Here is a 57,671-nt window from a genome sequence, read left to right as displayed (position 1 = left end):
AACCAGAAACCTATATTCATTACGCTATGAAACTACAAAATGGTCTATTTTAACAATTAATTTTTGGTTTAAATTGACCTAGACACGCGTGTCCATTATGGTCTTCGCCTCGAAATGTTATGAGTTGAGTGAGTTCTGCGTTGTATAAGCTAAATGAGATGTTTGAAACCATCCAAGGGGAAGGGGTTTTCACTGGAGTCCCTGCTGTTTTTGTTCGGCTTCAAGAGTGTCCGGTTGGTTGCTCATGGTGCGATACCAAACAAACGTGGTATGCAGATGAGAATGATCAACGTCAAATAGGCGATATTCTGGTGAAAACGGAAGACTCTCCGACGTGGTGTGTTGCATCTGCCGAGAACATCGTAGAGCAATATCAACAGCAAGGCTTTAATGCTAAGCATATCGTGATTACTGGTGGAGAGCCTTGTATTTATGATCTGCGCCCTTTAACAAAGGCGTTTGAAGATATGGGGTGCCAATGCCAAATTGAAACCAGTGGCACATCAGAAGTGATTACTTCAGAAAATACGTGGGTGACAGTGTCACCAAAAGTAGCAATGAAAGGTAAATTACCAGTGCTTAATAGCGCGTTAGAGCGGGCAAATGAGATTAAGCATCCAGTCGGCACCCAGAAAGACATCGACCACCTTGATGAGCTTTTAGCAAATGCGAACGTAGCGGCTGAGACTATCATTGCACTACAACCAATTAGCCAGAAGCTTCGTGCTACGCAATTGTGTATTGATACGTGTATTGCCCGCAATTGGCGTTTGTCTGTTCAAACTCATAAATATTTGAGTATTGCTTAGACGAGAGGCTCGTCATCATTCGAAGTGGCTTTTCTATCTAATCCCGGTTTCGCGAGTAATGCAGTTGGTAGCTTTGCTATGGAATCATTGTCGATGTATCTAAACAATTTATAGCGTTGTAAAAGCTAAGCAGTGTTGGCTGCTGTGGTGTGGTGCTATCTTTGGTTCGACAATCGTTTCGCATTTAATTGATGCCACCAATCTGGCGGCATCAAAATGAAGCTCTGTTGGCTGGAGTTTCACGCTGAGATAAAACGTTTAGAAGCTAACGCAAAAGGTTTTATCCCAGCGCTATTACCGCTAACAAAGACTATTTGCTCGCTAAGTATTCTTCTAAGCCGCTTTGTCGCAGTAGGCACGCTGGGCATTCACCACAGCCTTTACCAACAATTCCGTTGTAACATGTTAAAGTATTGTTTTGGACAAACTCCAACATATTGTGCTTATCAGCTAGAGCCCAGGTCTCGGCTTTAGTAAGCCACATTAAAGGAGTCTTAATGTTGAAGGCTTTATCCATACCTAAATTGCAAGAGAGATTTAGAGAGCGAATAAAGTTGTCTCGGCAGTCAGGGTAACCACTAAAGTCTGTTTCGCAGACTCCCGTAATGATGTCTTGAATGCCAAGCTGGTAAGCATGGATACATGCGTAAGTAAGAAAGAGAATGTTTCTCCCTGGAACGAATGTATTGGGTACGTTAGCGTCGCTTAAGTCATTAGATACCGGAATGTTGTCTCTTGTCAGCGAGCTTATCGCTAACTCATTAATTGATTTTACATCCAGGACTTTGTGGCTTTTGATGTTAAGTTGCTTACCTAATTCGATAGCGATATCTATTTCATCTGAATGACGCTGGCCATAATCAAACGTTATAGCATGAACTTCATCATATGTATTTAATGCATCGATTAAGCAGGTCGTAGAGTCCTGCCCACCGGAAAAAACCACAAGTGCTTTTGTTGTAGCCATGTTGAACCCTTAGTTATGCTCTTTGATTCTTTGGTATTGATACGTATTCTTAGGCGTTTAATCCCAATTACGTACTCGACTTCGTGGCGATTGCGTCCGCAATCAGCTGGGCTGTGCTCTCAAGCACTCTTTGCTTGTCATCATTTGACAGCTTGTGGAGATTCACAGCAAGTTCAGCGGTGATTTCATCTTCACAAAAAAAATAGTTTAGAGGCACGTTTAGCTCATCTGCGATAAGTTTGAGCGTTTTTACGTCGGGAGTATGGCGCTCCCTTTCGTATTGATTCATCCTTGCACTTGCAGAACTATCATCCATGCCGATACGGATGCCCAGTGCTTTTTGGGACAGATTCGCTTGTTTACGCGCATGCTTAAGGCGGGCTGGGAGTGGATTATTAAACAACACTTAATGTTCATACGAAGGACTTGGATGACTAAGATTATCTTAGTTTTTCTGATTTGTGTATACTAAGTAATGCTTAGTTATTGCCGAGGTCGCCAAGGCCGTGTATGTATAGCTAAACAAGATTTCGTATCTTTAGGTTGATTAAGTGACGTTGAATCTACTTCTTCAAAAACTGCCGTATGAAGCAGTGGGAGGAGCGAGTAAGGCACGAGAAACCGCAGCGATTTGTAGAGCAGAATTTGCTCTTCCCATAAACGTAGTCGTCTAAGTTGAAGAGCAATATTGTTCTTGATGATCAACTATATACTTAAGTAAATAACTGTGTCGCACAATAGATCAGAGCTGCTGCTAAGCTCATATTGATGACTTTGCCATATCTCTGGAATTGCGATTGAAGTAGCTTTCCTGCAACGGCCCAAACTACGTTGCTAAGAAGTGCGATCAAAGCAAGAATGAGGCTAGTCGCTAAGATCCAGTAGATATTCTGAGTGTGGGGCAGTACGAACGTAGAAATAGAGGTAATTCCATAAAGAATGATTTTCACATTAACGAACTGCAAACCGAAACCTGTTAAGAAACTGATACCTTTAGAATTATCCGATGAAGTTTTGATCTCACTCGTAGCAAGCCCCCAAGCCAACCAAACAATATAAGCTGCTCCAATCCATGTTAGCCAAGGTGTAATCACGGGCAAGAGGCTGATCATGTTATACGTGAAAGCGCCACAAAGTAGCATCAAAACAACATAACCACAAAACATCCCCGAAATCACTTTTGTTGAGCGTTTTAGTCCATATTGCGTCGCGATGCTGAGCGATAAAATGTTGTTTGGCCCTGGTGTAATTGAAGTAATGATTACGTAAGTAAAAAATGCGGTGTAGATGGCGGTCATCTCTATCTCTCCTGTTTTTACTGCACTATACTTCGCTACAATTGATTAAAAAATTGAATAAATTAAAACTTAGACTTTTAATTTATTGAACTGTTGGTTGTGGAGTCTAGTCATGAATCTAAAACGCTTTCTTACTTTTAAAGCTATTGTTGAAGAAGGATCGTTTCTAAAAGCGTCACAGAAGCTTTATTGCACGCAATCAACCGTCACCTTTCAAATCAAGCAGTTGGAACAAGATCTGTCTTTGCAGCTGTTCGAAAAAATAGGGCGTAAGATGGTTTTGACTCAAGCAGGAGAAAAGATACTGCCTTACGTCTATGAACTGGCGCGAGTGATGGAAAATATTGAGGGAACAGCACAGCAAGAAAACTCGGAGCCGACCGGTGAATTGAAAGTGCTGGTTGCTGAGACTCAACTTGCTTATAAGATGGCTAATGTTTTAAAAGAGTTCAGGATCAGAGCGCCCAATGTTCGACTCTCTCTGCAATCACAAAATTGCTATCAGATTCGAGATGAGTTGATAGCGGATAAAGCTGATTTAGGTGTGTTTTATCGAGTAGGTAATGACGATACGCTCAAGGTGCACGAGTTTGAGCACGAGCCACTGGTATTAGTTGCTTCACCGCTTTTAAAAGGGCTAGATTTAAAGAAGAGAGAGCAACATATTGATTTAGGGTTTATAAGCAATGGCCCTAAGTGCCTTTTTCGACAGATGTTTGAGAGCATTATTCAAGAGCGTGATATTAGCATCGACAACATGATCGAACTTAGCAGTATTAATACGATCAAAAATTGCGTTGAGAGTAATATTGGTATCTCTTACTTACCTCGTTTTACGGTTGAAAAAGAGTTGCAAGAGGGCAGTTTACAAGAGCTTGAGTTCACCGAATTTTCACAGATGATCAAGCCACTCTGCGCTTATCATGCTGGGAAGTGTGTGACGCCGGCGATGGAAGTCTTTATTGATTGTATGCGTAACGAGTATGAACGGCTTTCTACTCAGAGTCGGTGATCTTTAATATGTTCTATCTGATATAGTTTCGTTTTTACTCCTTTTTATTTTTTAAGTGGCTACTTCTAATTTATTGATTTTTATTACTTTGTTTTGAATCCGACTGTTGTGGGATGATAAATGGGATCTGATGTGAAGAGCTATTTATTGACGGAAAGAGATAAGATATAAAAACGACGGCGTGTGATAACTAGATTAGATTACATAATTAACAGTGTAATAAATGCCATTCTTTATGGATTATTTTCAACGAGACTTAATTGTTACGGTTCGTTATTATTAACTCGTTAACGCATCCATTGCTAGGAAGTTAACTTACGCATATTGTTTTTTCATCATTTGCAGCAAATATAATTTGCTGCTTTTTTTTAGCCAAAAAAGTTCAAAGCTTGAACTACAAGCTATGAACTTTTATTTATACTTAGTGGTTTTCTACTTTAATAAGTAAAACACCGTTTAAAAGTATCGCGTAACCTAGTAACTCTAAGCTTTCTTCGACCAAGTTTTTCACGTCTCTATTGTATGAGTTCCCCATAAACTCGACCCAAAAATCACCATACCCTGCAAAGCGTGAGAATAAGAAAACAATGAAAAAGCCAATCGTTAATGTCGTGAAGCTAGAATGAGAAATGAAAAGTTTGACCTCATTTTTTATGTTAACTATGTTATTAAAACAAAAATAACAGACCGAGACTATTATAATCCAAGCAGGGTACTTCCATGAACCGTGAGAGAAATACTGCTCTATGTGGTAGTCCATTTCTCTAACGAATATAACCATAAAAAATGAAGACATTATTACTAATATGTGTTTGAGTTCAAGATACTCCTTAGATTTATACAAACACATTAACGATGAAAAAAGCACAAATGCTATTTGAGTCATTTCTATAAGAGAGTTCTCCGATGTGCTTTTGTCCATTTTTACGCTAAAATAAATCGTTGCTAACGTATAAATAACCAAAAAAATAAGATAAGATATTTTATATACTAACAAACTAGTGACCGAGGTGTGTTTTTCTTTAATATACATCGTAACTTGTATAGGTGATGGATTTGTTAGTATTATAAATCAAGAATTTTTTATATTTAGTGAATTAAGCGCCATTTAGAATGGAACTTAATTCACCTAACATTAAACTTCGATGGATCTTAAACATTTCTGTTTTAAATTGTTGATTTTATTTGATTTTCTGTTAATTTTGATTAAATAGAATCAACTAGCTTTTATTGAAATGCTTTTCCCATATTGGTGGTATGCCAACTTCTTCTTGAACGATATCAATGAATGCCCTAACCAATGGTGATTGCTGACGGTGTGAGTACATGGCATAAATATCACCAAAATCTTGAGTTTCATATTCTGGTAAAAGTTGAACTAAATTAGAAGACTCTAGGTTGTTAGGAAGCATAAATTGACCTATAAGTGCAGCGCCCAGACCTGACTTTACGCTTTCAATTATTAGCTCAGCTTCATTTACCATGTATGACCCTGATATTGGGTATGTATCTAAACCATCTGATTTTGCTTTGTCGTAGAATTTAAGTTTATCGACAATAAAATTACCATTTGAATAAATAATAAAAGGTAGCTTAACTAACTCATCAGGCGTTTCTGGGTTACCATGTTTTTCAATTAAATTTCGAGAAGCAATGATTGCAGTCGTATTTTTTGCTAATTTTCTTGCTACCATTGATGAATCCCTCATAGGTCCGATTCGAAAAGCAATATCAAAATTACTTCTAATCACGTCTACATGAAGATCATCTAGCATTAGTTCAACACTTGCTTTTGGGTACTTATGTAAAAACTTCTCTATCGAAGGTTGTAGATAGAGTTTTCCAAATAATGTTGAGCTTGAAATTCGTACTTTCCCTGAAGGCTCAGTCTGAAAGTTCTCCGCTATTTGTTGAGTATCATCAAGGAGTTGAGATATTTGGTCTGCTTTTTCAACTATTTGCTTGCCGACTTGCGTTAATGAAAGAGCGCGAGTTGTTCTGTTTAATAGCCTAACGCCTAAGTGCTCTTCTAACTGCTTGATGTGTTTAGATAAAACAGAGCGGTCGATATTCATCCCATCTGCTGCTTTTGCAAAAGATCCAGCTTTAGAGACTTCTAAAAGCAGGTGTAGTTTATTTGCTAAATCCACAATGTTTATCCAAGTTAGATATTAGCGTATTAGTTTCATGTATAACTGCTGCTCTGTCTAGAAATTATTAATATACTTAATAACCAAAAGAAAAGGGAGCAATAGCTCCCTTTAGTATGAATTTAAATGAGTATTTATATTATGGTTATAGTGTTTGACGTTTTTTGTTTCGACTCACTAACATGTAAAAAACAGGTGTGAGTAGTAATCCAAATACCGTTACGCCTACCATACCCGAGAATACGGCAATACCCATTGCTTGTCGCATTTCCGCTCCGGCCCCTGTACCAATCATTAATGGAATAACACCAGCGGTAAATGCAATTGATGTCATTAGAATCGGTCGAAGACGTAAACGACATGCTTCCAAAATCGCTGATAAGGTATCTTGGCCATTGTCTTTAAGTTCTTTAGCGAACTCCACCATCAAGATGGCATTTTTACACGCTAGAGCCACAAGGACAATCAAAGCAATTTGTGTGAATATATTGTTGTCACCACCAATGAACCAAACACCTGCTAGTGCAGAAAAAATGGTCATAGGAACGATCAAAATGATAGCGAATGGCAGTTTTAAACTCTCGTACTGCGAAGCTAGCACCATGAAAACTAACAAAACAACAAGTGGGAATATATACACCATCGTGTTACCAGCCAAAATCTGCTGGTAGGTTACATCAGTCCATTCATAAACCATTCCCTCTGCTAGGTTTTGATCCAGTACTTCCTCAATAGCCGTTTGGGCTTGGTCAGAGCTGTAACCAAAAGCAGGACTGCCGTTTAGTTCTGCACTAGGGTAGCCGTTATAGTGCATCACGCGGTCAGGCCCAATCGTAGGTATGATCTCCAGTACAGCGCCGAGAGGAACCATTTGTCCGGCAGCATTTCTTACTTTGTAGTTAAGTATTTGGTCAGGTTCGAGACGATAGTTCATGTCTGCCTGGGCATTCACTTTGTATGTTCTACCAAACATATTGAAGTCATTGACGTATAATGATCCTAAATAAACTTGAAGCGCATCAAAAACCTGCTCTAGAGGAACACCTTGCAGCATCGCTTGTTCACGATCTATTTGGATGTCCATCTGCGGCACTTGTATACGAAATGTGGAATATAATCCCATCAGCTCGGGTCTTGTTGATGCCTCACTTATTACCAAGTTCAATTGCTTGAAGAGCTCATCAAACCCCTTGTTCGCACGGTCTTCGATTTGAAGTTTAAAGCCGCCAGTAGAGCCAAGTCCTTGGATTGGTGGTGGTGGAAAAATCGCAACGAAGGCTTCATCAATGATTGAAAAGCTCTTATTCAAAGATGCAACAATCGCATTTGCTCCGAGAGTTGGATCATTTCGTTTATCGAAGTCCTCAAGCGTAACAAAAACGATGCCACTATTCGGACTGTTAGTAAAACCATTGACCGATAAGCCTGGGAAAGAAATGGTTTGTGCTACGCCAGGTGTTGCCAGCGCGAGGTTTTCCATTTCTTTAATAACGGACTCTGTTCGATCTAAACTTGCTGCATCTGGAAGTTGGGCGATCGCAACTAAATACTGCTTATCTTGTTGAGGAATGAATCCTCCAGGAACAGCTTTGAATAGAGAAACCGTTCCCCCGAGTAACGCAATGTATACCACCACAACAACAAGGCTAAAGCGAATCAGCTTCTTGACCAGAGCTTGATATTGGTTCGAGCTATACTCAAAAATTCTATTGAATGGCGCAAAAACATACTTACCAAAAACCGCATCCAAGAGTTTGGTTAGCCGATCGGGTTTTGCGTTCTTATCTTGTAATAGCAGTGCTGATAAAGCAGGCGATAACGTCAACGAGTTAATTGCTGAAATAATCGTCGAGATCGTAATTGTTAGTGCGAACTGCTTATAAAACTGACCGGATAACCCTGTAATAAAGGTTGTCGGGATAAACACCGCACATAACACTAATGCAATTGCAATAATTGGCCCGGTAACTTCGGTCATTGCTTGTTTCGTTGCTTCTAGTGGTGCAAGACCATTATGGATGTTCCGTTCCACGTTTTCGACGACGACAATGGCGTCATCGACGACGATGCCTATGGCGAGAACAAGTCCAAACAACGAAAGTGTGTTAATCGATACTCCGAGCATTTGCATTACAGCGAACGTACCGATTAATGAAACAGGCACCGCAATGATAGGGATGATAGACGCGCGCCATGTTTGCAAAAACAGAATAACTACGACAACAACAAGTACAATTGCCTCTAGCAGAGTATGAACCACCGCGTCTATCGAACCACGAACAAAGACGGTCGGGTCGTAGGCTATTTCATATGAAACTCCAGCTGGAAAGGCTGCTTGTAAACGGTCCATGGTTGAACGAACCTGATTAGATAGCTCAATAGCATTAGCACCAGGGCGTTGGAATACGGGCATCGCCACCGCTGGTTTACCATTTAACAAGGCGCGCAGTGCATAAGAGTTTTGACCTAGCTCTACGCGTGCAACGTCTTTAAGACGTGTCAAAGCCCCTGTTTCGTCAACTTTTACGACAATGTCGTTGAATTCATCAATATTCTCCAAGCGGCCTTTTACGTTCAACAAAACTTGGAATTGGTTTTCATTAGCGGCTGGTTGCGCACCTAATGAGCCTGCTGCCACCTGTTGGTTTTGAGATCGGACGGCGGAGACAACGTCCATTACGGTTAGATTTCTAGAAGCGAGCTCATCTGGATTTAACCACAAGCGCATTGAGTACTCGTCACCACCGAAAAGGCGCACATCACCAACGCCTCCGAGCCGAGCTATCTCATCTTTCAAGTTTAAATTAGCGTAGTTAGCTAAATAACTGACTTCACGGCTAGAATCTGGAGAATATATATGCACAACCATGGTGAGTTCAGGAGAGGCTTTTTCGGCAACAACTCCTAACCGTTGGACGGCTTCTGGTAATCGGGGCAAAGCTGTAGTGACGCGATTTTGAATTTGAACCTGAGCTTTGTCCAAGTCCGTACCTAAAGCAAAGGTTACGGTCAATGTCATTCTGCCGTCACTGGTTGCCTGTGAAAACATATATAACATGTTTTCTGTACCATTAATTTCTTGCTCCAGAGGCGTAGCAACTGTTTCTGCGATTACTTTTGGGTTCGCACCAGGATAGTTTGCTGTAACTACTACTGTAGGAGGGACAACCTCTGGATATTCACTCACAGGCAACTGCAAAAGTGAAATTGCGCCTACTATTAATATCAATAGCGATAACATAGAGGCAAATATGGGTCTTTGAATAAAAAAGTGTGCAAATTTCATTCGGTTGTCTTCTTAGTCTTGAGCTGAACGTTTGTTTGGCAACGATGTTGAGTTTGAAGCCATAATCAATGAAGTATTGCTAATATCTAGCGTGACATTTTTTGGTGTGACTTTGCTATTTGGGCCAACTTTTGCTGGGCCATTTACCGCAATAATTGAGTCGGCGTTCAAGCCATTCTCGATAGCACGAAATGTTCCGTAACGTTCGCCTAAGGTTACGATGCTGTATTGCAACGTATTCTCTTCATTGAGTGTTAATACAAAGCGGTTTTCTAGATCTGTGCCAATAGAACGCTCTGGAACGAGAACTCGTTCAACTGGTTTGGTTGTTGATATCTGAACTCGGCCAAACGATCCCACTTTTAAGTTTGATTTTGTTGCATCGAATACCGCTCGAACCTGCAAAGTACCGGTGTTTTCGTTGATGGAGTTGTCGACAAAGTCAACGCGTCCAAAAAACTCCTGCCCATTTTGTCCAGATAGTTCAAGACGAGTAGGTAAGTTAGAGTCGGCATTGATTGTCGAGAAGTAACGGTTCCAAGTTCGCTCATCGACATCAAAGTATGCATATACCTGATCGTTAGAGACAATGTTTGATATAACGCTTTGATTTGCGTTTACATTGTTTCCTTTAGTAATGAATGCTCTTGAAATAGTGCCGCTAATAGGGGCATATATCTTCGTAAACTCAAGATCTAACTTTGCGGATTCTAACTGAGCACGCAAGGCCATTAGTTCTGCAGAGCGTTGTTTTACTGCGGTATCTCGGGCCTCTGCTTGTTCCGCTGAGATGGCCTTTCGCTTAACAAGTTGAGCGGCTCTTTTTTGTTCGTTTGCTGCTTGCTCTAGCGCAGCTCGAGCACTCTTAACTTGCGCTTCAAGTCGTGAGACCTGAGCTTTGAAGGTTCGATCATCAAGAGTGACGAGTAAGTCGCCTTTGTTGACACTCTGTCCGTCTTTGAACTCTACCGTTTCAATAACTCCGGAAACGCGTGGCATTAAAGAAACTTTCTCTGGGGCTTGAAGCCTTGTTGTAAAGGTGAACCACGATTGAACGGGCTCATAGATGACTTTGGAGACGTCTATCGTAGGTAAGGGAGTATTAGGTTGTTTGGTTATCTCTTCGTCTGCACAAGCAGCTAAAACGGATAAAAGGCCAATGCCGAAAACTTTCTTTAACATTTGTCGCGCCCTAAATGATTCTGTTCATACTAAAAGGAACGGCATTGTATTCATTGTACCTATGGGTAAATAGGCCCTCAGCGAACATAGAGTAGTGATAAAAATGCACGATTAAATATTGGTCAAAATGCTCATTTTTTTGGTTTGAAAAAGGTCAGTTTAGGGTTTTAAAGACGTGGAGTATTGTTAAATGTAATAAGCCATAATAGATAGGAATAACTAAACAGAAGCTAAAGATAGCGACGAAAATTAAAGCGTTTTTAATTCGTGCATTATTTGCAATTCACTGATGCAATTTGAACCATAAAAAATTGAAATTAATTTTGTAAAATCCATTTCCCATCACATAAAGAATAAAAACTAAATAAGGAATTGTGCAGTGGATCTCGCAAGCCAACTTGAATTACTACTGGATGTCTCTGAATACGGAACTTTTGCTAAAGCTGCTGACAGAAATCATATAGATCGTTCAGCTTTGTCAAAACAGATCAAAAAGCTAGAGGATGAATTGGGCTTACGGCTGTTAAACCGTTCCACGCGTTCGCTATCCCTGACCAATGCAGGTGTTGAGATGGTGGCGCAAGCCAAGAAAGTAAGAGAGGTTCTAACCGAAACTCGTAGTATTGCTGCTACATTTCAGGATGAACCGAAGGGTAACTTGAAAATATCAAGCTCCACTTTCTTTGGCAGAGCATACTTAAATCAGGCAGTTAAAGAGTTTATAAAACAGTACCCAAACATTACTGTAGAGCTGCTGCTCGATGATAATCGAGTCGATGTTATCCACGAAGGTTTTGACGTTGTGTTTCGTATCGGACCAATCCGAGAGTCCAACATGATAGTACGTAAGTTGGCAAGCAATAATATGGCACTGGTTGCATCAAAGAGTTTTATTGACAAGTATGGAACTCCGAGCTCTCCAGAAGAGCTTATAAAAATGCCAGCAGTAATATACTCTAATGCTAACTTTAAGGCGGATAAGCTACGTATAGCGCCAAGCCAGTCATCAAGCGACGTTAGAACGTATAATATCAACGGGCAGTACTTCGTGAATGAAACTGAGTTAATGCTCGATGCCGTAAAATCTGATCTAGGGTATGCTTTAATAGGGCAGTTCTTTCTTCAGGAGAGTTTGAGTAAACAAGATCTTGTACAGTTGCTTCCTGATTATAATCTTCCCGCAATAGGAGAAATATATGCAATGTATACTCACCGAAATCAACAACCATTAGCCAAACTGTTCATTGATACTGTTCAAAAAATAATAGGGACGCCTCCTGTTTGGATGGATTATCTCAACTAATATGAGTACTAGGACATAATGTTTTAGATTGAGGGCTTGTTTATATTTATCCATAGAATATGGTTGAATTTGCACTTTAAAAATAATTGCCACTGTTCATAATTTCACTCGATTCAAACAACACAAGTAGTGGTAATTAAATGAAAATGACAAGAACGTCGATCGCAATCGCTGCACTTTTCTCTGCAAGTGCTGCAAATTCAGCCATAGTTTATGAAGATCAAGAATCAGTATTAAATATTCATGGCCGAGCGCAAGGGATGTATTATTTCTCTGATGATAAAAATGCTGACGGAGATAATAGCTACATTCGTGTAGGACTTTCAGGTGAGTCTAAAATAAATGAAGATCTTTATGCATTCGGCTTATATGAGTTGGAATTTAAGTCTAATCGCAGAGATGCTGATGGGATTGAAGATGATGAATTTGATATCCGAAAAGGCTATGTAGGAGTTGGTGCAGATTACGGAACAGTAAGTTATGGACGTCAATACGGTGCGGTCACTTTAGTATCTGATTACACGGATATTTTCCCGGAGTTTGGTAATGAAGCTGCTGGCGTAAGTGCGGATCTATATGGTACCGGTCGCTCCGATTCAGTATTTAAGCTAACGACAAGCTATGAAGGTTTGAATATTCATGTTAGCTATCAGGCTGAAAACGATGAAGTGTCAACAGATGCAGCCTCTTATGGTGCGGCGGCGGACTACAAGTTGCCATATGGCTTCAAAGTTGCGCTTGGTTACAACGAAGGTGAAGGGCAATCGGGTGCAGAAGATGCAGAGCTGCTAACGGGTGCTATTGCATTTGAATACGACAAGTTTTATGCCTCTGTTTTATACAGTGATGGTGAAAACTGGGCTAAAGATGGTTCTGAAAGTAATATTGATTACACCGGTATTGAAGCAGTTGCCACTTATGAAGTAACAGATAAGCTTTGGGCACTAGTTGGCTATAACAATCTAGAGCGTGATGATGAAGATGTCGTCGATTACTACTCACTAGGTGCAGAGTACGATTTGACTTCTAATTTTAAAGCACTAGCAGAATACAGAATTACAGATGTAGACAATGAAGACGATATTCTTGCAATAGCTGCGAGATATTCATTCTAAAAAATTAATAAAGCTAAAAAGCCTGAAACTATTTTCAGGCTTTTTTATTTATCGGTGTAACTTCATAAGTGCTGATTTTCATCCATATATAATGGATTATATTGATCGTTACTTGTTTAAGTGTTTTGAATATAATGGTTTTGTTAGCTAGTCCACTGCTAGTTTTCATTTTCATATTTTTTGAATGATGTATTTTTTCTTTGGCAACAAGAAGTGTCTTGTTGCCTTTTTTTTATTTTCACGCTTTATGGTTAATTAAAACGAAAAGAGTAGTTTTATATATTGCTATAAACGAGAAAAATGTAACGACAATTGTCGATCTTAGATTTAGTTAATCTTCATAGAAAATTAAACTCAATTTCAAGGGTCTTTTTCATTTAAGTGATGTGGAATCCATATGGCGAACCAAGTGAATGATAAAGCGCCAAACGACGAAATGTATCTCAATGAAGATTGGAAAAATGATTTTTATGTAAACGATAGAGGTAGGGATTGATACTGTTTATGTAAGGAGAGAGCGATTTATGAAAAGCAGTCGTTTCAATGTGATTAGACACCTTTACTTTCTTAAAATAGGAAGGGCTCTAAGAAAGTAAAGGTGCAGATGATTTTTTAGTTTTTACCGCCGTCACTTGTTCTGAAGTGATAATCGAAGTTTATGATTGCACGATATTTAACTTCATCACGGTTAAGTGCGTACTCTTCAACTCTCACCTTACTATCATCGATTGCAATATCACGAGGGAAACCGCTTCCAATGATGTTTAGACGATTTCTAAGTTCATGTTTTGATAGCGTTTGGTATTCATCGACAAGATCAAACGCAGAGCTATAAGCGGCATCTTTTGTCGTAAAGTCATTGAGAACAACTTTGTTTGTAGAGTGTTCGACATGAATGCCAGCAGTAGCAGATAAACTGAATAATAATAGTGATGAGAGCGTCATTAGTTTTTTCATATAGTCACCTTTTTATTTGTATTACAAAGTCAAGATGTCCAACGAATCCTTGTTAATATCTCTCGACAAAGGTGATAGTGCCACTATAGAAATGTGCTGTACATCACATTTGTGACCATTGACTATGGAAGAATTGTCAACAATAAAACTCAAGCACTTTTGACATTACGGTCAATGTGAAAAAGCGAATATCTGTATGGTTTCGTTAATAATTAAACCACTCTCGGAAACGCTGACTATTCAGTCAAAGCTTATGTTTCTTGTCGTTATAGTGACCTGCCTACAACTTAATCACTTAATGCATGCAATTCAATTGCAATGGCTTGGTATAGATTTTCATTCAAATCTTCCAGCTTAGTAACGATCCTACAAATTCTAGTGATTAAAAAGTCATTGTTTGTGGTTTTTTATTCTTTTGTCGTGTATAAAAAAACTTTACAACAAATGATAAAGGAATATCCATGAAAAAGTTATTGTGTTTTGCTGCACTGGGGTTAGCTGTTTCGACGACGGTTAATGCAGACCCAATTTTAGACGACATCAAAAGTACAGGGGAGCTAAAAGTCTGCTTTGATTCTGGGTATATGCCTTTTGAAATGACAGCAAAAAATGGGCAGTACATCGGGTTTGATATCGATTTGGGTAAACAAATGGCGCGTGCCATGGATGTTAAGTTTGTGCCGGTAAACACTTCATGGGATGGCATTATCCCAACACTGTTGACTGGTAAGTGTCACATGATTATGGGCGGGATGACGATCACACCTATGCGAAATACTCAGGTGAATTTCGCTGATCCCTATGTGGTTATTGGCCAATCCATTCTCGTAGATCTCAAACATGAAGGTAAAGTGTCTAGTTACCGAGATCTCAATAGTCCAGAATATGTTGTTGCAACTAAGCTTGGGACAACGGGTGAGCAAGCGGTAAAACGATACCTTCCGAAAGCTAAGATAAATCTATACGAAACTCAGTCTGAAGCGGTACTTGAGGTTGCCAACGGAAAGGTAGATGCGTTTGTTTATGACTTTCCTTACAACTCTATTTATGTGGCGGAAAACAAAGGGCAGTTAATGCACTTGGCTAAACCGTTTACTTACGAGCCTTTGGGTTGGGCTGTGCCGCAAGGAAATCCAGATACGCTTAACTTCTTAAACAACTATTTACGTCAAATTAAGGGCGATGGAACTTACGATCGCATTTACGATAAGTGGTTTAACGACGATAAATGGTTAAAGCAAGTTAAGTAATCATATTGTTATTGTAGAGGAGCGGCTAGCTTCTGGCTTGGTTCATCGCCAACCAAACGGTTCGCGCTGTGAAGCTAACGCTTTTCTTTATTCAAATACCCAACCAACTTTAATCAAAGTCATTCTCGGAATCACATGCAAAATAACTTTAAATCCCTATTGTGGAACGCTGTTTTTGTTCTTGTTTTGCTATCAATTTGCGGTCTTGTCTATCTGTCAGGTAAGCGAATCGATTACAGCTGGAATTGGGAGCGTGTCCTTCCTTATATTGCCACTAACGCTGCTTCATCCATTACCGCGCCTGTCGATGGGAACATCATTCTCGACGAGAATAACCAACTGGCTCTGGAGAGTATTCATGGTGATATTGTTCTTGAACTAAGCCAATATAAGTCTGTGGACGTCTATGAAGGTGATCTTATTTTTGAAGGAGATACCTTAGCAACTATAAAAGAGTGGCGCTCTGGCCCAATTTTAGATGGTGTTGTGACGACCATTAAAATCTCGCTCTGGTCACTTATCATTGCTCTAGCGTTGGGCTTAGTTGTCGGACTAATGCGTATATCCAGCAATCCGGCATTAAAAAAGCTGGCGCTTGTGTATGTCGAGGTCATTCGTGGAACGCCTCTTTTAGTACAGATTTTTATCGTTTACTTCTTTATTGGTACTGTGCTTGACCTTGAGCGTTTTACTGCGGGAGTGATAGCGCTCTCCGTGTTTACCGCCGCTTATGTCGCAGAAATTGTGCGGTCAGGAATCCAGTCAATCCCAAGAGGACAAATGGAAGCGGCGCGTTCACTAGGAATGAATTATCCCAAAGCGATGATTTATGTCATTTTACCTCAAGCGTTTAAGCAGACATTACCTCCCTTAGCCGGGCAGTTTATCAACCTGATAAAAGATTCCTCACTTGTCTCCGTGATTTCGATTACTGATCTGACAAAAGCGGGCAGGGAAGTCGTAAGTGGTAGTTTTGCCCCATTTGAAGTTTGGTTTACCGTTGCGGCCCTTTATTTGCTTCTAACTAGTACCTTATCTTGGGCAATACAAACGTTAGAAAAGAAATTGGCAGCAAGTGATTAATGGTGGAGTCATTAATGGAATACATTATTTCAGCAAAAACAATTAATAAAATTTACCCTAATGGCTGCCATGCGCTCAAGGACGTATCGGTAAATGTAGAAAAAGGGGAAGTGATTGTAATCGTAGGACCGTCAGGTTCTGGTAAGTCAACATTCTTACGGACGATCAATCAATTAGAGACAATAAATAGTGGGTCTATAATCGTAGATGGTATCGATATGTACCACAAATCCACGGATATCAATAAACTACGCGCTGATGTGGGCATGGTATTTCAAGGCTTCAACCTTTTTCCACATAAAACGGCGATAGAGAACGTCATGTTAGCACCTTTAAAGGTTTCTAAACGTGACCCTGAATCGGTGAAGAAAGAAGCAAAAGATTTGCTTTATAAAGTCGGTCTGTCGGAGAGAATGGATAATTATCCTAATCATTTATCGGGTGGACAGCAGCAGCGCGTTGCAATCGCTCGTGCGTTAGCAATGAAGCCCAACATTATGTTGTTTGATGAACCCACATCAGCACTAGACCCTGAAATGGTTGGAGAAGTTCTTGATGTGATGAAAGATTTGGCCAAGGACGGAATGACCATGGTCGTGGTTACTCATGAAATGGGTTTCGCAAAAGAGGTCGCTGATAGGGTGTTGTTTATGGAAGATGGTGAGCTTTTGGTTTCTGACTCTCCTGAGCGATTTTTTGATAACCCCTCCAATCCTAGATTACAGAAGTTTTTATCTAAGGTCTTATAATAAAAAGAAAATTTGATTGAGGGTTAGTCCCTCAATCACTTCATGCACTATTGTGGCTCGTAACGCCCGCCTCGCCGAGAGACATAGATAATGGGCTTTTTACTCGAAGTTAATGGCGATAACATTATCTTGGTCCGAATGAAAGGTCTGGTAAATACTAGAGTGTTTAATCAGCCATTAAGTTTTTGTTCACTTTAAACATAACAATTTCATTTTGAATTGATAAAAATTGTGTTTGAATAGAGCTTATGGATGTTTGGCGGTATGGATGTCTAAATGAAGAAAGTAACAATTTTAGATGGTGGCATGGGGCGAGAGTTAAAACGTATTGGCGCCCCTTTTTCTCAGCCGCTTTGGAGTGCACAAGCGCTAATTGAATCACCACAATATGTAAAAATGGCCCATGAGAATTTCATAGACGCTGGCGCAGAGATTGTCACTGTCAACAGTTATGCATGTGTTCCATTTCACTTAGGAGAGGAACTCTATGCAAAGCGAGGGATTGAGTTAGCAAAATCTGCAGCCAAAATTGCCAGAGATGTAGTCACCAGCTCTAACGATAGAGTGCTCGTTGCGGGGTCTCTTCCTCCTGTCATGGGGTCTTACAGGCCTGAATTATTCGAGCCGAAAAGGGCACTGGAAGTGGCTTCTGAGTTATTTGAAGCTCAAGATCAATATGTTGATATTTGGTTAGCTGAGACCGTGTCTAGCCTTGCTGAAGTTGAAGTTCTATCAATAATTTTAGCCAAAACATATAAGCCCAATTATCTTGCTTTCACCTTAATGGATGAGCCTAACTCTTTGCCTCGCCTTCGCTCAGGGGAATCTCTTAAAGTCGCGGTTAATACGCTGTTGAAAACAAATGTTTCAGGTATCTTTTTCAATTGCTCTATTCCTGAAGTTGTCGAGCAAGCGATCATTGATACACAAGCAGTATTGAGTGAGTCAGGTAGAGAATTGACGATAGGTGTTTTCGCAAATAGCTTTGCTCCGATAAAGCAAGCGCACCAAGCCAACGAGACCATTCAGGAAGTTCGTCATTTCTCTCCGACTGAATATCTTGAGTATGCTAAAAAGTGGCATGCGCAGGGAGCAAGCATTATTGGTGGTTGCTGTGGGATTGAACCACGTCATATTAAATTGCTAGCGACTTGGAGAGACACTCTCGAAAACGCCTAATTTTGGTGAAGCGCAGGGAAGTATGACAAGAGATTTTGTTTTTTATTCATCGTTATAGATAAAATAAAGGCCTTTCATATCTGGCAAAGTAACAAGATGCTTTAACTTGCTCATTCATTACCTTGCCAGTTTGCCTCGAGATTTTTATTAATTATTTTTGGTTCAGATTAACGACAATCTTTCCAACTGTTCTCTGATTTCGCATGTCCAAGAGTGCGTTACCTACATCTTCTAAGCCGATGATCTTCAGTTTCGGTACTTCCAATTCTCCATTTTCTAATAGCTCAGACACTTCCTTTCCGGCATTAACGATACTTGCAAACCCTCTCTCGCCAAAGACATGACCAGAGCCCAAACTTATTTGGTGGAAGCCCAAGCCTTTTAAGAAGGCATCTGGATATTGAGAAGGGTCGACAGTCTTGACGAGCTCCACCATTTCGCCCTCAAAGGTTAACACCGAGGCTGCAATTCGGTCGTTATCACCGCCTACACAATCGAGTGCAACCTCAACGCCATGATTTCCGGTAATGTCCATTACTCGCTGAACTACATCTTCATGATGATAATCAATCATATGGGTTGCTCCTAACGAGGACAAATATGCGTGATTAGCTTCTGAACTAGTAGCAATGATCTGTTCAACACCAAATGTCTTTGCTAACTGAATAGCAAAGCTTCCAACGCCGCCAGCACCTCCGGCGATAAAAATGCTGCTTCGATTTGAAATATCGAGCTTGTCTACCAAAGCGCGATATGCGGTCCAGGCTGCGCAAGGTGTAGATGCTGCCACTTCAACCGGAACCTGAGGGTGCTTTATGAGCGTTCTTGAATCATGGATAGCAAATTCAGCGAATCCACCGTGATGGCGCCTCATGTTTCCGTGATACAACACTTTATCGCCAACCTTCCAATCAACGACCGCATCGCCTACAGAGACTATTTCTCCTGATACGTCTAACCCGCCAACAAAATTGTTATCCATGTTAGTGACCATGTCTGACCAATAATGAATTTTTGCATCGACAGGGTTCAAACCAACAGCGTTAACTTTAACCAATACATCAAATTGGGTTTCTAGTTTTGGTGTAGGTAATTCGGATAAAGAGAAAGTATCGTTATCTCGTTGGTAAGTTATCGCTCTCATAGGTTTTCCTTATTATTAAGAATGGTCGAAAGTCATACTAACTCAGAGGGTGCTGCTGAAATAATTATGGTTTTTTCTTATTTTGATAATTTTAGGTTATGTTTGATAAAAAGGATTCGAGATGCTCTGAAATTATCATCGACAACCAGTCTGCATAGCTAACGACATGTAACTTTATGATAAGTATTGACTAGTTTTATTATTCCATTTTTATGGAAATATTTTGTTGATCTTTTGTTTTATGATTCTATACTTCCAGAAGTGTCGAAATAAAGGTTTGTCTATCAGGTAAGCTTGTTAGCGAAAAATGACGAGGAGAGTAAATGTGAATACAGAAATTATAACTATGGCTAAAGAAGCGCTGGATATGTTTGCGTTTCTAGCAACCGAACTTATCATCTTATTTCTGGCAATTAGCTACATTGTCGGTGTGTTGCAAGATTTTCTAACGCCAGAAAAAATTCAATCTATTCTCAGCTCGAAAAAGGGTAAAGGTTACTTCATTGCTGCGTTGCTAGGTTCGATTACGCCTTTCTGTTCGTGTTCGACCATTCCTTTCTTAAAAGGCTTGTTGCGTGCAAGAGCAGGTTTTGGACCTATGATGGTGTTCCTATTTGCAAGCCCGTTGCTTAACCCAGTGATTATTGGCTTATTTGTGGTGACTTTTGGTTGGAAAGTTGCGGTATTTTACTTTGCTATCGCGATGTCAGTATCAGTGGTAGCAGGCTATGTACTTGAAAAACTAGGGTTTGAACGTTACGTCAAACCAGAAGCATATCAAGCGGTAGGTTCTTCTTCGTGCGGTACTTCTTGTGGCGATTCAAGCAAGAAAAAAGAAGAAGCGAGACCAGCATCAATCTGTGGTACCAGCGCCTGCAATGAACCTACGCCAGTTGCGGCGAAAACATCTTGTTGTGGTGATGCACCAAAACCTGAACCTAAAGTGGAAGTGTCTTGCTGCTCATCAGACGGTAGTGCAACAGCGACAGTCTTGGAAGAGAAAGAACCTAGCCGCTGGGCACGTATTTGGCAATCAACTTGGAAAGACTTTAAGCAAGTGTTCCCTTATCTCATGATGGGCATTGCGATTGGTTCATTTATCTATGGCTTCATCCCGACGGAGTTCATTGCGGAGTTCGCTGGTGAAGCGAAGTGGTACGCGATTCCGGTCGCAGCAATCATTGGTATTCCATTGTACATCCGTGCAGAGGCGGTCATTCCACTTAGCGCGGCACTAGTACAAAAAGGTATGGCTCTTGGATCTGTTATGGCGCTTATTATTGGTAGTGCTGGCGCAAGTCTTACAGAAGTGATTTTGTTGAAATCAATTTTTAAGAACCAAATGATCGCTGCCTTCCTAATCGTTATCTTAACGATGGCCATGGGAGCGGGTTACTTATATAGCTGGGCTTTTTTATAAAAATAACCCTCGGGCGATTGCTCGAGGGCTCTGTTTTTGTCGCCATATAGGGAAAGGGAAGTTTCCTATACCGCGCAGACTATAAAAAAATAACGAGGTTACTCGTAAATACTATAGGAGAAATACTTGCTGGCGATGGTTTTATGCTTACCGCTCTGGATCAATTTTTGTATTCCGCTATCGAGTAATGCTTTTAATTCTTTGTCTTGTTTTCTCACTGCTACGCCAATGCCACGGCCGAACCACTTTTCCTCTGTAAACGCTGGTCCAGTAAAGTGATAGCCTTTACCTTGTGCAGTTTCAAGAAAACCAGCACTTAAACCGATTGAGCCGCCAAATACAGCATCTAACCGTCCATTGAGTAGATCGGTAAATGCCTCATCGAACGTACCATAACGACGAATATCAATATCTGGATACAAGGCAGAAAGGTACTTATCACCAATTGTGGCTCTTTGAACTCCAATAGATAAACGATTTAGGCTGCCGTCATCCATGTTGATTTCTCTATCATTTTTCATTACAAAACGAGTCGGTACTTTTGCATAAGGGACGGTGAAATCGACTTTCTTTTCTCGTTCTTCTGTGATTGTCATTGCAGCAATAATCGCATCGTTCTTGCGACTAAGGAGAGAAGGGATGATGCCATCCCAATCCATTTTTGAGATAACGCACTTTACTTCTAACTCTTTGCATAACGCGTTAGCGAGGTCGACTTCAAACCCTTCTAGCTTTCCCTCTTTTGTCGTCCAGCTAAATGGGGGGTAAGCCCCTTCAACAGTGAAGCGAATTTGTTTCCACTCTTTCGCATGGCTGAAAACTGAAAATAAGCTAATAAACAATACGACTATCCATTTCATAAACGTTTCCTTGTAACTATTTGGAAACCAATGTTTAACACAAAGTAAGCAAATATCAATGAAAGTGCATATATGTGTGACCTTTCGCCCGCATTGTGTGAGCGAAAGGTTTTACGTGTATTACAGCTTATCTTCAATAGTTACGAGGGGAACTCTCGTTGAGACAGCGTGAAGTGCAATGTTGTGAATCATTTCATCGACCGTGGTACAGCTATCCATTAAGATCGAAACATCATACTTGTCCGCAGATTTTGAGATAGCAGTATGTGTCACGCAGTTTTGTGTCATCATTCCGCATACAAGTAACTCCGTTACATTTTTGCTTGCCAATACTTCTTCTAAACGTGTTCCTTCAAAGCTATCTGCGAAGTGCTTTACCACGATTTCGGAATTCGGCGCTAAAGCAAGAACTTCTGGGTGAATATTGGCACCGTCGCTGCCTTCATTGAAGAATGGGGCAATACCCATGGCAGGGTCGGCAATATGCTGAATATGAATCACAGGAATGTTTTGCTCATTGGCTTTAGTTATTGCTCTCTTAACATTGTCTAAAGTCGATTCTGTATTCCATAAAGGAAACTTTCCTTCTGGGAAATAGTCGTTTTGCAAATCAATTACAAGTAGGGCTTTTTGAGTCATTTTCTTTTCCTTTTATTGAGGATCATTGCGGTACGAATAATATAAAGACTTTTAGCTACCTTCTTTAGAGTCTAAAATGACACAAAAGAGTCAAAAAGCGACACTTGAAGATAAATGAAAATAGCACTCGTTAATTACCCAGATAGCTCGCAAGCCTCCGTATATGGTTTAAGCGAACTCTTCGAGATGGCAAACCGTGCGGCGGCTAAATTGGGCGTTGATGTGCACTTTGAAGTAGAGATATTGGATCACTGGTCAAACACGCACTTCGATGTGAAAACAGCGGTAATGATTCCGCCTAGCGGCACTGGTCAATATTACTTAGAACCAGAGCCAGAGCTACTCGACTGGTTAAATGTCCAATATAGTAAAGGTGCGATTTTAGCCTCCGCCTGCGCTGGTACTTTTATTCTTGCTCAAACCCAGTTGTTGACCAATAAGTCTTGTACGACACACTGGGGCTTGGCTCCTTCATTAGCGAGTCAGTTTCCCGATATCCACGTAAGACAAGAAGCCATCCTTATTAACGAAGGAACGATCATTACGGCTGGGGGTATGATGTCATGGGTGGATTTAGGTTTGGAGTTGGTTTCCTTATTTGCGTCACCGGAAGTAATGCGCCTGTTAGGAAAAATGTTGGTTATTGATACTGGTCCGAGAGAGCAACGCTTTTATCAACAGTTTACTCCAAACTTCCAACATGGTGATGAGGTAATTGTTCAAATACAGCACTATATAAACGATCATTATCAAGGAAAACTGAGCAATAAAGAGCTTGCAGAGTTGAGTTGTTTAACAGAAAGGACATTGCAGCGACGCTTTAAAAAGGCGACAGGTTTCAATGTTAACCAATACATACAAAGCTTAAGAGTACAAAAAGCTTGTGATTTACTTGAGTCGACAACCCTAACATTTGACGCAATATCATTTAGAGTGGGTTACCAAGATGTGAGCGCGTTCAGGAAAATATTTAATAGAATCGTAGGTTTAACACCGAAGTCGTTCAGATCTCGGTTCTGTTCATGAACGCCAGAAGTAAGATAATGTTGGTATTAAACATTTATAACTCAGAAGCAAACACCGCATATTTTTACAAGCTGGCTTAGCGTGATGAAAAGGGATAACAAGCTAAGCCAACCGTAGCGCACTCCTAATTACTGAACATTTTGTAGAATGCTTAAAGGGTTCTCAAATTACAATGACTTGTATAGGTCGTTGTTAATCACAAAAGCTATGTGATTTCCAAAACCAGTTTCCCAATATGTTGCTTGCGTGAAAATACTTCTTGCGCTTGACCTATCTGGTTCAAGGGAAATGACTCCGCGACTAAGGGACGAATTGCGTTCTGTTCGATATAGCGAACCAAGTTACCGAATACTTCTGGTGCCAAAACGGTACAACCAAATAACGCTAGGTCTTTAAGGTAAAGAGTTCTTACATCCAGCTCGACAATTGGGCCGCCTATGGCGCCGGAAACAGCGTATCTTGATCCTGGCTTTAGTACCTGAAGAAATTGTGGCCACTGCTCTCCTGCGACCAAATCAATCACTACGTCAACGCTGTTTTCTCCGAGAGTCGCTGTTAAATTTGCATCGCGAGGGATAACTTGGTTTGCTCCTAATGCCGTGATCTGTTCTTTCTTTTCTGGGCTGGCGATAGCAATGACGTATGCTCCACGCGCCTTCGCCAGTTGGATTGCGGCAGAGCCAACACCGCCGGATGCCCCTGAAATCAGTACGGTATCGCTCGCTGTGACATTAGAGCGGACAAGCATGTTCTCGGCAGTTGAATAAGAACAAGGGAAGGAGGCCAAATCGATATCCGATAAACTACTATTCACAGCATATGCATGTTTACTGTCAACAACAGTGAACTGAGCAAAGCCACCATCACATTCTGAACCGAAGTACCAAGGCGAGCTAAGTGCTTGACTGTTGAAGCGCGTAATACATGGTTCGATGAGCACACGCTGACCGATTCGTGATGGGCAGATATTCTCACCAACAGCGACGATGGTACCGCATACATCGGCACCTTGGATTCGAGGGAGAGATAGCGCGTCTCCTGACCAACTTGCATCCATGCTATTGGCGTCATTTTTAGAATACCATGCTGTTCGGGTATTGATGTCGGTGTTATTGACTCCGGCGGCGGCAACTTGGATCAATACATCATCAGGCGAGGGGACTGGCACAGGTATATCATCGCGGTAACGAAGCATATCTGGCCCACCATGACCGATAAGTTGGACGCCTTTCATGACTTTCGGGATTGTGGTCATTGATTGTTCTCCTTCATTAGTTCTAGCAGAGTGTGTTCAGCGGATGCAAAGGCAGCGTGACCGAGAACCGGCCATGCGTTGGATAGACCTTCATGTAACAAGAAGAGTGTGGTTGCGAGGTCTTCTCGCTGACTTAGTTGGACCATAAGCTGACGAACCGCCAATTTGTGTTGTTTTACTGCTTGATTAATAGATAGATTTTCTGGATAGGCTGCTAATGCATTGATGGACATGCAGCCATTCGGTGCAAACTCCTTCATCCAATCCTCGAGGCGAGTGAATAGGTGTAATACAGCCGGTGTTCCATTGGCAGGGGCGTCTTCGAGCAAAAAACTCAAATACCTTTGATGGCGATGCTCGAGAGCTGCAACAATCATCGCTTCCTTGGAGGGGTAGTATTTGTACAGGGTTCTCAGGCTGACTTCGCAGGCGTTTTTGAGTTGGGGTACGCTAGGCTCGGCGAAGCCATACTGACTGAATGCTTTTTCTAGGCTTGCTGCGATTTTTTCTTTCACTATTTGATACACCAGGTAGAACGTTTGTTTTACCTAAGGGTAGAATAAACTTTCTACCTCAGTCAATGGTGTATTTAAACTCTGTATTGAAAGCCCGACGTAATGCCGGGCTAATTTAAGTGATTTTTATCGATTTGGAACGTGAATCAGTGTGCCGTTGCGTGCTGTTCTCCACGCTTGTCTAGCATTCCGCTGAAACGGGTTAGTAGTAGAGCACCTAATACTACGATCGCGCCAATCCAAGGTGTGTGCATCAGCCCAGCATTGGCCACGATAAGGCCACCGCCCCAAGAACCCAGTGCAATACCTACGTTAAATGCAGCAATGTTGAGACCAGAAGCGACGTCGACTGCATCAGGTGAATATTTCTCTGCTAGTTTGACAACATAAACTTGAAGTCCTGGAACGTTACCAAAGGCAAAGGCACCCCAGACAAGAATGGTCACTACTGCAGAAATTGGATTAAATGCTGTGACACTAAACACGAGCAATACCACAATTAGGCCCGAGAAAATCGCTGTCAGAGCTTTGATTGGCCCCATAGAATCGGCCATCTTTCCGCCCCAGATGTTGCCGAATGCGACTGATACACCATAAACCAACATAATTAGGCTGATAGCGCTAGAGCCAAACCCCGAAACTTCTTCCAAAATAGGAGCCAAGTAAGTGAAGGCTGTGAACGTACCACCGTAACCGAGCGCGGTGATTGCGTACACCAAAAGTAGACGAGGTTGAGTCAAGACTTTTACTTGCGATGACAGCTTGGTTGCTGGTGGTTGTTTCAGATTACTCGGCACTAGCAGAGCGCTTCCTATCAGTGCGATGATTCCAAGGATCGCGACGATTAGGAAGGTTGCCTGCCAACCAAATGTCTGGCCAATCCAGGTGCCAAGTGGCACGCCCGTCACTAGAGCTACGGTCAGACCGGTAAACATAATAGCAATTGCGCTAGCGGCTTTTTCTTTTGACACTAGGCCAGTGGCGATAGTCGAGCCGATCGAAAAGAACACACCGTGTGCAAGCCCGGTCAGTATCCTTGCTGTTACTAGAGTGTTGTATCCAGGTGCTTGCCAGGCTAACAGATTGCCAAGAACAAACAGTGCCATAACAGAAAGCAGAACGTACTTTCTTTTCCAGTTACCAGTCAGCGCTGTTAAAACGGGAGCACCAACCGCGACACCAAGTGCGTACAGGCTAACTAAAAGACCCGCTGAAGGTAATGATACGTTGAGGTCGGAGGCCATAGTCGGTATCAGACCGACAATTACAAACTCCGTGGTTCCAATAGCAAAGGCGCTAAGCGTCAATGCAAGTAAAGCTAAAGGCATAACAACTCTCTCTTATAATCATTGAATATGAATGGATAAACGAATAGCCCGTTTCCATGCCGTGTATTATTAAAGAGTTATTCGTTGCGAAAAATGGTGTTTATTACAAAATACTTTTGCTATAAATGATGGAAATGCGCAATTAAGAAAGGGGATGAAATGTTAACCCGATCAGATGAATTAGAGATTCTTATGGCAGTTGTGGATAGTGGTGGATTTTCTTCCGCTGCTGATGCACTAGGTATTCAAGTTGCTAGGGTATCTCGTGCGGTTAGTAAAGTTGAATCACAGTTGGGGGTAACCTTGCTGAATCGCACGACACGCAGAGTGGAAGTTACTGAGGAAGGGCATCAGTTTGTTGAAGCGGTTCGCTTAGGTTTACTACAAATACAGCAAGCTGAAGAAGAGATCATCACACGAGGTGAATTACCCAAGGGGCGCTTAAGAGTTGATGCCGCTAGCCCATTTGTTTTACATCAACTCGTGCCGTTAATTCAGCCATTTAAAGAGGCTTATCCTGATATTCAACTCGATCTTACCTCTAATGAGGGTTTTGTGGATCTATTGGAAAAAAGAACCGATGTGGCAATACGTATTGGACGATTATCGGATTCAACACTGCATGCTAAACCTTTAGGAACAAGCCCACTATTTATCGTTGCCACGCCTGGTTATTTATCTAAACGAGGTTTCCCTGAAGCGGTGAGCGATTTGCGCAGTCATAACTTGATCGGTTTTTCTGGCGCTAAAGTGTTAAATCAGTGGCCATTACGAGGGTTTGAGATGATAGAGCCTGATATCCTATCCAGCAGTGGTGAAACGGTTAGACAGTTAGTGTTGGCAGGGAATGGCATTGCATGTTTATCTGGCTTTATGGTGAAAGATGATCTTGATTCTGGACGGTTAGTGGCATTGTTTGAATCGGAAAAAATCACAAATACTGGACGAGAACAGGTCAATGCTGTCTTCTACAAATCTTCTTCAGTCTCTAAGCGTATTTCCGCGTTCATCGACTTTATTCAACCAAGACTTACTTTAAGATAACTCTATTATTGTTGTTTTAACAAAAGAGTTTTGTCGTTATTGCATCTTTTATTTTCCCAAGTGCCAAGCCTAGCGTGCCACCCCTTAGTAAGGTGGCACATATTTTTATTTGATCTTAGTTAAAGCGTGGCAACACGTACTGAGCGATCTGTTCCATTGATTTCTCAATTGGTTGGCTATTACGACGGAAATGCAACCCGATGTGGTTGACTCCTGCTTCTTGCATTTTTTCTAGCTCATCGCTCAAGCCATTGACTCCGGCCTGGATACCAAAATGATGCCGAACGACTGGTGCATTTGGGTTATCGACTAAATCAAGATGAATAAAGCTGGCGTAGGGTTTGTTTCCCGCTACGGAGCGCCAAAGTGCAACGCGGTGTTCATGATCATCAGGTGTGCCTGGGTAGGCGAGCCAGCCGTCTAGGTTTTCTCCTATCCATTGTGGACTTTGCAGCGCTAACTCTGCGACATAGATAGGAATATCAGCAAACTCGGGTAATAACTGTAGATCGTTACCCAGTTTATCATTTTGCGTATCTTTCAAAATCTCTACACTTTCTCGAAAAGCTGAGCCACGGCTGTCAAAGTTGTCATTAAAAACGGGATATTCACTAGGTCGGTCTCCACTAGCCACACCGAGTATCAGGCGGTCACCACTTAACTCGTTGATGGTCGCAGCGGCTTTTTTCACTAGCCAAGGTTGTCTTAACGGTAATACTATCGCTGCTGTCCCTAGTAGAATGTTGTCGGTGCACGCAGAGAGATAGCCAAGATAACTGAACGGTTCATAAATTTGTGCCGCGTCTCCAAAGTTAGGGTCGTACAACGGGACATCTCTCACCCACGCTACGTTAAAGCCTAACTTATCGGCTAACATAATACGCTGTTTATGTGCACTCATGTCTGGTACGCCGAACGGTTTTCGTTGGAGCAGGCGTTTTTTTTGGCCTTCTTGGGTCCAGTCATTATCTAGGGGGAGCTCAACCCCGATGGTGAATCTGTTACTTAAATCTTTATGCATTATGAAGCCTGACTATTACTGTGAGTACTAGGAGGCAAGGTGCCTCCTTGATATTCAGGACACTATGAGATTTTTGTTGTGAGAAAAAGCGGCAAAAAGACAAAAGTGTTTTGCCACAAACAGCGGTGGTCTTTAAAGGAACTGGTGGTTCTCTACCTTGATTTCTTGCTTGATGAAGTCAATAAAAGAGCTGATCCGGCGTGAGGTGCTGGCATTTTTGTAATACACAGCATGAACGGGCTGTTCGACATTATGCGTGTGTTCACTAAGCACGCCCACTAAGCGACCAGCTTGTCGGTCAGAGTAGGTCATAAAGTCAGACAGGCAAGCTATCCCCGCACCATGTAAGGCTAAACATCTTAGCGTCTCGCCATTATCAGATCTTAGGCTACTCATAATACGCAGAAGTTTGTTCTTATCATCCATGATCGGCCATTCCTTAAGATACTCCGGCTTGTTGAATCCAAGTAGCTTGTGATTGAGTAACTGATCTATTGAGGTTGGAGTACCATGTTGTCTTAAATACTCTGGACTCGCGACGATTCGAATCCGACTTTTACCAAGAAATATCGCGCGCATGGTTGAGTTTTGTAGCTCACCGATACGAAAAGCAATATCGGTTTTTGTTCCCAAAAGGCTAATATTTTCCTCATTGGAATTGAGATCGATTTCGACTTCTGGATACAAGCTCTGATATTTAGCAATGTGCGGCGTTAGTACGTGCAGTAAGAAGGGGGTAGCTGCGTTTATTCGTAGGAGGCCAGAAGGCTTATATTTCTGGCTTTTCAGTTGTGCTTCGGCATTCTCTACTGCTTCTACAATATGTCTGACTTTATCGAGGTATATCGTTCCTTCATTAGTAACATCTAACTTACGGGTTGTGCGATTTAACAAGGTCGTTTCGAGTTTGGCTTCTAGCCGAGATACCGATCGACTCACCGCCGAGACGGTCATCGATAACAGTTCAGCCGCAGAGCTGATTGAACCCGTATCGACGACGGCCATAAAGGTGCGCATTTCATCTAGAGTAGCTTTCATTGTTGAATATATTTCAAATTAGATTTGAGTATTGTTAACTTTACGGAAAGTTTCTTGCGGCGTAAAGTTTTGCTTCGAATCAACTATAAAATCGATAATTCAGGAGATTTAGATGAAAGTACCATCATTTGGCGTCGGCACGTTTCGTTTAGAGGGTGAAGTAGTTAAGGATTCAGTCCGTAATGCGTTAGAAGTGGGTTACCGCGTAATTGATACTGCACAGATTTACGGTAATGAGGCAGAAATCGGTGAAGTATTGACACAGTCCGGTATTGCACGTGATGAGCTATTCATTACGACCAAGATCTGGGTTGATAACATGAACACGGAACAACTCATTCCAAGTCTAAAAGAGAGCTTAGAAAAGCTAAATACAGATTATGTGGATTTGACCTTGATCCACTGGCCTGGCAATAACAATAACTTGAACGAATACATGGCTTCATTACTTGAAGCTAAATCGCAAGGGTTAACCCGTAATATTGGCGTATCCAACTTTAATATTGACTTGTTGCAACAAGCGATAGAAGTGGTCGGTAAAGAGAATATTGTTACTAACCAAATCGAGCTTAGCCCTTATTTGCAAAATCGTAAGTTGGTCAGCTTCATGCAGGAAAACGATATTCAGGTAACGTCTTACATGACCTTGGCATATGGGAAAGTACTTGGGGACCCAACTATTGCAGGTATTGCTGAGGACTATCAGGCCACGCCAGCTCAAGTCGCGCTTGCTTGGGCTTTGTCAAAAGGTTACGCGGTGATCCCGTCTTCAACTAAACGAGAGAATTTGGCAAGTAACCTGAAAGCACTTGAACTTAATCTCAGTGAAGAGGCGATCGCTAAGATAGATGCGCTGGAAAGAAATGGCCGCGAAGTAAACCCTGAAGGGCTAGCGCCTGAGTGGGACGATTGAGTGAGTTTCACGGGAAATCATTGCCTAAATGATGCCGCTGCAATCGCTGACTTCCTCAGCGCTTGACGGTGGTACAACACAATAGACGATAACGGCTAGCTTGTCTGACGATAGCGCGTGCTTTTATCTTTTTGGCCTATTGGTTTATTGTATTCTCCCGGCCTTCAATTTGGCCGGGAGACGTCATTTAGAGATCATTTACCATTCGATTGTAGAGCCATCAAATACGCGGAAGCTTCCGGATTGCTCAAGTGTTAGCTGTTCTGCGACCGAAACAATACCAGCAACACTTTCCTCGGCAGAAAAGGTTGCGTCCTCACCGCCCATATCGGTTTTTACCCAGCCGGGATGAACTGCGACAGTTTTTACTCCTCGTGATTCGAGATTGCGTGCTGCTGATACTAGAACCTGATTAAGCGCTGCTTTAGATGCTCGATAACTGTACATGTTACCTGAACTGTTATCGCTTAAACTCGCAACTCGGGTTGAGATTCCCACGATGGTTTTGTGCTGACTTTTCGCAACGTTGTCTTGTAGGGCTTGAATTAGCAGGGCAGGTGCGACGGTATTTATGTTTAGTACTTCTAGCCATTTTTTCTGGGTCATTTCGCCAAGCGTTGCACACTCTTCGCCTAATACACCTGCATTCAGAATTAAATGATCGAGCGGACGATCCGCTAATCGAGTGGCTAACTGATCGATATCTTGTTGGTTAGTGACGTCTAGAGCCATCAGTTGAAGTTGATTAGATTGGGTTACTAGTTCATTGAGCTGCTTAGCATTTTCTGGTGAACGACAAGTTGCGATAACTTGCCAACCTTTTCCAAGGTAGTGGTGGACAAATTGCAAGCCTAAGCCACGGTTAGCGCCAGTGATTAATACAGTAGACATCGCTTCTCCTACGTTGTTGAGTTGAACAACGACCATATTGGAGGCGACGTATAAGCATGTAATCAAAACAGTATAAAAATGGCCTAGAATTCGACATTGTCAAATCTTAAAGTTTGAGAAAGATGCTGGCAAAGTGTTTTAGCCTAGTGACCGTCAGTTCGGAGGCAGCACCGCTGACACCTGCAACAGCAACGACCTTACCATCCAAGTAAAGGGGGATCGCTAAGCAATTGAGGTTTGGCTCTGCCTCTTCTAAATCGAGTGCGTAACCTGATAATACAACCTGATTAAGTTCAGTTTCTAACGTGGGGGATATTTGGCTTTCAAGGCGCAATGTTCGGCGAAGCTCATCATCAAAACTAAGAAAAACCTTGCCGATCGCAGATGTTGTGAGTCCTTCTCGTTTCCCTCTCGGGCTACGGATAGTAAGAGGGTTATCCTGCTCTATAGCATCGATATACAAGTACTCTTTAGCGCCACTTTGTACAGCGAGGTAAGCAGTGTTGTTAGTCATTTGGGCCATTTTTTTCAGCAATGGAACAAAATGTTGTCGGATAGCTTCGTTTTTTTGTTCAATCGGCTTAGACAGTTCATAGCATCTAAACCCTAGGCTGTAGCTATGGTTGTGTTTGGATACATATCCAAGAGAGTGTAGAGTCGCAAGTAACCCGTGAACAGTCGTCTTATTTAACTGGATCGCATTACTGATCGTCTGTAATGATAGGGGAGACTCACTCATCGAGAGCAACTCGAGGATTAGAAAACCTCGCTCTAGAGACTGAATGTTTTTTCTTGCCTTGGGCACAAAGACTCCTTGATGATGGTGTTGCATCTGAATGGCTTACTGATGCTTCCACCTATAACAAACCACTACGCTGGTGGTTTGGCCTTATTAGAGAATATACTCAGCACTTAAACTGATCGGCTCGTTGTATGCGTCCACAAGGGAGTTTTTTCCTTGCTTCTTAGCATTGTATAACGCTTGGTCTAATATCGAATAGAGCTCATCAAAGTTGGTGAGTGGCATTGAGGTTGATAGATAGGCCAGACTCGCAGATATATTCAATTGATGGTTATTAAGCGAATGTACACTCTTTTCTGAAATTGTTTTATGCAGACTTTGTATTCTAAAGGGAACGTCAATCTCATCGACGTTTTTCAATAGCAAGATAAACTCTTTTCCACCTAAACGACCCAAGTACTCTCCCTTATTAAGTTTAGTTTTAAGCGCTTTGCATACCTGTTGTAGTACTAAGTCGCCAGTCGGATGACCGTACTGATCATTAATCGCCTTAAAGTCATCTAGATCGATTAATGCTAGAACGTAGCGGAAGTCTCCTTCCGCTTTGGAGGTTTGGCTTTTAATCGTCTCTATAATTGCCGCTCTGTTTAATGCACACGTTAAGCTGTCTATTTTGGCTTTTAAGCGTGTTTGTCGCTGAACCATCAATGCCAGAGCGAGGAGAATCAATAAACAGAAAACAACAAAATTATAAGTGCGTTGTTGGTCTGTGAGTTTTTCAAACTGGTACTGACTTAGAAGAGTTTCGTTGTTCAACTGCGCGACTTGTAGATCATATTCATACTCTTTTTTAGTGAGATCTAGTGCCTCTAACGCCTTGATATTACTCGCGTCTCGGTTCGTTAGTTCAATCGTCGAGTAGGCCTTGTGATGCTCCAGTGCCTTTTTGTAATCATTTTGAGCTTGGTATGCTTTTGAGAGGAGTAATTGGGCTTGCGCTTGCAATAAGGGCCTAGCGTTTTTTACCGTTAATCTTAACGCAATTGTACCGTGTTCAATCGATTTTTCGGGTGTATGGTTCTTTAAATATGCCAATCCAGCAGCCAAATGACCCTCTGTTTCAAGGTGCGTATTCTCATAAGTTTGGGCAATGTTTAATGCTCTTCCAATGTAATCTACCGCGGTATCCAATTGCCCAGAATCGGCCAAAGCAGCAGATAACCCTAAATAGGTCAACCCTTGCCCGTATGGATAATGAAGTTGTTCGAGAATCGTTAATGCATTTTTGTAGTGGCTGATGGACTTATCGAGTTCTTTGGATTTTCTGTACATCGATCCTAGACTATGTTCGACTTGCGCAACTTCAAGAGGTGTCCCTTCATCTTGGCGAACCAGTAGGGCTTGAATGAGATATTGCTCTGATTGTTCAAATTGCCCCAGCTCTGCAAGTAAATTGCCGACGTCATTGTAAATCCCTGAAGGATCGCTTTGCGTCGACATGTTGGCCATCAACTGTCGATACAAACTTAATGCTTTTTCATAGTCACCGCGGTAATTGTAGTTATTTGCTACCACGCGCAAAGCAAGATCAACAGGGAAGTTTTCTTGATGCTTATGATTTAAGTGGCTCTCTAAGGATGAGCAATAAAAGTTTGCTTTGTGATAACGACCTTGTTGATTCAGCGTATAACAAAGTTGATAGTTCATCAGAGCCTTGCCTTCGGAATCGGATATTTTCTTCATTGTCTGTCGCAAAGAAGAAAAGCTATCTACTGAGGCCTCGTAACTACCATGCTTACGTTCATTTAAGGCAAGAATGTATTCTGATTCTAATTGAGAAAAAGGGTTGTCTAAGACTTGACTGCTGCCGTAGTAAGGCTGATTTATGTTTGACATATATTCATAAATCAATCCACTTACGTAGAGCTTTTCGCTGTCCGATTTCGCTGTATGGTAGCGATCTTGAAGCATGCTCAATGCCGACTCAGGGTTGCTTCGTAATGTGGTTTGGTAGACAGAGTGCCACTGTGTGATATTTTGGTTTGGTTCAATATCTTGAGTGTCGCTTGCATATACTGGAGTGAGCAAAAGTGACGCAAGCAAGGGATAGAGCACGCGCATGTTTAAACGAGCCTTTAATTTAAGGTGCCTTTAAAGTTGAGTTATCATAGCGCTTTTAACGCATCAGCGTTGTGATTAAGTTGGGTGTACTAAGAAAAAGAGTAGTGAAACTATGCACTTGGTCGAGATATTGAAAGAAGAGGCATAAAAAGAAAGACCTCAACATAAAGTTGAGGTCAGAAATCTTTAATCAATGTAAAGCTTTGCTAGATCTTGAGGCTCCATTTCTTTGCCTTCTAACTGATCGTTCCAGTTAGTTCCAACAAGAACACCATCTTCAGCAAGAGTCAAAAGCCAATCTTCAACAAAGATATCTAATGGGATTTCTAGTACAGTAAAATCTGCCCATTCTTCAACATTATGTGCTTCTGCATCTTCTTTAGAAGACCAGAAAGGCATGACTTCGCTGTTTTCGAATTCAGTTGAATCGCAAGATAGCCAACCTTCTTCATTGCGTAAACCCCAAACCAATTGGTTTTCTTTCGTTTCTGCAACAAAAAGGTCAAGGTTCGCTTGGATATCTGATGTAAGTTTGCTCATTTCAAAACTCTCGTTGTTATGACGTGGCTAGAGTAACACTAAAGTGCCGATTCCTAAAGCATAATACGGTTGTCGAAATGAGTAAAAATAAAGGAGCCGAAGCTCCTTTTCTGAGGTTAAGTATTCACTCGTTTTTGTTTGCTTTATGCTTGCAGAGCAAACAAAAACAGGTACTTTACCTTTCTGGAAGAGTTGTGAATATTGTCCACTCTCTTTTTATCTCGCCTTTGTAACCAACGACTGATGCGGTTACTCGACGATTTAAAGCATGGCTGACTTCATCGGTCCCTTGCTGTGCTAAGTGAGTGTCACCAAAACCAACAATGCGGACTCTACTCGGTTCGATGTCGTAGCTTAGTAGGGCTTCACGGACATTGCGTGCTCGTCTTTCAGAAAGATCTTGGTTATGCTTTGAACCACCAACTTTACTAGCATAGCCGTGCAGCTCTATCGAAGTAGTAGGGTACTCTTTTAAAAAGTCGGAAAGCTCTCGAACTTGTCTTCTGAAGACTGGATTGATCTCATCAGAGTCGTTAGCAAAAAGTATCCGCACTTGCATGTTATCTGATGCTTTAATGTATTCTCCACAACCGTCGTTGTCGACCTCTGAGCCTTCAGGTGTACCTGGGCACATATCTCGAGCATTGATGACACCATCGTTATCGTCATCTTGCAAATCTGCTATTTGTTCTGCATTTGGTACAGGACGATACTCATATTCGTCTTCAGCAACAACGTGTTGAGTGATGGCGAGCATACCCAATGCAAATAGAATCTTCACTGGTTTCATGATCAGTACTCCACCTTTTCATTCCATTCTGTAGGTACATCGACACGCAAGGCATTTAACAATTGGCCAGTCGCGTTCATAACGCGGTACTTGGCGTACTGCTCTGAGTATCGAGCATCCAAGTAGTTCTTTCTCGCTTCGAAAAGTTCGTTTTCAGTATTTAACAAGTCCAGCAGAGTGCGTTTTCCAATGCGATACTGCTTTTCGTAGGCGATGACAGTTTCAGAGGCCGAATCTACGTGATCCGCTAGGAACTCTTTTTGTTGAAGTGTTAAATCTAACGCACTCCAAGATAGACGAAGGCCTTCTTCTACTTGGCGGTATGCACGTTCTCTTAGGTCTTTTGCTTTATTTAGTTGGTAGGCAAAACTTTCAGCGTTGGCTACGTCACTACCACCGTTAAAGAGGTTGTAACGCATACGTAACATTGCTGTTGTCTCTTCGCTGCTTCCTTCGATACCGCTTGCATCATCACGCCATGTTTGAGCCGCTTCTACCGATATCGTTGGGTAGTAAGTTCCCTTAGATTGCTTGTATTGGAACTTTGCAGAGTCCACATCAGCTACCGAAATTTTGATTACTGGATGTGACTCGAATGCCAAGTCAATCGCTTCATCGATGGTGTAGGGAATAAAGTTTTGGTCCGCTCTTGGGAAAATCAATCCTTGTGGTGACTGTCCGACAAGGCGTGTAAAGGTGGTGTGGCTGTCATATAAGTTGTTCTGAGCTGCCACCAAGTTACCATGAGCCTTTGCTAAACGAGCCTCTACCTGGGTTAGGTCTGCTGTAGAACCGATACCTGAGTTAACTCGCTTTTTAATGTCTTCATAGATCTTCTTATGCACTTTCAAGTTATTCTCGGAAAGTGTAAGAATTTCATAAGCTTTTACTGAGTCTAAATAAACTTTCGCGACCTCTAGAGCGGTGTCTTGGGCATCAGCTAGAAGTTGATAACGGACCGATTCAGCATCAGCTGCTGTTCGATCCATATCATTAAGTGTCGCTGAGCCATCCCATATTAGCTGGGTTAGTGTCACGGTGGCTTCTTTTCTTGTCAGATCGGTTGAATCTCGCCCTGACTCTGCGGGTTTGATTCCTTCGTAACCGATACCGGCATCTAAGTCTACGGATGGGAGGTAAGCACCACCAGATGCTTCATTCACATACTGCTTGCTAACGAATTCATTGAACGCACTTTTGATGTCAGGATTGGTTTTTAATGTGTTTTCAACCGCTTGCTCTAGCGTTTGCCCAAAAGCATGACTAGCGGTGAACATACCAATACAAAAGGCGTTGGCACGAGTCCACTTCACTGTGATTCTCCTAGATAATGGTAAAAATTCTCGAGGTGATAGGGCTTATAAGTGGAATACTTATAAGGGCGTCAATAATTTAGCGCACAATAACATTAATATGCGATGAAGTAACCTGTTGATTCGCTGTTCATTTGTTTCAATTTTGATAAATCAACCTACTAAATCTGCCTAAAACTTGAATTAAGATCTCAAATTAAAGATGGAGGTAATGGCTAGAAACGAGTGTCCAGATTTTAATAAAATAAAACACTTATGCGTCTGGATTCTTATTGATGTATGACACATAATTACTTCATTGAGCATCAAATTGCTGTTATTGCACTATATATTCGGGCAATATATAGCAAATTAGTATTATTGGTCAAAAACTTGACAGTTATTTAGGGTTAAGGTTTATATGGATCGTACAGCATTAGTGCCACTCGGTAATTAAGTCGTCGTAATAGGTTTGGATGGGCAGCTGAGAGTCCTTGCAGAAGGACAGCAGCCTCTACCAGGTGAAGTGATAGTGGCAATGACAGATGCTGCGCCTCAAGACCTGAAAATTCAGCTTGCTCAAGAGCAAGGTTTAAAAGATATTTCAGACGATGTAGCACAGATTATTAGTGCTATTGAGCAAGGTCAAGACCCTTCTGCTATTGATGAAGAACTCGCACCTGCAGCGGGTGAAAATAGTGGCTCCAGTTTGCAAAATAGTGCCACGATTGTACGAGATGGTACTGAAGTGCTAGCCTCAACAAACTTTGAAACTATTGGCCTAGAATCCCTCGGCTTATCTGAAACACAAGCGTTGACCTTAAATGACTTCTTCACAACAGATATCGAGACAAGTGGGGATGGCTCAAGTAAGCCACTTACTAATTCTCCAGTGACATTAAGCGCTGTTGAGGAAGATAGCGATCCAATCACGATAACTACTGAAGAATTACTATCGAATGTCAATATTGATGATGCCGATACTCTTGTCATTACAAACGTCACTATTGAGAGTGGGAATGGCACCTTAATTGATAACAGCGATGGCTCTTGGACTTACATCCCAGAAGCTGATGATGACACTGAAGTGTCATTCTCCTATGACATCATTGATGATGATGGTGGTGTTATTAATGGCACTGCTAATTTAGATATTACGCCTGTTAATGACGCGCCAATAGCAACTAATGATGCGATTCAAACTGACGAAGATTCCCAGGTTGTAATTGATGTGCTCGCTAACGACAGTGATATTGAAGGTGATGATTTAATCATTACCTCTGCTTCTGTACCAGAAGAGCAAGGTATCGTTGAGATTATCGATGGTAAGCTTGTTTTCACTCCGGCCGAAAATTTCAACGGTAATGCAACGATTAGCTACACCATCTCAGATGGTGAGTTAGAGGATGAAGCCCAAGTTTCGGTAACAGTAAACTCAGTTAACGATGCGCCTATTGCCTCTAATGATACAACAATTACAGAGGAAGATAGTTCAGTAACGGTTGATGTCCTGCCAAACGACACCGACATTGATGGCGATACGCTGTCTATCCAATCGGCTTCCGTACCTGAAACACAAGGTACAGTCGAGATTGTTGACGGCAAATTGGTGTTCACACCGGCCGAGAACTTCTATGGCGACGCCGAAATTACTTACACGGTTACTGATGGTGCACTGACTGACCAAGCAACGGTCAACGTCACCGTGAATGCGGTGAACGACACGCCTGTGGTTGAAAGCAGCCTCGCAGACCAAACCTTGGCGGAAGACTTTACGCCATACACCATCGATCTGAATACCGCTTTCAGCGACGTGGATAACGTTGATGGTGAGTTAACGTTTAGCGTCTCTGGCAACAGCAACGTGTTGGTTTCGATTGAAAATGGCATCGCGACCATTAGCCCAACGGCAGACTGGAACGGCTCAGAAATCCTAACCTTTACGGCTACCGATCCAAGCGGCGAAAGCGTTAGCCAAACGGTGAACTTCACAGTGGCGCCTGTGGCGGACATCGTGGCAGATAAAGCAACGGTCATGGAAGACACGCCAACCATCATCAAGGTCTTAGATAACGATACGTTTGAAGGCGACGATAAAGTGGTGTCGCTGGATACCAATAACGGTCCAGCGAACGGCACGGTCTCGGTCAACCCGGATGGTAGCGTAACCTACACACCAAACGACAACTACCACGGTACAGACAGCTTCACCTACATCGTTACGTCTGGGGGCGTCAGTGAATCCACCACGGTGAACGTCGATGTCACACCAGTGAACGACGCGCCAGTGGCGACCAATGACAATGCCGTTACTGACGAAGACACGCCAGTGACGATTGATGTTCTGCCAAACGATACTGATATTGATGGTGATACGCTGTCTATCCAATCGGCGTCTGTACCTGAAGCACAAGGTAAAGTCGAAATTGTTGATGGCAAATTGGTGTTCACACCAGCTGAGAACTTCCATGGTGACGCTGAAATCACTTACACCGTTACCGATGGTTCACTGACTGACCAAGCGACGGTCAACGTCACCGTGAATGCGGTGAACGACACGCCTGTGGTTGAAAGTAGCATTGCAGACCAAACCTTGGCGGAAGATTTCACGCCATACAGCATCGATCTAAATACTGCTTTCAGCGATGTGGATAACGCCGATGGTGAGTTAACGTTTAGTGTCTCTGGCAACAGCAACATTCAAGTGGCTATCGTCAATGGCATTGCTACATTCACTCCAACCGCAGACTGGAACGGCTCAGAAATCCTAACGTTTACGGCTACCGATCCAAGCGGTGAGAGCGTTAGCCAAACGGTGAACTTCACAGTTGCGCCTGTGGCGGACATCGTGGCAGATAAAGCAACGGTCGTGGAAGACACGCCAACCATCATCAAGGTCTTAGGTAACGACACGTTCGAAGGCAACGATAAAGTGGTGTCGCTGGATACCAACAATGGACCAGCTAACGGCACGGTCTCGGTCAACCCGGACGGCAGCGTGACCTACACGCCGAATGACAACTACCACGGTACAGACAGCTTCACCTACATCGTCACCTCCGGTGGGGTATCGGAGTCCACCACGGTGAACGTCGATGTCACACCAGTCAACGATGCGCCAGTGGCAAAAGATGACACGGCCATTACTGACGAAGACACGCCAGTGACGATTGATGTCCTGCCAAACGACACCGACATTGATGGCGATACCTTAAGCATTGATTCGGCATCTGTGCCGAGTGACCAAGGTACAGTCGAGATTGTTGACGGCAAACTGGTGTTCACACCGGCTGAGAACTTCTATGGCGACGCCGAAATCACTTACACCGTGACCGATGGTGCACTGACCGACCAAGCGACGGTCAACGTCACCGTGAATGCGGTGAACGACACGCCTGTGGTTGAGAGCAACATTGCAGACCAAACCTTGGCGGAAGACTTTACGCCATACAGCATCGATCTAAACACCGCTTTCAGTGATGTGGATAACGTGGATGGCGAGCTGAGCTTCAGTGTCTCTGGCAACAGCAACATTCAAGTGGCGATCGTCAACGGTATTGCTACGTTCACTCCAACCGCAGACTGGAACGGCTCAGAAGCGTTGACCTTTACCGCCACCGATCCAAGCGGCGAAAGCGTTAGCCAAACGGTGAACTTCACAGTGGCGCCTGTGGCGGACATCGTGGCAGATAAAGCAACGGCCATGGAAGACACGCCAACCATCATCAAGGTCTTAGGTAACGATACGTTTGAAGGCGACGATAAAGTGGTGTCGCTGGATACTAATAACGGTCCAGCGAACGGCACGGTCTCGGTCAACCCAGATGGTAGCGTAACCTACACGCCGAACGACAACTACCACGGTACAGACAGCTTCACCTACATCGTTACCTCCGGTGGGGTATCGGAGTCCACCACGGTGAACGTCGATGTCACACCAGTCAATGACGCGCCAGTGGCGACCAATGACAATGCCGTTACTGACGAAGACACGCCAGTGACGATTGATGTCCTGCCAAACGACACCGATGTGGATGGCGATACGCTATCTATCCAATCGGCGTCTGTGTCGAGTAACCAAGGTACAGTTGAGATTGTTGATGGCAAACTGGTCTTCACACCGGCCGAGAACTTCAATGGTGATGCCGAAATCACTTACACCATCACCGATGGTTCGCTGACTGACCAAGCGAAAGTAGCCGTTACCGTTAATCCAGTGAACGATGCGCCAACGATCAAGGTCGATGCTGTAGAAAGTATCACTGAAGACGCAGTGAGTACCGATACGATAGTGGCAACGTTGGAAGTCGCTGATACCGATACGCCAGAAGAGCAATTAACCGTTTCTTTAGAAAACAACTCAAACGGCTACTTTGCGTTAGTTGGCGATGAAGTCAAACTGACTCAAGCGGGTGTTGACGCGGTTAACAACGACGAACTCAACCTTAAAGACCTAACGATCAGCGCATCAGTATCGGATGGTGTTAATCCAACGGTTAGCGACAGTGATAGTTTGATTGTGAATCGCGTTAACGATGCACCAACAGTCGACAATGTGATTTCAGATCAAGTGTTAGCAGAAGATTTTACGAGCTACACGATTGATTTAAACGACGCATTTAAAGACAGCGACTCCGCACTGAACTTCTCAGTGTCCGGCAACAGCAACGTGTTGGTGTCGATTGAAAATGGCATCGCGACCATTAGCCCAACTGCGGACTGGAACGGCTCAGAAGCGCTGACGTTTACGGCTACCGATCCAAGCGGCGAGAGCGTTAGCCAAACGGTGAACTTCACAGTAGCGCCAGTGGCGGATATCGTGGCAGATAAAGCGACGGTTGTGGAAGATACGCCAACCATCATTAAGGTCTTAGATAACGACACGTTCGAAGGCGACGACAAAGTGGTGTCGCTGGATACCAATAACGGTCCAGCTAACGGCACGGTCTCGGTCAACCCGGATGGCAGCGTCACTTACACGCCAAACGACAACTTCCACGGTACAGACAGCTTCACGTACATCGTTACCTCCGGTGGGGTATCGGAATTCACCACGGTGAACATCGATGTCACGCCAGTGAATGACGCGCCAGTGGCAAAAGATGATACCGCTGTCACTGACGAAGACACGCCAGTGACGATTGATGTTCTGCCAAACGATACTGATATTGATGGTGATACGCTGTCGATTGAATCGGCGTCTGTACCTGAAGCACAAGGTAAAGTCGAAATTGTTGATGGCAAATTGGTGTTCACACCAGCTGAGAACTTCCATGGTGACGCTGAAATCACTTACACCGTTACCGATGGTTCACTGACTGACCAAGCGACGGTCAACGTCACCGTGAATGCGGTGAACGACACGCCTGTGGTTGAAAGTAGCATTGCAGACCAAACCTTGGCGGAAGACTTTACGCCATACACCATCAATCTAAATACGGCCTTCAGTGATGTGGATAACGTGGATGGCGAGTTAACGTTTAGCGTCTCTGGCAACAGCAACATTCAAGTGGCGATCGTCAATGGGATTGCTACGTTCACTCCAACGGCAGACTGGAACGGCTCAGAAGCGCTGACGTTTACGGCTACCGATCCAAGCGGCGAGAGCGTTAGCCAAACGGTGAACTTCACAGTAGCGCCAGTGGCGGATATCGTGGCAGATAAAGCGACGGTTGTGGAAGATACGCCAACCATCATTAAGGTCTTAGATAACGACACGTTCGAAGGCGACGACAAAGTGGTGTCGCTGGATACCAATAACGGTCCAGCTAACGGCACGGTCTCGGTCAACCCGGATGGCAGCGTCACTTACACGCCAAACGACAACTTCCACGGTACAGACAGCTTCACGTACATCGTTACCTCCGGTGGGGTATCGGAATTCACCACGGTGAACGTCGATGTCACGCCAGTCAACGATGCGCCAGTGGCAAAAGATGATACCGCTGTCACTGGCGAAGACACGCCAGTGACGATTGATGTCCTACCAAACGATACTGACATCGATGGTGATACGTTAAGCATTGATTCGGCGTCTGTGCCGAGTGACCAAGGTACAGTTGAAATTGTTGACGGCAAGTTGGTGTTCACACCGGCTGAGAACTTCCATGGTGACGCTGAAATCACTTACACCGTTAGCGATGGTGCACTGACTGACCAAGCGACGGTCAACGTCACCGTGAATGCGGTGAATGACACGCCTGTGGTTGAAAGTAGCATCGCAGACCAAGCCTTGGCAGAAGACTTTACGCCATACAGCATCGATCTAAATACCGCGTTCAGCGACGTGGATAACGTGGATGGCGATCTGAGCTTTAGCGTTTCTGGCAACAGTAATGTCAATGTCTCAATAGAAAATGGCATTGCGACTATTAGCCCAACGGCAGACTGGAACGGCTCAGAAGCGTTGACGTTTACTGCCACCGATCCAAGCGGCGAAAGCGTTAGCCAAACGGTGAACTTCACGGTAGCGCCTGTGGCGGACATCGTGGCAGACAACGCGACGGTTGTAGAAGATACGCCAACCATCATCAAGGTCTTAGGTAACGACACGTTTGAAGGCGACGACAAAGTGGTGTCGCTGGATACCAACAACGGTCCAGCTAACGGCACGGTCTCGGTCAACCCGGACGGCAGCGTAACCTACACGCCAAACGACAACTACCACGGTACAGACAGCTTCACGTACATCGTCACCTCCGGTGGGGTGTCAGAGTCCACCACGGTGAACGTCGATGTCACACCAGTGAATGACGCGCCAGTGGCAAAAGATGATACCGCTGTTACTGACGAAGACACGCCAGTGACGATTGATGTCCTACCAAACGATACTGACATCGATGGTGATACGTTAAGCATTGATTCGGCGTCTGTGCCGAGTGACCAAGGTACAGTTGAAATTGTTGACGGCAAGTTGGTGTTCACACCGGCTGAGAACTTCCATGGTGACGCTGAAATCACTTACACCGTTAGCGATGGTGCACTGACTGACCAAGCGACGGTTAACGTCACTGTGAATGCGGTAAACGACGCGCCTGTGGTTGAAAGCAACATTGCAGACCAAACCTTGGCGGAAGATTTTACGCCATACAGCATCGATCTGAATACCGCTTTCAGCGATGTGGATAACGCCGATGGTGAGTTAACGTTTAGTGTCTCTGGCAACAGCAACATTCAAGTGGCGATCGTCAATGGCATTGCTACGTTCACTCCAACCGCAGACTGGAATGGCTCAGAAAACCTAACGTTTACGGCTACCGATCAAAGCGGAGAAAGCGTCAGCCAAACGGTGAACTTCACGGTAGCGCCTGTGGCTGACATTGTGGCAGACAACGCGACGGTTGTGGAAGACACGCCGACCATCATCAAGGTCTTAGATAACGACACGTTCGAAGGCAACGACAAAGTGGTGTCGCTCGATAGCAATAACGGTCCAGCCAACGGCACGGTCTCGGTCAACCCGGACGGCAGCGTCACTTACACGCCGAACGACAACTACCACGGTACAGACAGCTTCACCTACATCGTGACGTCCGGTGGCGTCAGTGAATCCACCAAGGTGAACGTCGATGTCACGCCAATGAACGATGCGCCAGTGGCAAAAGATGATACCGCTGTTACTGACGAAGACACGCCAGTGACGATTGATGTCCTGCCAAACGACACTGATATTGATGGTGATACGCTGTCTATCCAATCGGCGTCCGTACCTGAAGCGCAAGGCACAGTTGAGATTGTTGATGGTAAATTGGTCTTCACGCCAGCCGAGAACTTCCATGGCGACGCCGAAATCACTTACACGGTTACTGATGGTTCACTGACTGACCAAGCGACGGTCAACGTCACCGTGAATGCGGTGAACGACGCGCCTGTGGTTGAAAGCAGCATTGCAGACCAAGCCTTGGCGGAAGACTTTACGCCATACAGCATCGATCTAAATACCGCTTTCAGCGATGTGGATAACGTGGATGGCGATCTGACCTTCAGTGTCTCCGGCAACAGCAACATTCAAGTGGCGATCGTCAATGGCATTGCTACGTTCACTCCAACCGCAGACTGGAACGGCTCTGAAGCGTTGACCTTTACCGCCACCGATCCAAGCAGCGAAAGCGTTAGCCAAACTGTGAACTTCACAGTTGCGCCTGTGGCAGATATTGAATCTGACCGCGCGACGGTTGTGGAAGACACACCAACCATCATTAAGGTTTTAGGTAACGACACGTTCGAAGGCGACGACAAAGTGGTGTCGCTGGATACCAATAACGGTCCAGCGAACGGCACGGTCTCGGTCAACCCGGATGGCAGCGTCACTTACACGCCGAATGACAACTACCATGGGGCTGACAGCTTCACCTACATCGTTACGTCGGGTGGGGTATCAGAGTCCACCACGGTGAACGTCGATGTCACACTAGTCAACGATGCGCCAGTGGCAAAAGATGATACAGCTGTTACTGACGAAGACACGCCAGTGACGATTGATGTCCTACCAAACGACACCGACATTGATGGCGATACGTTAAGCATTGATTCGGCGTCTGTGCCGAGTGACCAAGGTAAAGTCGAAATTATTGATGGAAAACTGGTCTTCACACCGGCTGAGAACTTCCATGGTGACGCTGAAATCACTTACACGATTACTGATGGTGCACTGACTGACCAAGCGACGGTCAACGTCACCGTGAATGCGGTGAACGACACGCCTGTGGTTGAAAGCAACCTCGCAGACCAAGCCTTGGCAGAAGACTTTACGCCATACAGCATCGATCTAAATACCGCGTTCAGCGACGTGGATAACGTGGATGGCGATCTGAGCTTCAGCGTTTCTGGCAACAGCAACATTCAAGTGGCGATCGTCAACGGTATTGCTACGTTCACTCCAACCGCAGACTGGAACGGCTCAGAAGCGTTGACGTTTACGGCCACCGATCCAAGCGGCGAAAGCGTTAGCCAAACGGTGAACTTTACGGTTGCGCCTGTGGCGGACATCGTGGCAGACAAAGCGACGGTTGTGGAAGACACGCCGACCATCATTAAGGTTTTAGGTAACGACACGTTCGAAGGCAACGACAAAGTGGTGTCGCTGGATACCAACAATGGTCCAGCTAACGGCACGGTCTCGGTCAACCCGGACGGCAGCGTGACCTACACGCCAAACGACAACTACCACGGTACAGACAGCTTTACCTACATCGTCACCTCCGGTGGGGTATCGGAGTCCACCACGGTGAACGTCGATGTGACGCCAGTCAACGATGCGCCAGTGGCGACCAATGACAATGCCGTTACTGACGAAGATACACCAGTGACGATTGATGTTCTGCCAAACGATACTGACATCGATGGTGATACATTACGTATTGACTCGGCATCTGTGCCGAGTGACCAAGGGACAGTCGAGATCGTTGACGGCAAACTGGTGTTCACACCGGCTGAGAACTTCCATGGTGACGCTGAAATCACTTACACCGTTACCGATGGCTCGCTGACTGACCAAGCGACGGTCAACGTCACCGTGAATGCGGTGAACGACACGCCTGTGGTTGAAAGCAACCTCGCAGACCAAACCTTGGCGGAAGACTTTACGCCATACAGCATCGATCTAAATACCGCTTTCAGTGATGTGGATAACGTAGATGGCGAGCTGAGCTTCAGTGTCTCTGGCAACAGCAACATTCAAGTGGCGATCGTCAATGGGATTGCTACGTTCACTCCAACCGCAGACTGGAACGGCTCAGAAGCGCTGACCTTTACGGCCACCGATCCAAGCGGCGAAAGCGTTAGCCAAACGGTGAACTTTACAGTAGCGCCTGTGGCAGACATCGTGGCAGACAACGCGACGGTTGTGGAAGACACACCAACCATCATCAAGGTTTTAGGTAACGACACGTTCGAAGGCGACGACAAATTGGTGTCGCTGGATAGCAATAACGGCCCAGCCAACGGCACGGTCTCGGTCAACCCGGACGGCAGCGTCACTTACACGCCAAACGACAACTATCACGGGGCAGACAGTTTTACCTACATCGTTACCTCCGGTGGTGTCAGTGAATCCACCATTGTTAACGTCGATGTCACGCCAGTAAACGACAAACCTGACAGTGAAGACTTTACGCATGTGGCCGATGTTCAGCTTACGCACGTTGTGTTTGATACCGATACGAAGCCTCTGGGTCGCGGTGACTCTCAAGATCATATCGCGGATGTTGAAGACGACTTAAAAGGCAACGATCTACATGTCCGAATTACTGAACTGCCAACCTCAGGTACGTTGTTCTTTAAAGATAGTGATGGTGGGTTGCACGAAATTAAAGAAGTAAGCGATACGCTTTATGACAAAGACAGCCTTTACTATGAAGCTGATAATGTGGGTTTCTTATTAGGTATCAAGGATCGCCCAGATACACCAAATAGTTCCGAGTCTACAACAGATTTCAATAATTGGGGGCTAAGTGAGGACGGAGGTCCATCACACTCCCGTACTGAGCATTTAGCAAATGGAGCTTCTATCACCATTTCTTCTGATAGCGGTGAGCTTGCGCAGTACAACCGCCAGGTGTCACACATCGGCAATGGTATCGCTGACAATGATGGGCAGGGTATTGAGAAAGGTGAAACGATTACGATCGATTTGTCTAATAACCCTGTGGGCAGCGTAAACCTTGGCTTAGATGGATTAGGTGGATTGTTTGATTACGGTGATGACAACGCAGCACTTATTACGGTTACATACTTAGATTCAAATAATGTCCAACAGACTCAAACGTTCGAGTTTTTGAAGCCTGAAGGCAACTTCATGCTATTCCAAGAAACAAGCGTTGGTTATGGGAAAGATCTAGCTCTTCCTGAAGGTTCGGTCATTACTCAGTTAGATTTTTCTACGAAAAATGAAGGGAACTGGGAGTTACGTTATGTAGAAGGTGTACCTGCCGAAGACAGCTTTGGATATGTGGCAGTCGACTCTGAAAATGGCGTTAGCGATCCATCTACAGTCAATATCGTTAATGAAATGCTAGATGGTAATATTGCTGAAAATGGGCCAAGCCTGTCTGTGGTCGGTGATAGCGTGACTGAGGGTGACAATGTCACGTTCTCGGTTGTTCTAAATGAAACCACTAGCACTGCCGTTAAGTACCAAGTTGATATGCTTGCTCAAGGTTCTTCAGTTGATAAGAATGACGTAAATCTATCAAATGCAACCTATACAAATGGTGTTGTTTTCTTAGGTGGTTACTTGATTGTTCCTGCAGGTATAAGTAGCTTCGAAATATCGATTCCGACTATTGATGACTTGGTTGTGGAAAGCAGCGAAACGATCGTTCTTGAGATCGGCGGTGAAACGGGGACGGCAACAGTTCTTGATAATGACAGTACAAAACTTAGCGTAGTAGATGCCGGCGATGTCATTGAAGGAACTGACGCAATATTTACCGTTTTACTCTCTAACCCTGTTCAAGAGGCCGTTGTCGTCAATCTGAAGTCAACAACAAATGATAGCTATACTGCGGAAGATGTTGATCTAGGCACTATGGTAGTGACCTATGTGGATACTCATGGTCAAACTCAAACATTAGATATAGCGCCTAATGGAGACGTTACTATACCTCCAGGTGTCGCTGAAATTAAAGTCGCAGTCCCGACCAAACTAGATAATGTCCATGAAGGTGATGAGAGCTTTGGTCTTACGGTTACGGAAATCGGTAGTGTCACCAGTAATGGTATTGCAACTGGTAACGCAAATATTGTGGATTCTGATCCTGCACCTTTAGTTAGTATTAGTGCCGATCAAAATAGCGTAAATGAAGGTGAAACGGCAGGCTTTACGCTGACACTTGATAAAGTTGCAGATGAGAGTGTTACGGTTCATGTCGAATATAGTGGCGTGGCCCAAGATGGAAAAGATTTTGTTGGCGTTCTGAGTGTTGAAGTTCCTGCGGGTCAATCTTCAGCTGCTCTTGACTTACTGACGGTCACCGATGGTATTTATGAGGGCGCAGAATCTTTCACAGTAACCATTAAAGAGGTTGATGGCGCTGATGCGAGCATTGCTTCAAATAACAGCGCAAGTGTTGTGATCGTTGATGCCCAAAGTGCACCGAAAGTGACTATTAGCTCAGATCAATCCTCAGTTGATGAAGGTAGTGATGCAAAATTTATCGTCAACATTGACCAAAAAGCAGATGAAGATGTACTGGTAACATTCACAATCGGAGGGAATGTTGATGACAAAGATTATATTGCTCCAAGTACGTACACAGTCACGATTCCAGCGGGTAAAACGTCGGCGCCGATTGATATAAAAACTCTCGATGATGGTATTTACGAAGATCTTGAAAACCTAACCGTGACTCTAATTGATACGGTTGGTGCAGATTCGACGCTTGCAAGTGACTCGAATGAAGCAACAGTCTCTATTATAGATGCTCAGCACGCTCCAGAGTTTATTTCTGGCGGCGATAGTGCTGGTGACAAACCAAATGATGATGTTTACGACTTCGGGTCAGTTAACGAAAACACGGTGAGTGGGGCCGTTATCGGCACGGTCGTTGCTGAAGATCACGATAATGACGTGCTTGTATACCGCTTTGCAGATGGCTCGAGCACTAATGGTATTTTTGATATCGACCCGACAAGTGGAGAGATTTCATTGAACAAGACAATCGATGATGTTGACTTGGGCGATTATACGCTTCAGGTTGAGGTTATCGATGGAACTGGCGGGATTGATACTGCCGAGGTAAATGTTTCTCTGGTAAATGTGAATGATGCTCCTGAATCTTCGCCTTCAGTGGTTGAGATGAATGAAGATACTCAAGTGATGCTTGATTGGTCATCATTCGGTATTAGCGATGTGGACTCTGATGTATCAGACCTATCCGTCCAAATTACAACGCTTCCTAGCGATGGCTCATTAGAGTACAGAGATTCGCAAGGCGATTGGCAGTCTGTACAAATCGATCAAGTCCTCGATAAATCGCTTTTTGAGGAAAACGGTGTTCGTTTTGTACCTGAATTAAATGAATCAGGCAGTGACAGCTTCGGCGGAAATCAAGTCGGAGATCAGGAATCTAGTTACGCTCAAATTGGTTTTAAACCGACAGATGGGCAGAGCTCTGGTCAAGAGTCGACACTGACAATAGACGTGAACCCTGTAGCTGACAAACCGAACTTAATTGCAGTGACGCCATTAAACTCATTGCCTCAACAAGAGTTTAACGTTACGACATGGAGTAATGTTCAAGTTGGTTCTAGTGATGGTATGGGGGTCAATGGAGAGACTCTAATCTCAGCGATCAACGCTCTTAATGAAGCCGATGGTACTCGATTGAGTTGGGCAAATGTGGAAGATTTAGGGACTCATGCAACCTTGGCAAATGAGGCCGTTCTAGTCACATCTCTTGTTTATCTCGAAGCTGGCTCGAGTTACGACTTTGTCGGTCAAGCCGATGATAGCCTTGCAATCAAGTTGGGTGGTACGTTACTTGATCAAGCTCGTTGGGGGAGCGACAGTGGTGATATTAAGGGAGCTAGCTTTACCCCTTCGGTATCTGGCTTTTATCCAATTGAAATTTATCACCATAACCAAAGTGGTCCGGGTAACTTTAATGTGGATGTATCCATTAATGGACAAGCGCCTGTCAACCTGAGCAATAGTAGTCTTTACGTAGTTAGTGATGAAAGTGCACTAGAAGCAACTGATATCAGAACGTCTGAACTACAAGAAGTTAATGGTGTTGCGTTTTACGAAACATACCAGCTGAACGAAGGGTTACAAGATACAGCGATACCGCTCTCTGAAATTAAAGCAAGCTTAAATGATACAGATGGCTCTGAATCACTTAAAGTCACGCTAACTGGCTTACCTGTAGGTGCGATCCTTTCAGATGGAAATAGTTCTATTACTGTCGCAACTATTGATGAAGAACTGGACGTGACAAGTTGGGCATTAGATGCACTTACTGTGACTCCACCTGCGGGCTCCCATGATGACTTCACTATCAATTTGACTGCAACGAGTACAGAAAGCTCGAATGGTGATTCAGCAGAATCTAACTTGGCGATCAATGTTGTAGTACATGAGAACTTACCGACGGAAACGGAAAGTGATTTGGGCGAAACCATAGAAGACAATACTCTACAAGGGAATGTATTGCTTAATGACTCTGACGGCGACAATATTCTGATGGTAGATCATCTTACTATCGATGGTGCTGATTACGAGGTAGGCGAAAGTGTTTCTTTGACTAGTGGTACGTTACTAGTAAACCGAGATGGTAGTTACATATTTGAACCTGCTGAGCATTGGTCAGGTGACGTTCCATTAATTAGCTATACCACAAATACTGGCGTAACAAATACACTTGATATCAATGTTGTTGCTATCGCAGATGCACCTACGATCACGATCAATGTTGGCGACTTAGTTAAACGAGATGCTATTGATCCAAACCATCACTTAGCTACATCGGCAATAAATAATACCAATACCGAAAATGAGGCTGTCGCAGCCAACCTTGGGTTGGATAATGCAGTACCTAAAATTAATACACACGCTGGTGTTGTGTTGGGAGTCAATACTGACTTAAGTGACACCGACAGCTTGTTTGTTGGGACAGATTTCAACGATGTATTCTATGGTGGCGGTGGCGATGACGTATTTGTTGGCGGTGGTAACAATGATACGTTTTATGGTGATGACGCGACCAGTCTTACTCTGCATGATGGTAAAGATACAGTCTACTTAACAGGGAACTTTGATGACTACAAAATGACCTTCAAAGACGATCATGGAGGTAAAGTTCCATATTGGATTTTATTAGATAGTCGTTCTATCGATTCGGTAAACGATCATACAGGTAGTGATGACCGAGGTGATCATTTATATGAAATTGAACGCGTTGTTTTTGCAGACAAAATTGTTGATTTGAAACCTGATGGCACTTATGAAGTGCTTCAAGATCGCTGGATTTCGGTCGATGTGGATGTTGATCTAGTTGATGTCGATGGAAGTGAGGATTTAGCGCAGACTGCTCTTGTACAAGATCTACCAGACGGTGTTGACGTGTATGTTGATGGGGTCGCAATTAAGCAAGATTCAAATGGAGATTACCCTGTCACTCTTGGTACAGATGGTAAGCTTTCCCTGGATATCAGAGTGCCATTCGATTATGAAGGCAGCTTAGAGTTCCCGCTAAGCGTTACTGCTACGTCTGTTGAAGGATCAAATAATGACGCAGCTTCAACAACTGAATCCGTTGAGCTTACAGCTCGTGACTATGTGTTGGAGTCGGGATCGCATGGGAATGATCAGATAACGGGTAGTGACGATCACGATATTATTGTTGGTGATGTTCAAGGATTGGAGATCATTGCAGGTCAGGACTACAACATCGCATTTGTTCTGGATACTTCAGGGAGCATGGGTAACTGGGTAGGAACTGCGAAGCAAGAAGTGCTAGACGTGTTTGATGAGCTGTTAAGTGCGGTAAATCAAGGAGAGAAGCCAGGGACAGTGAATATTCACCTTAGTGAATTTGCTTCAAGTGCATCAGCGGTGATTTCTGTTGACTTGAGTTCTCTTACAGCAAGAAAAGAGTTTGTAGAAGAGTTGAATCGTGTAATTGATGATGAGGGTTCTGGCGGCACAAACTATGAGGCGGGCTTACAGTCGGCCGTTGAATGGTTCAGCAGTCAACCTAACCCTAATGGCCAAAATATCACGTACTTTGTTACGGATGGTCAACCAAATAGAGCAACATACCTCTATGGTGTAGCACCGAGTGAATTCTCGAAAGTGATTTTGGACGTCGATAATTCTGGCAAGCTTGTTACCCTGCAAGATATTGCGAGTAAAAACAATTACTCATACGGACAAACAGTTACCTACAAAGGTGATGTCGTTATAGATAGTTACGGTAAGGTTTATTCACCGCTAACAGGAAGAATCCTTGGCGATATCGACAGATATTATGGCTCTATCCGTTATTACGATGAAGGGAATAGCTCGACACAAGCTCAACACATGTATCAAGTACTAGCGGCATTGTCCTCTATAGAAGCGATAGGTCTTGGGAGTGGCGTTGATGAACATACACTCAAGCAGTATGACACTGATGGTGTGGTAGAGTCAGATATTGATGTTACTAAGCTTGCTGAAACGATATTGGGTCAAGATGTACCTCTCAAACAAGGTTCAGACACTATTCAAGGAGGTGAAGGTAACGATATCTTGTTAGGTGACTTAATTGAGTTTGGTGGTAATGAACAAGGCTTAAGTGCGATTCAATCACATGTGGCGCAGCAAACGGGTCAGGATGTGTCTACCGTTGACGGCGAAGATATACATGAGTACGTTAGAAATAACTTGGAAGAATTCAACCAAACTCACCAAGGAGATAAATCGGATAATTTATATGGCGGCGCTGGTGATGACTTACTATTTGGTCATGGTGGCAACGACATACTCGTTGGCGGTGAAGGGGATGATATTCTGATTGGTGGTTTAGGTAGTGATACTTTAACAGGGTCAGAAGGGGCCGACATCTTTAAGTGGAGTGAAGTCACTAACGATGTTGATACTGTCACTGACTTCAATAAAAATGAAGACGCTCTAGACTTCTCAGATCTGTTTGACGACTTATCTAAAGATGAAATTGGAGAGCTTCTTAATGATCTTCAATCAGGTGATCATACTGGTGATGTCGGAGAGTATCATGTAGAAGTGGCACCAGACGGGGGATCTGAGGCAAACCTGAGTATTACAAAAGGGAGCTCGACATTGGACATCCATTTTGACGGTGCAAGTGTTGATGATGTGACTCAAAGCTTAATTGCGAGTTTAGAAGCTCAGTACAAAGACATGTAGTAGCGCTAAACTGTAGTCAAATTTAAAATCAAAAAGGTCTAGCAATTTGCTAGACCTTTTATTTTTACGGTCTGTTTATTGTTGTGCTAGCTTTTTGGAAGTGTTGTGAAAACGGTCCATTCTTTCTTCACTTCACCTTTGTGGCCAATCACTGTTGCGGTTACTCGACGGTTCAATGCGTGACTAACTTGGTCTGTACCTTGTGTCGCAAGTACTGTGTCTCCATAGCCGACAATGGTAACTCTATCTCCACTAATGCCGTTCTTCATGAGCTCTTTTCTAACGTTTTCAGCGCGGCGCTTAGATAAGTCAAGATTATGTTCTGCAGTACCAGTGCGACTAGCATAACCTTGAATCTCTATAGACGTGTTCGGGTACTCTTTCAAAAAGTCGGATAGTTCAAGAATTTGTTGCGTAAAGATAGGGTTGATCACATCGGAATCGTTCGCAAATAGTACTCGAATTTGCATTTCTTGTGAGGAGTCAACGTACGAACCGCAACCGTCGTTGTCTATTTCGGCACCCAAAGGTGTACCCGGGCACAAATCTCGCTCGTTAATGACTCCGTCAGAGTCATCATCTATATGATCAGCCCACTGATCGGCAATTGGGGTATCTATGTAATCATATTCATCACCACGATCTGATGAACTGCATGCGGAGAGCATTAATGAGAGTGTAATAAAAGCTATGTGTTTCATAATTAATACTCCACTTCTTCTAGCCATTCTTTAGGCATTTCAACCCTTAATGCACTCAACAGTTGCCCAGTTGCGTTCATCACTCGATATTTGGCGTACTGCTCTGCGTATTTAGAATCTAAGTAGTCTTTACGCGCCTCAAAGAGCTCGTTTTCAGTGTTCAATAGATCAAGCAGTGTTCGTTTACCGATGCGATATTGCTTCTCGTAAGCAATTACGGTTTCAGACGCAGAGTCTACATGATCTGATAGAAACTCTTTTTGTTGTAATGTTAAATCAAGCGCACTCCAAGAAAGCCTTAACCCTTCTTCAACATTGCGATAGGCACCTTCACGCAAGTCTTTTGCTTTATTTAGCTGGTAGGCAAAGTTTTCTGAGTTCGCTGCATCACTGCCACCATTGAATAGGTTGTAGCGTAGACGCAGCATGGCAAGTGTCTCATCACTTCGACCTTTTAAACCATCAGCGTCGTCACGCCATGTTTGCGAAGCTTCAATTGAAATGGTTGGGTAATTAACACCTTTAGACTGTTTGTATTGAAACTTAGCCGAGTCTACGTCTGCGAGCGCCACTTGAATAACGGGATGAAGTTCAAATGCCAAGCCTACCGCTTCATCAACCGTGTACGGGATAAAGTTTTGGTCCGCTCTCGGAAAGATTAACCCTTGTGGTGTTTGACCGACTAAACGAGTGAACATCGTGTGAGAGTCATACAGGTTATTTTGAGCAGCAGCTAAGTTTCCGTGTGCTTTTGCCAAACGTGCTTCTACCTGCGTCAAGTCAGCAGTAGAGCCGATACCCGAGTTGACTCGTTTTTTAATGTCATCGTAAATATCTTTATGAACAGCAAGGTTGTTTTCTGAAAGCTTTAGGACTTCATACGCTTTAACAGCGTCCAAGTACACTTTAGTCACTTCAAGTGCCTTATCTGAAGCATCTGCTAAGAGTTGAAATCTAACAGATTCAGCATCAGCTGCGGTTCGATCAATATCATTTAATGTAGCGCTACCATCCCATATTAGTTGGGTCAGTGTCACTGAAGCTTCCTTTCGAGTGTAATCCGTGTCTCCTCGACCAACTTCATCTGACGGGTCTAATCCTTCATATCCAATTCCAGCATCTAGATCAACAGAGGGGAGGTAAGCACCTGATGAAGCTTCATTTATGTACTTCTGGCTCATAAACTCGTTAAATGCACTCTTAATATCGGGGTTATTTTGTAGCGTCTGTGCAACCGCTTGCTCTAGAGTTTGACCGAAAACTGGTGAAGACACTATTAAGCAACAGCAGGCTATATGTACTCGATTCCATCTCACGTTAGTTCTCCTAAAATCATGTCGCTCTTATTCTGTTTCATATTTGAGACGAGAAGTTACAAACAATGAATTTTCTTAGTGCGTATTATCAACTTGTTGATGTTTAAATGTTTAATTCAATAAAAAACAACAATCTTACTCTCTAAACTCTAGCATACGAGGCAAGGCTTGCTTGGTAAGTGGTCGATTTTTTCGTAGAAAACCTTTTTATCTTAAGAGCATAGCGGAAACTGGTTTAAATGAAGGCAAATTCTTCGGTTATTTTCCTTATTACTCTCAAAAAACTAAATCCTCTTGGAATAAAACGAAAAATTCATATTTTGTCTAAACTATAGACGTGTTTAGTGCAGTAACAAGCCTTTAATTAAACTAATACAAGGATGAAGAGCATGGATCGAGTAGCGTTAAGTTCATTGATGAGCAATGTCGTGGTTATAGGGCTTGATGGGAACCTGAGAAGTCTTGAAAGTGGTCAGCTACCTCAGCCTGGTGAATTAATTATTGAGGAAGTTTCTGATACATCAGAATTAATTGTACAACAGGTAACACCGCAAGGTAGTTCAATTAACGTTACTGATGATGTCACTGCGCTAATCGAGGCTATCGCTAGTGGAGAAGACCCTACTGCTCTTGGTGAGGATTTTGAGCCAGCTGCAGGTGAGGAAAGTGGTTCTAGCCCCCAAAATACTGGTGCAATAGATCGTACTGGCGCTGAATTGTTGGCTAGTACGAATTTTGAGACCGTCGGTATTGATGGAATCGGACTATCTACAACTCAAGCACTATCTTTGTTGGATCTTTTCAGAGTAATTAATGGCCCTGTACCACCGACTATCTTAGTTCAAGAAATATCTAGTCCGACTATCAACGAAGGTGACCAAGTTGTATTCGATATTACTCTAAGTCAAACAACTGAAGACAACACTGATGTCATTCTTTCTCTCCTTGATGGAACCGCAACAGGCGGCTCAGCTGACGAGAACGGGAGTGACTACGTCAATGAGCGTGTCCTCATAACATTTTCTGATGGTACAACAGAAGAAGTTTCAGTCGGTGAAAGCGGAACCTTTACCATTTCGATCCCACCGGGTGAAAGTGACTTTACGGTCTCTATAGACTCTATTGACGACTCTATATTTGAAGGCCCAGAAACGTTTACGCTCTCTGGCACGACAGAAGAACAAAGCACACCTGTTACTGGGACTGCCACTATTTTAGATGATGGTAGTGGACCTGGCTCAAATCCTGATGATGATCGCCCAGCGGTAACGATTAGTGATGCAGGTACGGTTAATGAGGGTGAGACAGCGAACTTCAAAGTGACGCTGTCGAATGCCTCCGAGTCCACTGTTCAAGTCAAGCTAGGCCTGAACTTAGGTGACACCGAAGTTGGAGACTTAGGCACCTTAGAATACAACACAGGCTCCGGTTGGGTTGCAGTGCCAAGCGATGGCGTAGTAACGGTGCCAGCGGGGCAAACTGAGTTTGATGTGCGCATTGCTTCTATTGATGACGCGGTGTACGAAGGCCCTGAAGATTTCAGTGTGACGGTGACTGGCATTGGCGCAGTGCAAGGCAGCGATACGGGTACGGCGACGATAGTGGATGATGGCAGTGGTCCGGGCCCTGATCCGGATGATGACCGTCCAAGCGTGACTATTTCAGATGCTGGCACCATCAATGAGGGTGACACAGCCAACTTCAAAGTCACCTTATCGAACGCGTCTGAAGCGGAAACGCAGTTGGAACTGGGTCTTAATCTTGGTGATACCGAAGTTGGAGATTTGGGCACCCTAGAATACAACACGGGAAGTGGTTGGGTTGCAGTGCCAAACGATGGCGTGGTGACGGTGCCAGCAGGGCAAACTGAG

General features: G+C 43.6%; 37 protein-coding genes. 14 read left to right on the top strand and 23 right to left on the bottom strand.

The features are described from left to right. Nucleotides 1-158 precede the first annotated feature (158 nt). Nucleotides 159-809, top strand: a complete 651-nt coding sequence (gene queE, locus R7O12_RS12905) for a 7-carboxy-7-deazaguanine synthase QueE (protein WP_053307054.1) — start codon at nt 159-161, stop codon at nt 807-809. Nucleotides 810-1,119: 310 nt separating this feature from the next. On the opposite strand, the gene queC is transcribed toward queE, so the two are convergent. From queC to eamB, 3 genes are all read right to left on the bottom strand, one after another. Beyond that, nucleotides 1,120-1,776, bottom strand: a complete 657-nt coding sequence (gene queC, locus R7O12_RS12900) for a 7-cyano-7-deazaguanine synthase QueC (RefSeq protein WP_005377298.1) — start codon at nt 1,774-1,776, stop codon at nt 1,120-1,122. Nucleotides 1,777-1,843: 67 nt separating this feature from the next. Continuing rightward, complete coding sequence (locus R7O12_RS12895) at nt 1,844-2,182, bottom strand: helix-turn-helix domain-containing protein (protein WP_005388200.1); 339 nt, start codon at nt 2,180-2,182, stop codon at nt 1,844-1,846. A 307-nt stretch (nt 2,183-2,489) separates the two neighbouring features. Next, nucleotides 2,490-3,074: a cysteine/O-acetylserine transporter gene (gene eamB / locus R7O12_RS12890; RefSeq protein WP_005388201.1), complete on the bottom strand. Its 585-nt coding sequence runs from the start codon at nt 3,072-3,074 to the stop codon at nt 2,490-2,492. 112 nt (nt 3,075-3,186) lie between these two features. On the opposite strand from eamB, the gene R7O12_RS12885 reads away from it, so the two are divergent. Beyond that, nucleotides 3,187-4,086: a LysR family transcriptional regulator gene (locus tag R7O12_RS12885; protein WP_085570001.1), complete on the top strand. Its 900-nt coding sequence runs from the start codon at nt 3,187-3,189 to the stop codon at nt 4,084-4,086. A 1,220-nt stretch (nt 4,087-5,306) separates the two neighbouring features. Here the strand turns inward: R7O12_RS12885 and R7O12_RS12880 are convergent. From R7O12_RS12880 to R7O12_RS12870, 3 genes are all read right to left on the bottom strand, one after another. Beyond that, nucleotides 5,307-6,236, bottom strand: coding sequence for a LysR family transcriptional regulator (locus tag R7O12_RS12880; RefSeq protein WP_085570003.1), 930 nt, complete (start codon nt 6,234-6,236; stop codon nt 5,307-5,309). A gap of 145 nt (nt 6,237-6,381) precedes the next feature. Then, nucleotides 6,382-9,522, bottom strand: a complete 3,141-nt coding sequence (locus tag R7O12_RS12875) for a multidrug efflux RND transporter permease subunit (protein ID WP_318125902.1) — start codon at nt 9,520-9,522, stop codon at nt 6,382-6,384. A 12-nt stretch (nt 9,523-9,534) separates the two neighbouring features. Next, complete coding sequence (locus tag R7O12_RS12870) at nt 9,535-10,704, bottom strand: efflux RND transporter periplasmic adaptor subunit (RefSeq protein ID WP_262644462.1); 1,170 nt, start codon at nt 10,702-10,704, stop codon at nt 9,535-9,537. 379 nt (nt 10,705-11,083) lie between these two features. On the opposite strand from R7O12_RS12870, the gene R7O12_RS12865 reads away from it, so the two are divergent. Both R7O12_RS12865 and R7O12_RS12860 read left to right on the top strand, forming a co-directional pair. Further along, nucleotides 11,084-12,007 carry a LysR family transcriptional regulator gene (locus tag R7O12_RS12865; protein ID WP_005377321.1) on the top strand — a complete coding sequence of 308 codons (924 nt, stop codon included), beginning with the start codon at nt 11,084-11,086 and terminating at the stop codon, nt 12,005-12,007. Nucleotides 12,008-12,147: 140 nt separating this feature from the next. After that, a complete protein-coding gene (locus R7O12_RS12860; protein WP_053304411.1) occupies nt 12,148-13,122 on the top strand; it encodes a porin in 975 nt (324 codons plus the stop codon). Between the two features lie 612 nt (nt 13,123-13,734). Here the strand turns inward: R7O12_RS12860 and R7O12_RS12855 are convergent. After that, nucleotides 13,735-14,079: a DUF3316 domain-containing protein gene (locus R7O12_RS12855; RefSeq protein WP_005377323.1), complete on the bottom strand. Its 345-nt coding sequence runs from the start codon at nt 14,077-14,079 to the stop codon at nt 13,735-13,737. A gap of 461 nt (nt 14,080-14,540) precedes the next feature. On the opposite strand from R7O12_RS12855, the gene R7O12_RS12850 reads away from it, so the two are divergent. From R7O12_RS12850 to R7O12_RS12835, 4 genes are all read left to right on the top strand, one after another. Continuing rightward, nucleotides 14,541-15,329 (top strand): transporter substrate-binding domain-containing protein, encoded by a 789-nt coding sequence (locus R7O12_RS12850; RefSeq protein ID WP_005377324.1) that lies wholly within the window; start codon nt 14,541-14,543, stop codon nt 15,327-15,329. Between the two features lie 135 nt (nt 15,330-15,464). After that, a complete protein-coding gene (locus R7O12_RS12845) occupies nt 15,465-16,412 on the top strand; it encodes an amino acid ABC transporter permease (protein ID WP_005377325.1) in 948 nt (315 codons plus the stop codon). A gap of 14 nt (nt 16,413-16,426) precedes the next feature. Continuing rightward, nucleotides 16,427-17,161 carry an amino acid ABC transporter ATP-binding protein gene (locus tag R7O12_RS12840; protein ID WP_005377326.1) on the top strand — a complete coding sequence of 245 codons (735 nt, stop codon included), beginning with the start codon at nt 16,427-16,429 and terminating at the stop codon, nt 17,159-17,161. A gap of 276 nt (nt 17,162-17,437) precedes the next feature. Beyond that, nucleotides 17,438-18,340, top strand: a complete 903-nt coding sequence (locus R7O12_RS12835; RefSeq protein WP_213907336.1) for a homocysteine S-methyltransferase family protein — start codon at nt 17,438-17,440, stop codon at nt 18,338-18,340. A 151-nt stretch (nt 18,341-18,491) separates the two neighbouring features. Here R7O12_RS12835 and R7O12_RS12830 read toward each other — a convergent pair whose 3' ends face one another. After that, nucleotides 18,492-19,484 (bottom strand): zinc-binding dehydrogenase, encoded by a 993-nt coding sequence (locus R7O12_RS12830; RefSeq protein ID WP_017635220.1) that lies wholly within the window; start codon nt 19,482-19,484, stop codon nt 18,492-18,494. 346 nt (nt 19,485-19,830) lie between these two features. On the opposite strand from R7O12_RS12830, the gene R7O12_RS12825 reads away from it, so the two are divergent. After that, complete coding sequence (locus R7O12_RS12825) at nt 19,831-20,904, top strand: permease (RefSeq protein WP_240354742.1); 1,074 nt, start codon at nt 19,831-19,833, stop codon at nt 20,902-20,904. Between the two features lie 98 nt (nt 20,905-21,002). On the opposite strand, the gene R7O12_RS12820 is transcribed toward R7O12_RS12825, so the two are convergent. Together R7O12_RS12820 and R7O12_RS12815 are read right to left on the bottom strand one after the other, a co-directional pair. Next, nucleotides 21,003-21,764 (bottom strand): transporter substrate-binding domain-containing protein, encoded by a 762-nt coding sequence (locus R7O12_RS12820; protein WP_086046774.1) that lies wholly within the window; start codon nt 21,762-21,764, stop codon nt 21,003-21,005. Between the two features lie 120 nt (nt 21,765-21,884). Next, nucleotides 21,885-22,403, bottom strand: a complete 519-nt coding sequence (locus R7O12_RS12815) for a cysteine hydrolase family protein (protein WP_005377333.1) — start codon at nt 22,401-22,403, stop codon at nt 21,885-21,887. Nucleotides 22,404-22,517: 114 nt separating this feature from the next. On the opposite strand from R7O12_RS12815, the gene R7O12_RS12810 reads away from it, so the two are divergent. Further along, nucleotides 22,518-23,429, top strand: coding sequence for a GlxA family transcriptional regulator (locus R7O12_RS12810; protein WP_115386010.1), 912 nt, complete (start codon nt 22,518-22,520; stop codon nt 23,427-23,429). A gap of 205 nt (nt 23,430-23,634) precedes the next feature. Here R7O12_RS12810 and R7O12_RS12805 read toward each other — a convergent pair whose 3' ends face one another. The 3 genes from R7O12_RS12805 to R7O12_RS12795 form a co-directional block, all read right to left on the bottom strand. Then, the gene (locus tag R7O12_RS12805; protein WP_182039736.1) at nt 23,635-24,684 is read right to left on the bottom strand and encodes an alcohol dehydrogenase family protein; all 1,050 of its coding nucleotides are present in this window, start codon (nt 24,682-24,684) and stop codon (nt 23,635-23,637) included. Then, the gene (locus R7O12_RS12800; protein ID WP_031777252.1) at nt 24,681-25,202 is read right to left on the bottom strand and encodes a TetR/AcrR family transcriptional regulator; all 522 of its coding nucleotides are present in this window, start codon (nt 25,200-25,202) and stop codon (nt 24,681-24,683) included. The genes R7O12_RS12805 and R7O12_RS12800 overlap by 4 nt, the downstream gene beginning before the upstream one ends. Nucleotides 25,203-25,345: 143 nt before the next feature. Next, entirely contained in the window at nt 25,346-26,527 is a 1,182-nt protein-coding gene (locus R7O12_RS12795) for an MFS transporter (RefSeq protein WP_017635963.1), read from the bottom strand. A gap of 159 nt (nt 26,528-26,686) precedes the next feature. Here R7O12_RS12795 and R7O12_RS12790 point away from each other — a divergent pair, with 159 nt between their 5' ends. Continuing rightward, nucleotides 26,687-27,571, top strand: a complete 885-nt coding sequence (locus R7O12_RS12790) for a LysR family transcriptional regulator (RefSeq protein WP_025768150.1) — start codon at nt 26,687-26,689, stop codon at nt 27,569-27,571. 115 nt (nt 27,572-27,686) lie between these two features. Here R7O12_RS12790 and R7O12_RS12785 read toward each other — a convergent pair whose 3' ends face one another. Continuing rightward, entirely contained in the window at nt 27,687-28,592 is a 906-nt protein-coding gene (locus R7O12_RS12785; RefSeq protein WP_318125900.1) for a TIGR03571 family LLM class oxidoreductase, read from the bottom strand. A 132-nt stretch (nt 28,593-28,724) separates the two neighbouring features. Continuing rightward, nucleotides 28,725-29,630 (bottom strand): LysR family transcriptional regulator, encoded by a 906-nt coding sequence (locus R7O12_RS12780; RefSeq protein WP_005377343.1) that lies wholly within the window; start codon nt 29,628-29,630, stop codon nt 28,725-28,727. A gap of 112 nt (nt 29,631-29,742) precedes the next feature. On the opposite strand from R7O12_RS12780, the gene dkgB reads away from it, so the two are divergent. Next, nucleotides 29,743-30,543, top strand: coding sequence for a 2,5-didehydrogluconate reductase DkgB (dkgB, locus tag R7O12_RS12775; RefSeq protein ID WP_053304418.1), 801 nt, complete (start codon nt 29,743-29,745; stop codon nt 30,541-30,543). A 198-nt stretch (nt 30,544-30,741) separates the two neighbouring features. On the opposite strand, the gene R7O12_RS12770 is transcribed toward dkgB, so the two are convergent. From R7O12_RS12770 to R7O12_RS12745, 6 genes are all read right to left on the bottom strand, one after another. Further along, nucleotides 30,742-31,434, bottom strand: coding sequence for an SDR family oxidoreductase (locus R7O12_RS12770; protein WP_213891895.1), 693 nt, complete (start codon nt 31,432-31,434; stop codon nt 30,742-30,744). 106 nt (nt 31,435-31,540) lie between these two features. After that, the gene (locus R7O12_RS12765; RefSeq protein WP_017635969.1) at nt 31,541-32,239 is read right to left on the bottom strand and encodes an IclR family transcriptional regulator; all 699 of its coding nucleotides are present in this window, start codon (nt 32,237-32,239) and stop codon (nt 31,541-31,543) included. An 87-nt stretch (nt 32,240-32,326) separates the two neighbouring features. After that, nucleotides 32,327-34,297, bottom strand: a complete 1,971-nt coding sequence (locus R7O12_RS12760; protein ID WP_318125898.1) for a tetratricopeptide repeat-containing diguanylate cyclase — start codon at nt 34,295-34,297, stop codon at nt 32,327-32,329. A gap of 186 nt (nt 34,298-34,483) precedes the next feature. Then, a complete protein-coding gene (locus R7O12_RS12755; RefSeq protein WP_005377352.1) occupies nt 34,484-34,837 on the bottom strand; it encodes a DUF2750 domain-containing protein in 354 nt (117 codons plus the stop codon). Nucleotides 34,838-35,012: 175 nt separating this feature from the next. After that, nucleotides 35,013-35,627, bottom strand: coding sequence for an OmpA family protein (locus tag R7O12_RS12750; RefSeq protein ID WP_005377354.1), 615 nt, complete (start codon nt 35,625-35,627; stop codon nt 35,013-35,015). 2 nt (nt 35,628-35,629) lie between these two features. Continuing rightward, nucleotides 35,630-36,940, bottom strand: a complete 1,311-nt coding sequence (locus R7O12_RS12745; protein WP_017635971.1) for a TolC family outer membrane protein — start codon at nt 36,938-36,940, stop codon at nt 35,630-35,632. Nucleotides 36,941-37,451: 511 nt separating this feature from the next. On the opposite strand from R7O12_RS12745, the gene R7O12_RS12740 reads away from it, so the two are divergent. Further along, nucleotides 37,452-53,783, top strand: coding sequence for a tandem-95 repeat protein (locus tag R7O12_RS12740; RefSeq protein WP_411913081.1), 16,332 nt, complete (start codon nt 37,452-37,454; stop codon nt 53,781-53,783). 86 nt (nt 53,784-53,869) lie between these two features. On the opposite strand, the gene R7O12_RS12735 is transcribed toward R7O12_RS12740, so the two are convergent. Together R7O12_RS12735 and R7O12_RS12730 are read right to left on the bottom strand one after the other, a co-directional pair. Continuing rightward, nucleotides 53,870-54,484, bottom strand: coding sequence for an OmpA family protein (locus R7O12_RS12735; RefSeq protein ID WP_005377363.1), 615 nt, complete (start codon nt 54,482-54,484; stop codon nt 53,870-53,872). Nucleotides 54,485-54,486: 2 nt separating this feature from the next. Next, nucleotides 54,487-55,800, bottom strand: a complete 1,314-nt coding sequence (locus R7O12_RS12730; RefSeq protein ID WP_021707835.1) for a TolC family outer membrane protein — start codon at nt 55,798-55,800, stop codon at nt 54,487-54,489. 389 nt (nt 55,801-56,189) lie between these two features. On the opposite strand from R7O12_RS12730, the gene R7O12_RS12725 reads away from it, so the two are divergent. Beyond that, nucleotides 56,190-57,671: Calx-beta domain-containing protein (locus R7O12_RS12725; protein WP_318125896.1), on the top strand; the 1,482-nt coding region annotated here is incomplete at its 3' end.

Source organism: Vibrio sp. Vb1574 (genome assembly GCF_033338675.1).
The sequence above is the reverse complement of the archived record's forward strand: the minus strand, read 5'-3'. Positions and strand labels throughout refer to the sequence as shown.

Coding starts and splice junctions, on each gene's coding strand:
- R7O12_RS12825 (WP_240354742.1), top strand. CDS start 19,831: ATGGCTAAAGAAGCGCTGGATATGTTTGCGTTTCTAGCAACCGAACTT.
- R7O12_RS12875 (WP_318125902.1), bottom strand. CDS start 9,522: ATGAAATTTGCACACTTTTTTATTCAAAGACCCATATTTGCCTCTATG.
- R7O12_RS12840 (WP_005377326.1), top strand. CDS start 16,427: ATGGAATACATTATTTCAGCAAAAACAATTAATAAAATTTACCCTAAT.
- R7O12_RS12820 (WP_086046774.1), bottom strand. CDS start 21,764: ATGAAATGGATAGTCGTATTGTTTATTAGCTTATTTTCAGTTTTCAGC.
- R7O12_RS12845 (WP_005377325.1), top strand. CDS start 15,465: ATGCAAAATAACTTTAAATCCCTATTGTGGAACGCTGTTTTTGTTCTT.
- R7O12_RS12780 (WP_005377343.1), bottom strand. CDS start 29,630: ATGAAAGCTACTCTAGATGAAATGCGCACCTTTATGGCCGTCGTCGAT.
- R7O12_RS12885 (WP_085570001.1), top strand. CDS start 3,187: ATGAATCTAAAACGCTTTCTTACTTTTAAAGCTATTGTTGAAGAAGGA.
- eamB (WP_005388201.1), bottom strand. CDS start 3,074: ATGACCGCCATCTACACCGCATTTTTTACTTACGTAATCATTACTTCA.
- R7O12_RS12755 (WP_005377352.1), bottom strand. CDS start 34,837: ATGAGCAAACTTACATCAGATATCCAAGCGAACCTTGACCTTTTTGTT.
- queC (WP_005377298.1), bottom strand. CDS start 1,776: ATGGCTACAACAAAAGCACTTGTGGTTTTTTCCGGTGGGCAGGACTCT.
- R7O12_RS12835 (WP_213907336.1), top strand. CDS start 17,438: ATGAAGAAAGTAACAATTTTAGATGGTGGCATGGGGCGAGAGTTAAAA.
- R7O12_RS12760 (WP_318125898.1), bottom strand. CDS start 34,297: ATGCGCGTGCTCTATCCCTTGCTTGCGTCACTTTTGCTCACTCCAGTA.
- R7O12_RS12785 (WP_318125900.1), bottom strand. CDS start 28,592: ATGCATAAAGATTTAAGTAACAGATTCACCATCGGGGTTGAGCTCCCC.
- queE (WP_053307054.1), top strand. CDS start 159: ATGTTTGAAACCATCCAAGGGGAAGGGGTTTTCACTGGAGTCCCTGCT.
- R7O12_RS12790 (WP_025768150.1), top strand. CDS start 26,687: ATGTTAACCCGATCAGATGAATTAGAGATTCTTATGGCAGTTGTGGAT.
- R7O12_RS12815 (WP_005377333.1), bottom strand. CDS start 22,403: ATGACTCAAAAAGCCCTACTTGTAATTGATTTGCAAAACGACTATTTC.
- dkgB (WP_053304418.1), top strand. CDS start 29,743: ATGAAAGTACCATCATTTGGCGTCGGCACGTTTCGTTTAGAGGGTGAA.
- R7O12_RS12860 (WP_053304411.1), top strand. CDS start 12,148: ATGAAAATGACAAGAACGTCGATCGCAATCGCTGCACTTTTCTCTGCA.
- R7O12_RS12870 (WP_262644462.1), bottom strand. CDS start 10,704: ATGTTAAAGAAAGTTTTCGGCATTGGCCTTTTATCCGTTTTAGCTGCT.
- R7O12_RS12850 (WP_005377324.1), top strand. CDS start 14,541: ATGAAAAAGTTATTGTGTTTTGCTGCACTGGGGTTAGCTGTTTCGACG.
- R7O12_RS12855 (WP_005377323.1), bottom strand. CDS start 14,079: ATGAAAAAACTAATGACGCTCTCATCACTATTATTATTCAGTTTATCT.
- R7O12_RS12805 (WP_182039736.1), bottom strand. CDS start 24,684: ATGACCACAATCCCGAAAGTCATGAAAGGCGTCCAACTTATCGGTCAT.
- R7O12_RS12770 (WP_213891895.1), bottom strand. CDS start 31,434: ATGTCTACTGTATTAATCACTGGCGCTAACCGTGGCTTAGGCTTGCAA.
- R7O12_RS12795 (WP_017635963.1), bottom strand. CDS start 26,527: ATGCCTTTAGCTTTACTTGCATTGACGCTTAGCGCCTTTGCTATTGGA.
- R7O12_RS12735 (WP_005377363.1), bottom strand. CDS start 54,484: ATGAAACACATAGCTTTTATTACACTCTCATTAATGCTCTCCGCATGC.
- R7O12_RS12810 (WP_115386010.1), top strand. CDS start 22,518: ATGAAAATAGCACTCGTTAATTACCCAGATAGCTCGCAAGCCTCCGTA.
- R7O12_RS12830 (WP_017635220.1), bottom strand. CDS start 19,484: ATGAGAGCGATAACTTACCAACGAGATAACGATACTTTCTCTTTATCC.
- R7O12_RS12750 (WP_005377354.1), bottom strand. CDS start 35,627: ATGAAACCAGTGAAGATTCTATTTGCATTGGGTATGCTCGCCATCACT.